This window comes from Streptococcus sp. 1343 (assembly GCF_013277355.1).
GTDB classification, from domain to species: Bacteria; Bacillota; Bacilli; order Lactobacillales; family Streptococcaceae; genus Streptococcus; species Streptococcus pseudopneumoniae.
In genome coordinates, this window is record NZ_VMMT01000060.1 from 1 (window position 1) to 44,051 (window position 44,051).

Sequence of the window (44,051 nt, forward strand, 5' to 3'; positions counted from 1 at the left end):
GTAACATATACATACGGCAAGGCGAAGCTGACGTGGTTTGAAGAGATTTTCGAAGAGATTTTCGAAGAGTATTAGAATTATAAAAAACGCATAATATCAAGTGTAGAAAAGTTTGATATTATGCGTTTTATCATGAAAAGATTTTCTAAATCATCTCCTCAAATTGATTTTTTCACAGTCTAAAATATTTGATAGATAAACTATGAATTGGAGTTATTCTGACTCCTTACGAAAGCTAAATAATCCAGCAGTTAGAGTTAACATTCCAAATAGGGTGGCGAGAATTGAGTGATTTTCTCCAGTATTTGGCAAAGTCTTAGCTACTTGTTTCGAAATAGTTTCAGTCTTAGTTGCTAACGACTCAGCTTGAGTTTTTGTACTACTTGCGTCATTTCCTTTTTGTTCAGTATTACTACTATTTACAACTGGAACAGGAGTTGTACTACCTCCGTTATCACGGCTTGCGGCAACTTTGAAAGTCATAGCATAGATACTAAAGTGATTGGTTTCAAAAGTAACCTTATCTGTATCTTGTTTGAACTTCAATGCCTGTAAAGTACCATCTGGAGCAACATAGTAAACATTTTCAACTGGCTTATCAGCAGAAAGACTTACTAGAACCATGCCATTTGGCTGGATAGCTTTACCATTCGCGTCATATAGATGAATGTCAAATGCCTTGTAGTCTTTTGATTCAAGTGAAGTCGGCTTGGTTTCTTCTACCTTGATATAGCTGACATTTTTGAGTGTTGCTTCTGAACCATGCACTTGAACGCTTCCAGCTTTGTTCGAAAGAACACGAGTATTGTTTGGGATGGCTGGGTTAAGCGTAGGCGTTACAGGAGTTGTCGGTGTTACTGGAGCAACTGGATTCACAGGTTGTTCAGTTGGTTTCTCTGGCTTAGCAGGTTGTGGTTGATCAGCTGGAACAGTAGGAACACTTGGCTGCTTGTCTGGCTTAGGTTGCTCGCTTGGCTTAACTTCAGGTTTCACTTGCTCGGCTGGTTTTTCAGCAGGGTTCTTAAATAAGAAAACGTAAGTATCGTAGGTTTCACCAAATAGATTGTATGAATGAGTTTTAGTTTTCTCATCATAGCGATTTGTTTCTTCACTTGGGAATCCTGGATAATAGAGTTCTTCCAGTTTTCTATCCTTAGTTAATGTATAAACCTGAATATCTTCTTTCTTCTCTTTTGATTTGATAGTTAAAGAGATGCCACCACCTTGGAGAGTTCGATTTGTTCCGTAAGTTGGATTTCCATTTCTATTAGGAACTTCATAGAAAATTGTATAAGCTTCGTAGTTCATTCCTTCCAACTCTGGAACTTTTACTCGAACAAGAGCAGGTTTAAACTTACTGTCCATATCTCCAAATCCGCTACCTTTAAATTTTATCTCTTTACCGTTTTCGAACATCGGATTATTGAAATTCGAATTAAAAGTATTTACTTTTATATGAGATCCTGCATGAAGCAAGTCTGGTTCAGCTGTCCACCAACCGTAAGAGGTTTTTTCTACATTTTCAGCAGGAAGTGGAGCAGCAAGGTCGTTTGTTGTTAGAGTAGGACGACCTGTTCCATTATTAAACCAACGTTTTGGCTGGTCGTTGCGATAAGGAACCTTTTGTAATCCAGCATTTTCAGCTGGCTTCACTGGTTTAGCAGGTTGTGGTTGCTCTGCAGGTTTAACCTCTGTTTGAGGGTTTTCTGCTGGTTTTGTAGCCGGAACGGGTGTTTCAGCAGGTTTATTTTCAACCGGCTTGTTCTCAGCTGGTTTCGGCTGCACAGTTGGTTCAACTGTCTCCGCTGGTTTCGAAATTTCAGCAGGTTTTTCCGTTTCCGCTGGTTGCGGATCTTTCGGTTTTTCTTCTACTGGTTTATTTTTAGTGTAAATAAAATAGTAGCGGAAAAGATTATCTCCTTTACCATTTTTGTAACCAGAACCACGCAAAGCATAGGCTGCATCATAACTAACTCTGACAACCTTTGGATCTGGATCAATATCTGGATGATCTGCAGCGGCTTTTACAACGTGGCTAAAAGTGTAGTCGGAGAATTTTTTTGCTGTTAGTATTCCATCTGCGCTATCTTTGTCATGTACGTTCCATGTAGAGCTAACTTCTGCTTGTTTTGGACTATCAATTCTTGATTCAGTAGTGTATCCATGTTTTTGGACAAGATCAGCATCTAAGAAATCTGCTTGGATTTCATATTTTCGAACGCTTATATCTGAGAATGCTGGCACGGCTCCAGGTTTTTCTGGGATTAGTCTATGGATCAGTTCATCCATATCAACTCCGTCAGCAGCCCAAAGCTTCTCATTAGCCTCAGCTATCAGTTTATTGTACTCTTCTTGAGTCTTAGCTGCTCCTTTCTTATAGGCTAAATCCTCTGCTACCATCTTCTTCATCTCTTTAGAATCTGTTATAGGTTGTTCTGGCTCAGGTGTTATGATTGGTAGACCTGGCTCGGGTAGCTGATTGGTTGGATCGACGTTGTATTTTTTCTCGATCTCAGTATTTTTCTTGTCCTCTGCGATAGCCTCATCTGTTCCGTTTGCAAGAATGTTGCCCTCGGTCGAAGGTTTTTCGACAGGCGCGGGCTCTTCTACCGGCTTTTCAGCAGGTTTCGAAACTTCTTTGTCTAGCTTTGGTTTTGGTTTAGCGATTGGGTCGAGCATACTGAAATCAACCCAGCTACCATTAGGTTTTGGTGCAGGTGTTGGTTGAGCAACATTAGGTTTAGCAGCAACATTTGGCTGCGGCGCAACGTTTTCCTCGGCACGCACCAAAGTTGGCACGGCAGCACTAAGAGTTACAGCAGAGAAAGTGACAATACCTAGTTTAGTTAGTTTATTCATAATTTTTCCTCCTTGGGAATGTAAAATTGCCTTTTTAGGCTTATAAAATAACAAAATCAACTTCCTTTCAAGACCACAAAAGCAAAATTTTGAGCCAACTCATTCTCTAAACATTTAATGTTCTTGATAGAAGCCTTAAATGAACCTTTATCCATTAACTGAACAATACAGCTATTACACTATTACATATCTTAATAATTTTTCAATTTTTTGTTACCATAAGCTCGCTAACTACTTTAGAGATAGGGAACTAAGTGTATCGCGTAACGACCGTTAAACGATACACAAAAAATACCAGTCTAATACAGGTTAAAAACACTGTTAAACTCGTATTTTTTAAATATTCATATTGTTGTTTTGACTGTTTCATCAAACGGTCGTTAATCGAAACAAATTTACAGCTTCATTCTACCATTTTTCCCTATTTTTAGCAATGATTTTCCGTTTTTTTTTGACGATTGTTCGCCACTTTATTGCGTTCTAACACTTTATATAGGGTTGATGTAGAAATTTGTTCAGCTTTTGCAATATTACGTATGCTTATATTTGAATGTAGATATTTGTTAAGTATCCGCTCCTCCTTTTCTTTTGAAATCCGTTTTGCTCCTAATCTAACACCATTTTCCTTAGCTTTTCGAAGTCCTTCTTTTGTGCGAAACCTCAGATTTTCCAGCTCATTTTCTGCCACAAAGCCTAAAATGACGCAAAGTAACCTGCCAATAAGAGAGTCTGTTTCTAGTTTTTCATGCAAACTGACTAGCTGAATATGATATTCATTAAATTGTTCAATAAGTTCTAGTAGCTTAAACATAGATCGAGTCAGTCTATCTAACTTATAGATAGTGAAAGTAACCTGCTTGCCATCTTTCGAAAAGTCAGAGGCCAGTTTTAAGGCTTTTGTAAGTTCAGGACGAGTGTTATTTGCACCAGATTCCTTTTCTATAAAAAGTTTATCGCAATGTTTGAGAGCTTCGATTTGCACTTTCAATCCTAGGTCTTGCTTATGAGTAGATACACGGGCGTAGCCTATGTTGATAGTCTTTTGAGACATAAAAATCCTCCTGTTATCTTGATACGGAGGGATATTTTACTATGAATTTTAAAATAAGAAAAGACTTCAATTTCATAATCCCTATGAACTACACCCCAAAAGCTAGATTATTCTATCTAACTTTTTAGGGTGTACATAGATAGGGAAGGTGTAATTATAGGAGTTTTACTTGTCTCTTTGTATTACCAAATAATCACGCGCTCTTCTGGTGAACGCCACATACCGTCTCCTTCTTTGACATCATAGGTTGTAAAGAAATCATCGAAGTTTGGTACTTGTACATTGACACGGAGTTTGGCTGGCGCGTGCACATCGACGCTAGCCAAAAGTTTCATAAATTCTGGACGACCTTTCATGCGCCAAATGCGACCGAAGTTGTAGAAGAATTCTTCTGCTGAGAAGTCTGCTTCTCTCTTAGCTGCTTCAAGCGCTGCAGCGATTCCTCCCAAGTCAGCCACGTTTTCTGACACAGTCAATTTACCGTTAATGGTTGCTCCATAAGAATCCTGTCCATCAAATTGGTCAATGACTTTTTGTGTTTTCTCCTTGAAGGCAACATAGTCGCTCTCTGTCCACCAATCCTTGAGGCTACCATTTTCATCAAAGGACGCTCCGTTGGTATCAAAGGCGTGGGAAATTTCATGAGCAATAACCGCCCCAATACCACCGTAATTAGCAGAAGATGACTGATGCAAGTCATAGAAAGGTGCCTGTAAAATAGCCGCTGGGAAGACAATCAGATTCTTCTGTGGATTGTAGTAGGCATTGACCATGTGAGCAGGCATACCCCATTCCTTGTAGTCAACAGGCTGGTTCCACTTGCTCCAACTGTGCTTGATTTCAACACGCGCAAAGGCTAGAGCATTATCAAAAAGACTGGCAGTTTCATTCACTACCTTATCCTTGTAACGTGCAGGCAATTCTTCTGGATAGCCAATATAAGGTTTGATAACATTGAGTTTGACGATGGCCTTGTCACGAGTTTCTGGAGTCAGCCAGTCATTTTTAGCCAAGCGTTCCTTATAGACATCAATCATAGTTGCTACTTTTTTCTCCACATCCGCCTTGGCTTCTGGAGAGAACTTCTCACGGGCGTACCAAAGACCCAGGGCTTGCTTGAAAGGTTCCTGTGCTAGATGATAAGCTGCTTTGACCTTATCTTTTGCCTCTGGAACTCCAGAAAGGGCACGGCTGTAGGCACCAGACAAAACACGGATATCCTCTGTTAAATAGCTGGTTGAAAGATTGACTACACTTAAAATTAAGTTTGCTTTGAGAAGAGGCCAAGCCTCTTCACTATAGAATTGATCTGCTGCTTGCCAGAAACGTTCCTCGTCTACAATAACCTTGTCTGGTACTTGTCCAAGAACAGCTTGGAAGAAGTCATTCAAAGGTAGAGCAGGCGCGAATTTCTTGAAATCTTCGTAAGAATATGGATGGTAAAGCTTGGCATATTCTGAACCTTCTTCATTAGAGAGCACCACTGCCGCAACTCGACGGTCCAATTCAAGTCTTTTTTCTAGCAAGTCTTCAATTTCTTCATCAGAGAAATCATAAGCCTTGAGGAGATTTGCGCTGCTTTCTTTCCAAAGAGTCAAGAGCTCTTCGCGCTGAGGATGTTCTTCTGCATAGTAGGTCGTATCTGGCAAGATTGTGCTTGGAGCGCTAGCCCATAGAACATTGATTCTAGCATCCATAAAGTCTGGCGATACACCAAAAGGAAGGAAGTTTGGTTTTCCTGCAAGCTCAAACTCTGCTAGTTTAGCTGTAAAATCCGCAAAAGTCTCCAACTCTTGGAATTCTTTAAGGAGTGGTAAGACAGGTGTGATACCGTCAGCTTCTCTCTTGTCAAAATCACGAACTAGGCGGTGGTATTTGACAAAGTTTGCCAAGATAGCATCCTCAGGCACCTCTTCACCTGCTAACCACTTGTCTGTTGTCGCCAGCATCAAGTCTTCAATTTCCTGATCTAAATCAACAAAACCTCCCGTTTGAGACTTATCTGCTGGAATTTCAGCTGTCTGTTGCCATTCTCCATTGATAGCATCATAAAAATCATCTTGATAACGTGTCATCTTGTTCTCGCTTTCATTTGTATTTGTCTTTATCTTAACAAAAATCACTAGGGAATGCAATTAAAAATGAACTTTCCTTTTCTATCATTTTTCAGTTAGTATTTCAATTTTTTAAAAATTTTTTAAAAATTCACAAAAAAATTAATTGTCTGAAAAATGAATTGACAAAAAATATATAAAATGATAAAATTCTATCTATCTCATAGCTTTGCTACTTGAAATTTAAATATTAGGAGGTAGATTTTATGCTTAAGCAAAAACGTGTTCATTCTGTAAGTATTGCAGGAATCGCAGTGCAGTAAAGGATAGTAATACTTTCTTCACCGAGGCTGGTAACTAAACTTTCTCTAGTTACCTTTTCTTTTAATTGATATAAGGAGATATAATGGATCTACTAAAAGCTCGTCCAAAACTAAAAAAGGCTTACCCAGTAGTATATAAAGACGGATCGGTCTATATAGGTGGGTTTGGAGAAATTACAGAACATGAAGACCCTAGCGGAGCTATTGAATACATGCTCAAAAAAATGGATGGAATTAATACTGTCGAAAAAATCATAAGAGAAGTTTCAGAAACCTACAGTGAACTATCACCATCTGATGTAATGGAAGCTATTGATGAAATCAGTAAAGAACGATTTATCGAGGATTTAAATCTTACTGGTTCTAAAATATTATTCAAGTATGAATTAGAACGTTATCACAGAAACATCAACTTTTTTCATCTTACGCAACTTTAAGTGAAAATAAATATATTTCTCAAAAAAAATTAATTGATTCAAAAATTGGAATTATTGGATTAGGCGGATTAGGATCTCACATTATATATGACTTAGCTGGCTTAGGTATAGGAGAAATAAAAGCTGTTGAATTTGATGTCGTTGATATATCTAATTTAAATAGACAAATTTTATATAACTTTGATGATATAGGAAAGAGTAAAGCAAGTATAGCAAAACAACGCATCTATGAATTTAATCCTCAAATAAAATTTACTGTTGATGAAAAGAAAATCAATTCATCTGAAGATGTTGTTGAATCATTCCGAGGATTCGACTGCTTAATACTAGTTGCGGATAGACCTAAAATCAAACTAGCAAGATGGGTAAATGAAGCTATAGTAAAGCTGAATATTCCTTTATTTTGTGCAGGTTTAGAAGCGCAACGAGCCCTGCAATATACTATTATCCCCAAAATATCTGGATGCATAGATTGTTGGAGAAATACTATCCAAAAAGAACACCCTATTTCTCACCTAATCCTTGAAGAAAGAACTCGTTTAAATTTAGTTGGTGACAATACTGCCATAGCTCCTCTAGTATCTGTAGCAACTGGTATCATTTGTTCAGAAGTTACAAAATATATCACTGGTATCGGTGAATTAACTACTGTAGGCCAATTAAAATCTATAGATATGAATACAATGACTACAAAAATAGCCGAGCATTGGCATATAGATCCCAATTGTATAACCTGTCGTGGAGGTAATATTATTGAATAGAAATTACAAAATATTGTGGCTAACATTTCTTGTATCCAACTTTGGTGATTGGCTAAGAAAATTAGCTCTACCTTTGCTAGTATTTGAGAAAACAGGATCTCCATTTCATATGGCTACTCTATACGGTATTTCATTTTTACCATGGATTTTATTTTCTCTAGTAGGAGGTATATTAGCAGATAAATTCAAAAAAGTATATATCATTTCAATATGTCATTTAATCTCATTAGTCATTCTAAGTTTGCTAATAATATCTTTTAAAAATGATAATATACTCTTACTCTTAATTTATATTTTAACCTTCCTGCTCTCCTCTACAGAGCCATTAGTCCACCCAGCATTTCAAAGCTTGTTACCACAGATTGTAACAGACAATCAGCTATCAAAAGCCAATTCAGGAATCCAACTTATTGACAATACATTAAATCTTATTGGTCCTATGATTAGTGGTTCTGTTCTATTACTTATTAATCCAGCTAAAGTTTTATGGGTCAATGCTCTTACCTTTTTAATTGCCAGCCTATTAATTCTCTGCATAAAAACTCCAGAAAATACACTAGTAAATATCTCTAAAAAAGAGAGTCTTTCTAAAACAATATCTATTGGTTTGCACTATGTAAAAAATGATAAAATCATCCTAAGTGGAGCTATTCTTTTTTTTGGAACAAACTTTGGCATTCATATATTTCAGGCCAACTTAGTTTACTATATTACAGATGTTCTAGGCTATACCTCCTTTCACTATGGATTAATACTCTCAATAGCTGGTGTAGGAGCTATATTAGGTGCTATTCTTGCCCCTGAATTAATTAAAAAGTTTAGATATGGAAAAATCCTCTCCATCAGTACAATGCTAGCTGGTCTATCTACTATGTTGCTATCAATTAACACAAACTATATATATATGGGAGTATTTTTAGGTTTGAGTAATATGTTTGGCAATATCAATGCCATTACATATTTTACGTTACGACAAAAAGTTGTCAAAAAAGAAATGTTGGGACGTGTTGTTAGCATTACTAGAATGATCTCATTTGCTTCTATCCCCTTAGGAGCATACCTTGGAGGGATACTTGTTTCACATAACTTAACTATCATAAGTATTCTAATATTAGCAGGTACTATAAGATTTCTTGCAGGGGGATTTAGTTACTTTAGTCCATTAACCAAAAGTAAAAACTATTGATGTTTAAAGTGTGATATACTTATTCAAAATAATTCATCAAAGAATCGCTCATACTCAACAAAAATCAAAGGGTAAACTAAGGGGTTATCCATGGATAGATTAAAACACTTTTTGAAGTACAGATAGTAAATCTAATTAAAGAATCTTTAAAATCATAAAAACGCATAATATCAGGTGTATAAACCTTGAGATTATGCGTTTTATTAGACCTCCTACTAAATATATAGCAAAATAGAGTTAGTTGGAGCTGGAGTAGTACAATGCTGCTTCTAAGGCATTTTTATAATTTACTTTGAATTTCTAACAATGTTTTAAAAAACTCGGTGGACTATTCCAGATTCAATCCACTATATATTGATTCCCTTGTGTGATGTGTAAAGATTTTTTAATGACTTATTTTAATTTTTTCAAAAATTAACTTGACTTAATTTTTTTTTTAATGTATATTAAGAGACAGGAGGAATACAAGTTTATGATACGTATCGAAAACCTCAGTGTCTCCTACAAAGAAACGTTGGCACTTAAGGATATTTCACTAGTGCTCCAAGGACCAACAATTACCGGCATCATTGGTCCAAACGGCGCTGGGAAATCAACACTATTAAAAGGTATGCTGGGAATTATCCCACATCAAGGTCAGGCATTTCTCGATGACAAGGAAGTTAAAAAATCCTTACACCGAATTGCCTATGTCGAACAAAAAATCAATATCGACTACAACTTTCCCATCAAGGTCAAGGAATGCGTCTCGTTAGGACTCTTTCCCTCTATCCCTCTCTTTCGAAGTTTAAAGGCTAAACATTGGAAGAAAGTGCAAGAGGCCCTTGAAATCGTCGGCCTAGCTGACTACGCTGAACGTCAAATTAGTCAACTGTCTGGAGGTCAATTCCAGCGGGTCTTGATTGCCAGATGTTTGGTGCAGGAAGCCGACTATATCCTCTTGGATGAACCCTTTGCTGGGATTGACTCTGTCAGTGAGGAAATCATCATGAATACGCTGAGAGATTTGAAAAAAGCTGGGAAGACGGTTCTCATCGTTCACCACGACCTCAGCAAGATTCCCCACTACTTCGATCAAGTCTTACTTGTCAATCGAGAAGTGATTGCCTTTGGTCCAACAAAAGAAACTTTTACCGAAACCAATCTAAAAGAAGCTTACGGTAATCAACTCTTTTTCAATGGAGGTGACCTATGATTGCAGAATTTATCGATGGATTGCAAAAATTCCATTTCCTACAAAATGCCTTGATAACAGCTATTGTCGTCGGGATTGTAGCTGGAGCCGTGGGATGTTTCATTATTCTACGCGGGATGTCACTCATGGGAGATGCCATTTCACATGCTGTCTTACCAGGTGTAGCCCTCTCCTTCATCTTGGGCCTTGACTTCTTTATCGGAGCCATTGTCTTTGGATTGCTAGCTGCCATCATCATTACCTACATCAAGGGAAACTCGATTATCAAAAGCGATACCGCCATCGGCATTACCTTTTCTTCTTTCTTAGCCCTCGGTATCATCTTGATTGGTGTCGCTAAAAGTTCAACTGACCTTTTCCATATCCTTTTTGGTAATATCCTAGCCGTCCAAGATACGGATATGTTTATTACTATGGGTGTGGGGGTAGCCATTCTCTTGTTAATCTGGATTTTCTTCAAGCAACTCTTGATAACATCCTTTGATGAACTCTTGGCTAAAGCCATGGGAATGCCTGTCAATTTCTATCACTACCTTCTCATGGTACTCCTGACTCTCGTGTCTGTGACAGCCATGCAAAGTGTCGGAACTATCCTGATTGTAGCCATGCTGATTACCCCAGCTGCAACTGCTTATCTGTATGCTAATAGCCTGAAAAGTATGATTTTCCTTTCCTCAACCTTTGGAGCGACAGCTTCAGTTTTGGGGCTCTTTATCGGCTATAGCTTTAACGTTGCGGCAGGTTCTAGTATCGTGCTTACAGCCGCTAGTTTCTTTCTCATTAGCTTCTTTATCGCTCCCAAACAACGATATTTGAAACTGAAAAATAAACATTTGTTAAAATAAGGGGCAAAGCCCTAATAAATTGGAGGATTTAATGAAAAAATTAGGTACATTACTCGTTCTCTTTCTTTCTGCAATCATTCTTGTAGCATGTGCTAGCGGAAAAAAAGATACAACTTCTGGTCAAAAACTAAAAGTTGTTGCTACAAACTCAATCATCGCTGATATTACTAAAAATATTGCTGGTGACAAAATTGACCTTCATAGTATCGTTCCGATTGGGCAAGACCCACACGAATACGAACCACTTCCTGAAGACGTTAAGAAAACTTCTGAGGCTGATTTGATTTTCTATAACGGTATCAACCTTGAAACAGGTGGCAATGCTTGGTTTACAAAATTGGTAGAAAATGCCAAGAAAACTGAAAACAAAGACTACTTCGCAGTCAGCGACGGCGTTGATGTTATCTACCTTGAAGGTCAAAATGAAAAAGGAAAAGAAGACCCACACGCTTGGCTTAACCTTGAAAACGGTATTATTTTTGCTAAAAATATCGCCAAACAATTGAGCGCCAAAGACCCTAACAATAAAGAATTCTATGAAAAAAATCTCAAAGAATATACTGATAAGTTAGACAAACTTGATAAAGAAAGTAAGGATAAATTTAATAAGATCCCTGCTGAAAAGAAACTCATTGTAACCAGCGAAGGAGCATTCAAATACTTCTCTAAAGCCTATGGTGTCCCAAGTGCCTACATCTGGGAAATCAATACTGAAGAAGAAGGAACTCCTGAACAAATCAAGACCTTGGTTGAAAAACTTCGCCAAACAAAAGTTCCATCACTCTTTGTAGAATCAAGTGTGGATGACCGTCCAATGAAAACTGTTTCTCAAGACACAAACATCCCAATCTACGCACAAATCTTTACTGACTCTATCGCAGAAGAAGGTAAAGAAGGCGACAGCTACTACAACATGATGAAATACAACCTTGACAAGATTGCTGAAGGATTGGCAAAATAAGCCTCTGAAAAACGTCATTCTCATGTGAGCTGGCGTTTTTTCTATGCACACATTTCCGGTCAAATCATTGGAAAATTCTGACTGTTTTAGATACAATGGAAGAAAAAAGATTGGAGTATCCTATGGTAACTTTTCTCGGAAATCCTGTGAGCTTTACAGGTAAACAACTACAAGTCGGCGACAAGGCGCTTGATTTTTCTCTTACTACAACAGATCTTTCTAAAAAATCTCTGGCTGATTTTGATGGCAAGAAAAAAGTCTTGAGTGTCGTTCCTTCTATCGATACAGGTATCTGCTCAACTCAAACACGTCGTTTTAATGAAGAATTGGCTGGACTGGACAACACGGTCGTATTGACTGTTTCAATGGACCTACCTTTTGCTCAAAAACGTTGGTGCGGTGCTGAAGGCCTTGACAATGCCATTATGCTTTCAGACTACTTTGACCATTCTTTCGGGCGCGATTATGCCCTCTTGATCAACGAATGGCACCTATTAGCACGCGCAGTCTTTGTCCTCGATACTGACAATACGATTCGCTACGTTGAATACGTGGATAATATCAATTCTGAGCCAAACTTCGAAGCCGCAATTGCAGCTGCTAAAGCCCTATAGAAAAAATCCTCTGTCACAAANNTTTGTGACAGAGGATTTTTGAATATTAGTAAATAGAAGTTCAATCAGCTAAAAACAACCACCTTATACTCTTCGAAAATCTCTTCAAACCACGTCAGCTTTATCTGCAACCTCAAAGCGGTGCTTTGAGCAACCTACGACTAGCTTCCTAGTTTGCTCTTTGATTTTCATTGAGTATTACTCTACAGATTTCAAGGCTTCTAACATATCAACCTTTCTCAAATGATGATTAACAAAGAAACCAAGCAAGGTCAAAATGATACTTACTGCTGCCACTGAGATTACATAGACTTCCCAGCCTACCTGTGGATAAAAGAGAATAGTCGCTGGTGAAATCATTTGAATCAAAAATTGGTGTAAATAGAAACCAGATACCAGACCAAGGACGATTCCAACAAGGGACAGCACAATCGTCTCACGGTAAATGTAGAGAGTGACTTCATTATTATGAAAACCGAGAACCTTGATAGTGGAGAGTTCACGGATTCTTTCAGCTACGTTGATATTGGTCAAATTGTAGAGGATAACAATAGCCAACAGAACCGACACGATGACCAAGATGGTCATGGTCTGATTGAGTGAGCTAGCGACGGAGTCAAAGAGGCGAATGGCTGAAGCATTTTGGACAACACTGGACACCGCAGCTTGATTCATAAGTAAGCCTGCCTGTCTTTCGATACTAGTAGCACTGGTATCTCTTAACGAGACCAAATAAGTGTTGGCTTGGGGTAGCTGTCCGTAAATTTGCTCATAGCTAGCCTGACTCATATAAATAAAGTGACCAACGTAGTTCTCAGTAATGGCAGCAACCTTTAGTTCCTTACCTTCAATTTCGAAAGTCTGCCCAACCTTGACACCTGCCAGCTGGGCTAGTTTAGTTGTAATAACGACTCCATCTTTCAATGTCAGCTCCTGCTGATGATTTTGCAGATGGATAAAGGGAGTCAAATCTTCCTTATCTGTCATCATAAGGGTAATAGTCTGAAGACCAGCCTTACCTTTGAAATCCTTATCTAGCGTTTTTGAATAGATTTTCTGATAGGTTTGAATATCCTGCCCTTTCAACACTTCTTCCAACTCTGCCTTGTCTTGATTGGTCGCACTAGGATTTTCAGAGACAATCATTTGATACTGTTGGATTTGTTGAAACTGTCTAGACGGAACTCCTGCTACAGAGGATTGGATGCCCAAGCCTGCAAAGAGCAGAGCGACTGAACCTGCCACACCAAATATTGTCATCAACATCCGCTGTTTATAACGGAAGATATTGCGGGCTGTTACTTTATGGGTAAAATTGAGACGACGCCAAATAAAACCGATACGCTCCAGTAAGATTTTAGCTCCTTTAACAGGTGGTTTAGGCAGTAAAAGCTGAGCTGCTTCATCGTGAAGTTCCCTCCGAGCCACCAGATAGGCTGGTAACACACTCGCCAACCAACTCAAGCCAAGAGCTAGTATGCTATAGGTCCAATAGAACTGAATCTGAGTTTCTCCCACCACCATACCTTTTGTAATAACACTTGAAATCACACTGGCTAGCAAATAATGGCCAAGTATACTACCTAGAGCTGTTCCGACAGTCCCAGCTACTAGACCGTAAAGGAGAAACTTGGCAATAATATCCTTGCTACGATAACCCAAGGCCTTAAAAATCCCTGCATGTGTTCGCTCTTCATCCACAAAACGGGTCATAGTTGTAAAGGTCACCATAGCTGCTACGGCATAAAGCACTACAGGAAAGATATTGCCCACTGCCCGAATACTGGCTGAAGCATTACTGTACATGAGGTAGCCTTGACCACCTGGCATGGTCTGACGATTATAGACTTGATACTTGGGCTCAGCTAATTCATCCAAGACTTGCTGATGTTTTTCTAATTTTTCCTTTTCTTGGGCTAGATTTTGTTCAGCCTGCTTTAGTTTGTCCTCTTCCTTGCTCAATTCCTGCTTGGCTTGGGTAAGTTGAGCAATGGCTTGCTCTCTCTGAACTTGAGGTAGCAAAGATAATTGACTTTCCTGAGCCTGTAAACGAGCTTGAGCAGTTGCTAAACGACGCTTGCCTTCCTGCAAATTAGCCTGTGCCTGGTCAAGGGTCTCTTTCCCCTTATCGATAGATTCTTGGCCTTCTTTTTTCAAGAGCTGCAGACGTGCCTTGCCATTATCTGATAAAGTTTGTTCAAGGTCTTCCTGATGTTGCTTGGATTTTTCTTCATAAGCTACTGAAAAGGCATTTAAGCCTGCTAAATCTTGATATTTCAAACGAGCTATATTGTAGACTTTCTGATCAAACTGACTAGGTAAAATCACCCCGTAGGCTGTCAGAGTCCCACTTCCACTTCCTGCATAGCCCATATCTCGCTGAGAGAGGATTTCAGCCGAATCCACAAAACCAGTAATGGTAAAAGTATGGTCTTTTAAAGAGGAATGACTGCCTTCTTTTTCTTTAAAACTAATCTCCTGTCCTACGCTATATTGACTCTGCAGATGACTGGCCAAAGCAATTTCCTGGTCTGACTGCGGAAGTCGTCCCTCTCTGAGCTGAAAGGTTGAAATTCGCTCTGGTTTGGAGTACAGCCGAATAGCATCCTGCCCATTAGCCATGGTCACATCTGTCAAGTAGCCAAACTCGACCTCTGCGCCCTCTAACTGTTCTAGTTCTTCTTGATCTGCTTGATCCAAACCATAGTTAGACATGACTGCCAAATCCAAGGTTTTAGCAGTTGTGAAATAAGCATTAGCGGTCGCCTCCATATTGGGGCCAGTTACTTTGAGACCTACTAGGGCTAGAGAGCCCAACATCATCAGGGTCAAGATGGATAAAAAACGCCCCTTGGAGCCTGTGAAGGACTGAATTAAGTCCTTCCAATAGGTTTTTCGCTTAATCATGCTAGTACTCCAAACTATCTATATCCTGAGGATGCTGGTTGATCACCACATCCTTGACACTGGCATCGTGCATATGAATCACGCGATCAGCAATAGGAGCTAGCGCGCTATTATGGGTCACAATAATCACTGTTGCCCCTTTTTGACGAGACATATCTTGGAGAATCTTCAAGACTTGCTTGCCCGTCTGATAATCCAAGGCACCTGTTGGTTCATCACAAAGGAGCAGTTTAGGATTTTTAGCTACCGCGCGTGCAATGGAGACTCGCTGTTGCTCCCCTCCAGAAAGCTGGGCTGGGAAATTATTTAGACGATGAGCCAGACCTACATCTGTCAGCACCTGCTCAGGATCCAAGGCATCTGTCACGATTTCAGAAGCCAGTTCCACATTTTCCTTAGCAGTCAGATTGGAAACTAGATTGTAAAACTGAAAAACAAAACCCACATCATTTCTACGATAATTGGTGCGCTGGTGGGAACTATAGTCTGCAATATTGACACCATCAATCCAGATTTCCCCCTCGTCATTGGTATCCATGCCTCCAAGAAGGTTAAGAACCGTTGACTTACCAGCACCTGACGCACCAAGGATAATCACCAGCTCCCCTTTTTCAATCTCAAAATTCACATCACGATTGGCCACAATCTCCGTGTCCCCAACCTGATATCGCTTGTAACAATGTTTCATCTCAATATAAGCCATCAGACCCACCCTCTCTCAAACAAATTACTTCCTACTACCATTATAACGCTTTTTCAACTAGTTGGAAACTGGGAACAAAAACAAAAAGCCTAGAAATCAATTCTAGACTTACATTTTTTTATTTTCCAAGGTAGTATTCAGAAACTACGTTCAATTTTTCGTCGAATTCGAATACCAATGGTGGGAAGTTAGGGATTTCCACGTCCATGATCTCGTCATCTGACAAACCTTTGATGTGTTTTACAAGGGCACGGATTGAGTTACCGTGAGCTCCTACGAATACGTTTTTACCATCTTTAAGAGCTGGAGCGATTTTATCTTCCCAGAAAGGAAGGGCACGTTCCAAAGTCACTTTCAAGTTTTCAGCATCTGGGATTACTGAGTCGTCAAGTGAAGCGTAACGACGGTCTGTGTGAGCTGAGTGCTCATCATCACGGTCCATGTTTGGAGGCAATACATCGTATGAACGACGCCAGATGTGAACTTGCTCATCACCAAATTGCTCAGCAGCTTCAGCTTTGTTTTTACCAGTCAAACCACCGTAGTGACGTTCGTTCAGGCGCCATGATTTTTCAACTGGAACCCACAATTGGTCAGAAGCTTCAAGAGCCAAGTTCGTTGTTTTGATAGCACGTTTCAATACTGAAGTGTAAGCTTGGTCAAATTCGATACCAGCTTCTTTGATCAATTTACCAGCGTCAATCGCTTGTTGTGTACCTTTTTCAGACAAATCAACATCAGCCCAACCAGTGAAAAGGTTAGCTTTGTTCCATTCAGACTCACCGTGGCGAGCAAAAACCAATTTTACCATTAGATGGATTCTCCTTCAAATTTTCCGAGGTTTCCCCTCGTTTATCTATTCTATTCTACACAATTTTTCACAAAAAAGCTAGTCAAAACCAAAAAGGAAAGGACTGTTTGGCAATCCTTTTCCTTCTTAGTATCATACAACAACCTTACTTCTCTTCAAATCCTTCTGCGACTGCGTCCGCAAAGTTTTCTTCTACGATGCTTGCACAGTGGTCACAGATGACTGCCTGGTAGGTGCGTTCTGCTGTTGTTGGGTCGGTGCGACGGCAACGGTCACATACTTGGCCTGCAGCGCGTTCAACAGTGAAGGCGACATCTTCAAAGCTAAGGGCAGCTTCCGGAGCTGGTCCCTCTGCGATGGTCAACTCAGACACGATCAAAAGTTGAGCTACATTGCTGTTTACTGCTTCGAGTAGAGTTTTCACCACTTCATTTGGATAAACTGTCAAGTGTGCTTCAAGTGATTTCCCGATAACTTTTGCATTACGAGCTTCTTCCAAGGCTTTTTGTGCTTGTCCACGGAAGTCCATGAAGGCTGCCCATGTATCCAAGATTTCTTCTTGGTTAGCAAAAGTTTGAACTTCTGGTAATTCTGACAATTGGACGAAGTCTTCGGCTTCAAACTCAAGGTATGACCAGATTTCTTCCGCAGTGTGAGGAAGGATTGGTGTCAAGAGTTTGGTGATTTTGACAAGAATGTCATAGAAGACAGTCTGCATTTGACGGCGTTCGAGTGATTTGGCACCTTCGATATAAACAACATCTTTGGCAAAATCAAGGTAGAAGGCTGATAAATCAACGTTGATAAAGTTCACCAAGGCCTTGTAGATTGTCAAGAATTCAAAGTCTGCATAGGCATCACGAATGGTCTTGACAAGCTGGTTAAAGCGAATAGTCATGTACTTATCAACTGAGCGAAGCTCTTCGTAAGCGACTGCATCTTGAGCTGGGTTAAAGTCAGATGTATTGGCAATCAAGAAACGAAGGGTGTTACGGATCTTGCGGTAAGTTTCAGAGACTTGGCTCAAGATATCCATAGAAATACGCACGTCGTTGCTTGAGTCCACACTTGTTACCCAGAGACGCAAGATTTCCGCACCAAATTGTTTTTCAACATCACTTGGGGCAATGGTATTTCCAAGAGATTTGGACATCTTCTCACCTTTACCATCAAGGGCAAAACCTTGTGACAAGATTTGTTTGTAAGGTGCTACGCCATGGTTGGCAACAGATGTGATGAGTGATGAGTTGAACCAACCACGGTATTGGTCAGAACCTTCTAAGTAAAGGTCTGCTGGGTAAGTCAACTCAGGACGGTTTACTACCACTCCATTCCATGATGAACCTGAGTCAAACCAAACGTCCATGATATCAGTTTCTTTTTTGAACTCGCCGTTTGGTGAACCTGGATGAGTAAATCCTTCTGGCAAGAGGTCCTTAGCATCACGTTCCCACCAAATACTTGAACCATGTTCCTCAAAGAGTTGAGCCACGTGTTCAATAGTTTCAGCAGTCATAATCGCTGTACCGTCTTCAGCGTAGAAGATAGGAAGTGGAACACCCCAAGCACGTTGACGAGAGATAACCCAGTCGCCACGGTCACGAATCATATTGTAAAGACGAACTTTACCCCATTCTGAGTGGAATTTCACTTTTTCAATTTCGTCCAGGATTTCTTGGCGGAATTTAGAAACTGAGGCAAACCATTGTGGAACTGCACGCCAGATAATTGGTTTCTTAGTACGCCAGTCAAATGGATATGAGTGAGAGATTTCTTCTTGGGCAAGAAGGAGGTTACCAAGTTTTTCAATAACAGTTGGAACTACCTTTTCATAGAATTGGCCTTCAAACTCAGGACCAGCATTCTTCATCATGATACCACGTTCGTCAACAGTCACTGCGACTTCAAGACCATTAGCAATACCAACATTGTAGTCGTCCTCACCAAAACCAGGGGCTGTATGGACAATACCAGTACCAGAGTCAGTAGTAACGTGATCACCAAGGATAACCAACTCATCTACAGCTGTATCCCATGGGTGTTCTGTTACGATGTGGTTGAGTTCTTGACCACGGTAAGTTGCCAAAACTTGAGCATCAGCCCAACCAAATTTCTCAGATAAGCTAGTCAATAATTCTGCAGCAACGACAAACTTACGAGCTTCACCAGCAGGTTGAACCAAGACGTAATCAATATCCGCTCCAACAGTCAAACCACGAGAAGCTGTGATAGTAAATGGAGTTGTTGTCCAGACTACGATATAAGTCTCTGTATCTAGAACACCTTTGCCATCTTTTACCTTGTTGGCATAATAAAGGGAAGTCGAAACCAAATCATGGTATTCAATCTCTGCTTCAGCAAGGGCTGACTCAGATGACCATGACCAGTAAACTGGTTTTGCACCACGGTAGATATAGCCTTTATTAGCCATCTCACCAAATACACGGATTTGAGCTGCTTCATAATCAGGAGTCAAAGTCACATATGGATTTTCCCAGTCACCAGAAACACCCAAACGTTTAAAGTCTTCACGTTGTTTATCTACTTGAGAAAGAGCGTATTCACGGCAAAGTTTCAAGTACTCAACCAAGTCCATTTCTTTACGTTTGACACCTTGTTTTGCCAAAACTTGCTCGATTGGCAGACCATGAGTATCCCAACCTGGGATAAATGGTGCGTAAAAACCTGACATAGATTTTGAGCGAACAATGATATCTTTTGAAATCTTGTTCATAGCGTGTCCAACGTGGATATTTCCGTTCGCGTATGGAGGGCCATCATGCAAGGTGAAATGAGGTTTTCCTTGGTTCAATTCTTGACGACGTTGGTAAAGTTTTGCATCTTCCCATTCCTTTTGCCAAACTGGCTCTTTGGTAGGAAGGCCTGCACGCATTGGGAAAGCTGTTTTCCCAAGATTAAGGGTATCTTTGAGTTTCATGGTATCTCCTTTATAAATAATCACAAATTAAAAACCACGACTGCCAAAAAGGACGAAAATCGTGGTACCACCTTTATTCGGAAAAAGATTTAGTCTTTCTCCCTCTTATCCCGTAACGTGGGGAACGTCAAATCCTACTAACTTCAGACTTGAGTTTTTGAGAGGATAATCTTATCAATAGGGATTACAGGACTCACACCATCTCCTGCTCGCTGGAAATATAAGGATAAGATATTGTTCTCAGAATATTTCTTATAAAATTGTAACGGATTCTTGCGGTGCTTCAAATCCTGGTGCTGAATCAAATGTTTCTGTAGCTGGTGTTGGAGCCGAAGGATGTACTGGAGCTACTTCTGGTTCTTCATACATTGGACCAACTGGATGAGCAGTCTCTTCTTCAATTTGAGGACTCACTACAGGAGTTGGATTTTCCACTTCCTGTTTAGTCTGAGCTTCAAATTCAGCCAATTCTTTATTGGCTGCTTCAATACGAGCCTGTAACTCTGCCATTTCTGCTTGAGAGAACTGACGTGTCATATCAATTGGTTCTTCCTCAATTGGAGCTGGAATCGGTTCTCCAAGTACCTCGCTAACCACTTCTTTAAAGGCTTCATCACTGGTTTGAAGATAAGTAGCTGTTGGGCGAAGAATATCTTCCCAATCTGAAGATTCAACAATAGCTAACTGACTCTCAATTGTAGATTTAAGACGTTGGTGGAAGACACGGCTCTTGTTCTTCAACTCTTCGGTTTCAACAGCAACTTTCTTAGCATTGTCTGTTGCTTGACGAAGAATCTCGTTTGCCTTATATTTAGCTTCTTCCAACAAGCGTTGCGCATCCTGCTCTGCTTGATGAATGATATTGTTTGAACGTTCATGTGCTGCTTGTTTCACTCGCTCAGCTGTGTCTTGGGCAATCAATACAGACTGGCTCAATGAATCTTTCATTTCGTCAAAGTAAGACAAACGCTCTTCTAAACTCTTAATACGCAAATCTTTATCATGATTCGCACGAACAAGATCTTCGTAATCACGAACCACAATATCTAAAAATTCATCGACTTCTTCTGGATCAAAGCCTCTGAATCGAGTTCCAAAGGTCTTGTCCTTTATTTCTAATGATGTAATTGGCATTCTATTCCTCACTTACTTAATAATAACTGGACGGTTATTTTTTTCTTCTCTTTTTTCGTTTGTCCCTTATCTTGAAGTAATCTCAAGCGACCAAATTTTCTCACACTAATCAAATCTCCAACTTGAACAGTGTAATCTGATTTGTCTACCACATGATAATTTACTTGGACAAGTTTCTTTTCAATCAACTGGTTTGCTTGATTCCTAGATAGTTTCAAAACATTTGATAAAAGAACATCTAATCGAAAACTAGACACAGATAAATCCAGTTCTCGATACTGTTCTAGCTTATCTATTTTCTCGGCGAAAGGACGTTCCTCCAGCGAAACAGGTATACGACCAATTTTCTTTAATCCATCTTGAAAGAGAAGAAGAAACTGCTGATTAATCATAATCTGCGCCCGTTCTTCATCTACTAGGATATCTCCAAAAAGTTTCCGTTCAATCCCTAATTGATTGATGACTGTCCCTAAAATCTTAGCATGCGTTAAATGTTCAAATTTATTGGAATACACAATTTCCTGAAGAGATATTTCAAAATCTGAAAACTCTGGTTGGAAATAATCTGGGTATAATAAAACTCGAACATACTCACTCGAGACAAATTCCCCACTACTGCTACAAGCAAGACCATAGGTTTTGGCCAAAATCTTTAATAGCTTCTCCTGATGAGGATTGATAAAAGGAGTTAAAAAAGGAGCATAGCTATCTTCTACCTTCTTTATCCATTCCATTCCCTTGTCAAGAAAGGGACGATCTTCTATGGAGAAATGCTGATAAATCCCTTTATTCATCCTATCATCGCCAGAAAACGGACTAGGTTTTCTCCTAAAAATCGAACCAAAACAATCGCAACCCAAACAGATAAATCAAGGCCCGCTATCTGTAAAGGCAGGCGTTGCAAGGGAGCAAGCACTGGTTTTACCAACGCTACAATCCAACGACCTAAACTGGATTCGTAGGCACCTGGAAACCAAGACATGACAGCGAAGGCTACCAAAATCAGGGAGTAAATATCCACTGCATTATAAATCATACGAATTAAAAAAATCATTATCGTACTCTATTTCGCTTCATATCAAAACCGAACTCACCCTGTTGATCTTCATCTGGTAAACGGATATCTTCAACATTTACAATAACATTCACTGGTGTCAACAGATACATGGTAGAAGCTACTTTTTTCAGACTTCCAGCTAGAACATGGCAAGCCCCATCCAGGTAATCCAAACAACGACGAGCCTGCACTTCAGTCATATATTGAAAATCAATCAAGATACTTTCGTTTCCTGCCAATAAATCAACAATTTCTGTTGCATCTTCATATTTTCTAGGATAACGAACATCTATAATGACCTTATCCGTTGCACGCTGACTCTGATTTGCCAATTCCTGTTGTCTTGCATGAAGTCTGGTGATATTGTTCTCCTTTGTTCCAGCTGATTGTGGAGTTTGAGTGATTGGGAGAGCCGGTTCCTGTGAAGAATTTACTGGAGTAAACACAGGCTCATCTCTTTTTTCATAAGGGAGACTTGAATCCTCATCCTCCGTAAAATAATCTATAAATCTATCGAATCTATCTTTTAAAGACATGGTTCTCTCCTACTTAAAAAATGCTGTACCTATACGAACAAAGGTGGAACCGAATTGAATCGCTTCTTTATAATCACGACTCATTCCCATACTTAACTCGGTCATAGGCATATTTGGAATTTGTTTTTCTTGGATTTCTCTTTGTAAATCTTGGGTCGCCTTGAAAATTTCTTTCAACTGCTCACTTCTAGCCTCAAAAGGTGCCATCGTCATTAAACCAACATATTCAATCTTATCTAGTCTGGCTAACTCTGGCAAGATATCCAGCAGTTCCTCTCTCGAAAAACCGTGCTTGCTTTCTTCTTTAGAAATATTTACTTGAAGGAAACACTTGATGACTCGGTCACTTCTTTTTTGGATTTCCTCCGCTAACTTTACTGAATCCAAGGCATGGAAATAATCAACGTATTGAATGACATCTTTCACCTTACGTCTTTGCAAGGTACCAATCAAATGCCAAGTCACATCTCGATCTTTTAAAGCTTCATATTTTTCCAGAAACTTATCGACACGATTTTCACCGATATGATGAACACCTAGCGGAAGCAAGGCTTCCGCTGTCGGTACATCTACATACTTGGTAACTGCAATGACAGAGACTGAACCACTCTCTCGATGAGCACTCAGACTAGCCTCTGCGACTTCTCGAAAAACAAGTTCTGTATTTTCTTTTACATTCATTTACTTAACGATTTTTGAAAAATGGAGGTGTATCCAATTCATCTTCATCTTGTGATGTTGGGGCTTCAAAGCGTTCAACTGGAGAAACGACTGAATCTGTTGTACGAACAATCGATTCACGGCGAAGATCCCAATCACCAAAAGCAGATGCCTGAGTTGGTTCCAAACGACGTGGATTTTGTTTTGGCAATTCAGCTGTTTCTGCCATATCAAAATGACGATCAAAGCCATGTGAATGAGCTGGTTTCACTGTCTCACGGTAGTTAGTAGTCGGTCTAGCTTGTGTAGCAACAGCCTTCTCTACGCGGTCTTGACGAACACCCGTTGCGACAACTGTTACACGAATTTCATCACGCATACTTTCATCAATTGAAGTACCGAGCCAGATGTTCACTCCTTGACCTGCTGCCTGGTTCACAATTTGTGAAGCCTCCTCAGCTTCAATCAAGGTTAAATCGAGACCACCAGTTACGTTGACAATCACATCTTCTGCTCCATCAATTGTTGTTTCAAGAAGTGGAGAGTAAATTGCCTTACGCGCCGCTTCCACCACACGTTCTTCTCCACTACCGATACCAATACCCATGAGAGCATTCCCTTTATTTGCCATAACTGTTTTCACATCGGCAAAGTCAAGGTTAATCAATCCTGGATTGGTAATCAAATCGGTAATCCCTTGAACACCTTGACGAAGAACGTTATCCGCTTCGCTAAGAGCCTCCAAGAGCGGTGTTTTCTTATCAACAATTTCAAGCAAGTTGTTGTTTGAAATAATCAATAGAGTATCTACATGCTCACGAAGTTGGTTGATTCCTTCAACGGCAAATTGTCCACGTTTGCTTCCTTCAAAACCAAAGGGACGTGTCACAACACCAACTGTAAGAGCACCTAAATCTTTGGCGATACGAGCAATAACAGGAGCAGCTCCAGTTCCAGAGCCTCCTCCCATACCAGCAGTGATGAAGACCATATCTGCGCCACTGATAGCTTCCGTCAGTGTTTCTTCGCTTTCTTCAGCAGCTTTACGACCAACCTCAGGTTGACCTCCTGCACCCAAACCACGAGTCAATTTAGGTCCCAACTGAATAACAGTCTCAGCTTTTGTACTACTCAATGCTTGTACATCTGTGTTTGCTGCGATAAATTCTACGCCTGTAACACCTTCGTCGACCATACGGTTGATGGCATTGCCACCACCTCCACCGACACCAATTACTTTAATCACTGCACCTTGAGCAGCAGCTGTATCAAATGAAAATGTCATAATTTATTTTTCCTCTTTATTCGTCAAACATGCTTCCGATCAAGCCACGGAAACGATCTGCTAATTTCGGTTTATTTTGTGAAGCTTGTTGGAAATCCGCCATTGGTTCTGTAGGCGCCACCGGCTCTACTTCTGGAGCAGGAGCTGGTTGAACAGGCGTTGATTGTACAAACTGAGCTGTCTTTTGCAGCATCCCACCAAAGCTAATCGGCTGATGACTTAAGTCATTCTCACCTTTTATCGCTCTCTGAGCCAAAAGATTAACTTCTGTTAATTGACCCGCAAATTCTGATAAACTAATCACATGCGCAAAGGCTGGATTACGGATACCAACTTGATTTGGAACATAAAGCTTGACACGGACGCCAAAGACTTCCTGAGCAAGTTCAACCATACCTGGTAAAATGGCATTCCCACCGATTAAGACAATACCACCAGGGAGCTCCAATAGACGTCTTCTATCTAATTCTTGCTTGATTTGCTCAAGGATGTGCTTAATTCGTGCAGAAATAATTTCTGACAAGTAGGCTTCCGTCACTTCGACTGCTTCTACTTCTCCAATAACTTCTACTTGGAAGGTTTCTTTGCTTGCAAGAGGCGGATAGGCTTCCCCGTAATTCAGTTTCAAGCCTTCCGCTAATTTGCGAGAGGTTTTCAAAACCTTGGAGATATCTTTAGTTACATAATCTCCACCTTCTTGGAGAATATGTGTGAACTGAAGTTCTTGGTTACGGATTGTAGCGACAGTCGTTTGACCTGCTCCCATATCAATCACTGTAGCACCAAATTCACGTTCACCTTCGTTCAAAACTGATTGAACCATTGCTAGTGGTGAAATAATAACATTTTCAACCTGTAGTCCGACACGTTCTACTGTCTTACGTAGGTTATGTAAAATAGTGCGAGGACCTGTATAAAGCAAACCACGCATTTCAAGACGAACCCCCATCATGCCACGTGGGTCACGAATCCCTTGGAAACCATCCACAATAAATTCTTCAGGAATAAAGGTAATGACTTCACGGTCAGGTGTCATACTCTTTGTCAAAGCTGATTTGACAACATTTTCAACATCTTGATCCGTAATTTCCTTGGTATCAGATGTTACTGGAATCATCCCTTGAGTTGGTTCTACCTGCAAAAGATTACCAGGCAAGCCGACATTCACTGATTTAATCGAAATGCCTGCCTTTTCTTCTGCTTGGGAAATGGCTGACTTGATAGCAGTTGCTGCTGCATCAATATCAACAATAATTCCATCCTTTACACCTTTACTTTTGGCATTACTCACGCCAATTACATTTAATTCACCATTTCTCTGCTCGGCTACAAGCACCTTGACAGAGCTTGTTCCAATATCTAGACCTGTAAAAAAGCCTTCTCTAGCCATTACATCGCATCCTCTCTATCTTCCAAGTTTCGCACTTCGTATTATTCCATAGCTAAACTTAGGCATAGCTATTCACAGAATATTATAACACAAAAAATTTAATCATGCTTGCTTTTTTCCTAAATTTCCCAGCCAATTTTTGAGTTTCTATGTTCAGAAATTCTTATTTTATAAGCTGCTTGTAAAAACTCTCTAAGACAAAAAAAGAAAGCTCTGTGTTAAGCTTTCTTTGCAATCATTTTTTCTGCTTCTTGAGCTAAAAAGAATTCTAAGATTTTCTTAGTCAAACTGATAGTAGCTACCAGCACAATTGAAACAAGTAAATAATTAGCTACTAGACCATGATCCCCAACCAATGGCGGTTTTGTCAAGAATCCGTAATCCCCACCTGTTACCAAATTGACCACAAAAATCAAGGCATTTAGGGCAAAGGTCATGAGAAAAATTCCCTTCACATCCAGCAATTTCGCACTATACTGTCTCAATAGATAAACTAGAGAGTTCCCCAAGAGTGCTAAATGACCAAAGATAAAGGATAAAATGGTGATATGTGGAAAAGGGTAAGCATCTGGCACTGGATAAACAAAGGCTGCTAATGTCCCAAATGTTCCCAATAATGCAAAGTATTGTTTATATTTGGACTGACCAGGAAGCAAGAGTACCACAAACATAGCCATACGGCAATGGTAAAAGGGTAGGCTTTCTGACAATGGCATATGATTGACCCAGTACCAACCATAAAGAAGGATCAACTGAACGGCCTGTAAAATCTGGAAAAATCGTTGGTAAACCTTCTTTTCACGATAGCGATAGGCTGTATAAAAGGTCAAGGCTAAGAGCGTAAATAGGCTAACATACCAAAAAAGGTCAAATTTAGGTGGTTCTGTTGGCTGAGTTGTAAAAAAAATATCCCATAAATTCATCTAGTCTTCCTCATAATTCAAAATTTTCCTGCATATTATTATACCATGCTATTTGTCAAAAATGGATTTAGAAATACGATAATCATCTTCTTAGTCAAGATATTGCTCCCTCTGACCTTGATAAACCTGCCAAAGAATCTCGATTTGCTCCTTGGTAATGCGTTTTTCAGATAAATTCGGCAGTTGGTCAATTGCAAAAAATTGAAGGTCAGCGATTTCTTGATTTTCTTGGAATTGTCCATCGAGAAGCTTACATTCAAAAACAAACTTTGCATATTGTTTGCTCTGTAGTTGGAAACGATTGGTATCAAAAACAGCTAGCAGTCTTTCAACTTTGGCTTTAAAACCGGTTTCTTCTTCAATTTCCTTGAGAATATTTTCAGTTGGAGAATAGCCGACTTCACCAAAGCCACCTGGCAAAGCCCAACTATCCTCTCCTTGTCCCCTAACCAGACAAATCTTCTCATCCTCAACAATCCAAGCACGGACGTCCATTAAGGGAGTCGCATAAGCGGAGGTCGGTTTCAAGAGTTCTGCCACTTCGTCTGCATCAAGGTCTGATACCTGATTCAACATTTCAGATAACAGACTTCGCAAGTCTTCGTAGCGCTCACAGTCAAAAGGATCTTTTGTAAAGGTTAAGCCAGTATCTGTAAGGGCAATCATTCTTTGCAGATACTTAACAAAATCACTTGGTTTCATTTTCTAAACTTTCTACCAACATGGCTAGGTTCATAGAGTTAGAGCCCTTGAGCAAGATTTGATCATTGGCACTGAGGCTTTCCTTGACCTGCTTGACTAGGTCTTCAAATTGGTCTTGGTCTTCTGTTTTCTTGAAATAGTAAACGTGGCCAATTGGGAACATTTGACTGGCAAGTTGGGCCAATTCAGCAATGTCTTCTCCGTAGAAAATCACGGTATCCAGCACATCTGGAGAAAGGCTCAAAATCATCTGATTATGGAGTTGAACTGACTGGTTACCCAGTTCCTTCATGTCCGCTAAAACCGCAATTTTCTTGCCCCCTTCATTGGCTGGAATGGCAGAGAAGGTCTCTAAAATCAGCTTCATAGCAGTTGGATTGGCATTGTAAACATCTGACAAGATGTCTGCTCCATTGGCTGCTTTCTTCCACTCGGTACGGTTACGCGTCAATTCAAGATTTTGGAAGGCCTGACAAATTTGTTCTTCTGAAACTCCTTCTTGTAGGGCCACATAAGCAGCAATCATAGCATTAGTGGCATTGTACTTACCAGTCACTGGCAAATCAAGGGCTTGTTCCAAGAAATTAGCTTTAAAGGTCAGACTGTCCTTACGCTCAACCAAGTCTGTGATTTCCAACTCTGCTCCTTGCCCAAAACGAACCACCTTTTTATCAGTTGGCAAGTAGGCCTCTACAATGGAGTCGGCTGGGGCCAAAAGCAAGGAATTCGAAGCCATGCCATCTGCAATTTGCATTTTTCCTTGGGCAATCTCCGAACGGTCTTTGAAAAAGGCCAAATGGGCTTCTCCAACCAAGGTCACGATGGCTATCTTTGGATGAGCCAATTCAGACAAGAGATGAATATCTCCCAAGTGATCCTGTCCCATCTCCAAAACCAACTTTTCTGTTCCTTCAGGCATATGGAGAACTGTGTAAGGAAGACCAATCTCGTTATTGTAGTTTCCTTGAGTTTTGTAGGTTTTGTAGATTGTTGACAGCAAATGTGCCAACATATCCTTGGTCGTTGTCTTACCATTTGAACCCGTAATAGCAAAGACATCAACAGTCGTTTTTTCAAGATAGTAGGCAGCTAGTTTTTGAAATGCAGTCAACACGTCGTCTACTAGAATGTAGGGATGATTTGCGATTTCTTTCTCAGACAGGGTTGCTACCGCACCATTTTCAAAGGCTGTTTCGATAAAGTCATGACCATCACGCGCACCTTTGAGTGGCACAAATAAATCTCCAGTCCCAATCAATCGACTGTCAAACTCAGCCTTTTCTAACTGGGCGTTCGCAAAAAGACTAACATCATTTTTAGCTCCAACAGCTTGGGCAACTTCATGGATTGTTAATTTCATTTCTACTCCTTTAAAAAGGGTCGAAGCCCGAGAACTCTAGTCACCTGGCAGTGATGGTTCTGGCTTCTACCCTCTCTTTCATTTTATAGCAAATGCGCTTCGCGCTTGTTAAAGCTTTCCTTGGCAAGGTCAACCAAACGCTCGATTAGTTCTGCGTAGCTGATTCCCATATTGTCCCAAAGTAGTGGATACATTGACCACTGGGTGAAACCTGGCATGGTATTGAGCTCGTTTAGGAAAATCTCTCCCTTATCTGTATAGAAGAAATCGCAACGAGAGAGACCGAGGCCTCCAATGGCACGGAAGGCCGTCTCTGCATTTTGACGCATGACAGCTACCACATCATCACTGATTTTGGCTGGGATGTCCATGGTAATCTTGTTATCAATATACTTGGCATCGTAGTCATAAAAGGCAACATCCTTGACTACTTCTCCTGGTAGCGTGCTTTTGACATCGTAGTTTCCCAAGAGACCAACCTCGATTTCACGGGCATTGACCCCTTGCTCTACCAAGACACGGCTGTCATATTGAAAGGCAAGTTCCAAAGCTTGACGAAGTTCTTCTTGATTTTCAGACTTAGAAATACCGACACTAGAACCCATGTTTGACGGCTTAGTGAAGACTGGATAAGTCAATTTTTCTTCCACTTCAGCGATTTTAGCAGTCACATCATCCCCTTCAACGATAGCCACATAGGGAACTTGTGCAATGCCAGCAGATTCTAACACACGCTTAGTCGTGATTTTATCCATGGCAAGACTGGATGACAAGATATTGCAACCGACATAAGGCAATTTCAAAACTTCCAAGAATCCTTGAACAGAGCCATCTTCTCCCATTGGCCCGTGAAGGACTGGAAAGACCACTGCCCCTTCTTCGTAAATAGCACTTGGTGCAACTTTCTTATCCCAATCAATGGTTTCATTGGTCATGAGACGGTCCTCTTGACCTGGAGTCTGACTAAATTCCTGCGTTTTGATAAAGTCACCTGACTGACTGATAAAGAAAGTCTTGACTGTGAAACGGTCGTAGTTAACCGCACGCATGACACTCTCCGCTGAAAGGACAGAGACTTCGCGTTCCGCACTCCGTCCACCATATAAAAGAATAATCGTTTGTTTCATATTATTTGTCCTAATTCTACTAGAATACTCGCTCTTTAGTATATCATATTTGCTTGGTTTTTTAAAACTTGAACCTGATCCTACTCATCACACTATACAAAAAGAGGCCGATAGGAACGATTTTCAGCCTCTTTGATTTTTTATAAATGAATGGAGTTCGTAAATTTGTCCACACTTACAACTCTGTTCGATTTTCAATAGCCCGTAAGAGGGTCACTTCGTCCGCGTACTCGATATCTGCTCCCACAGCAAGACCTCGTGCCAGGCGCGTAACCTTGATCCCAGCTGGCTTGAGCAAACGTGAAAGATACATGGAAGTTGCTTCCCCATCTGCTGTAGCATTTGTGGCTACAATCACTTCTGAAACCTCACTATCCATCAGACGAGTCATGAGACTCTTGAGATTGATATCGTCTGGACTGATACCATTCATAGGGGAAATGAGGCCATGCAGGACATGATAGAGTCCATGGTATTCTTGGATATTTTCCATGGCTGCCACATCCCGACTATCCTCTAGCACCAAAATCGTTGTCTGGTCACGAGTCGGATCGGTACAGATAGAACAAGGATCGTCGTCTGTCAAACGTCCACAAATAGAACAGTAGGTCAATTCTCTCTTAGCAAAAAGGAGATTTTTTGCAAATTCATTGACATCGTCATCAGACATCCCAATCGTATAAAAGGCCAGACGCGTAGCCGTCTTAATCCCGATACCTGGTAACTTAGAATAACTGTCAATCAGCTTGGCAATAGGTGTTGGATAAAGCATAATTTCCTTTCTAGTTCATTGGATGGTATTTTTGATACAGATTGATAATATCACGCGCAATGGAAGGTCCTACACCATTTGTTAGATTGGTATTATGAGGAAAGACCACTGCAACAGCGATTTGGGGATTATCAGACGGGGCATAGGCCACCGCATTAGTATTGGTTGCTTGCTGACCATCTGCCACATAGCTTTCGGCTGTACCCGTTTTTCCGCTAATGGATACCAAGGCACCGTTTGAAAAGGCACGTCCAGTTGTCAATCCGCTAGTCCCATGAGCAACCTGATAAAAACCTTGGTGCAAGATGCTCATATCGGAGTCGGATATATTGACCTTATTCATCTCTGTCGGTTGCAGTTGCTGAATCAGGTCACCCAGTCCTCCCTTATCATTATTACCATAAATGCCTTCAACAATACGAGGAGCCACACGAACACCATCATTTGCAATAGTTGCTACATACTGAGCCAACTGCATGGGCGTATAGTTATCAAACTGCCCAAAGGCATTAGTAATGTAATTAGCAAAGCTATACTCTTTGGGAACAAATCCAGTAGATTCATCTGGTAGGTCAATCCCAGTCGCAGAGCCCAAGCCATATTCACCAAAGGTTGAACGCAATTTCCCCATAGCTGACTCTAGCTTGCTGGTGCCGACAAACATATTGGGTTGGTAGGTTTGCCCCATAAGACCTAAGGCTGTTTGGACCATATAAGTATTGGATGAATACTCCAGAGCTTGGACTGCTGTGATAGGGAATGAACCGTAAGCCTGAGTATACCAAGAATTGATGGGAGCTGAACCTTGGAAGACAATGGACTGGTCTGTCAAGGTCTGGTTTCCTGACAAGACTCCATTTTCCCAGCCAGAGCTGATGGTCGCAGCCTTGACAACCGAACCTGGGACAAAGACATTGGTTACCGTTCCCAAGGAATCAGGCGTCAAGTCTCCCGTTTTCAGGTCATGTTTGAGTCCTGACATAGACAAAACAGCACCTGTTTTGGGGTTAAGGGCGACTGCATAGACACCTTCAGAATACTTGGCTCCTCCATTTCCTAGCTCGGAATTGAAATAACTTTTCAGCAGAGCATCCACGCTATCTTGGAAGGCCAAATCAATGGTCAGCTTGATATTGTTTCCCTTACTACCTTCCTCAATTGTATCCACGCTTTCCATATTACCATATTTATCCAGATGGATTTCTTTTACCGAGCGTTTTCCTTGCAAGGTCTCTTCATATTGCTTTTCCAAATAGGAGGTTCCTACACGATCATTTAGAGAATAGCCTTTTTTAAGATAGGCTTCTGCTTCTTCCGCTGGGAGACCAGCTTTTTCACTGGATACACTCCCTACTATAGAAGAAAGAGAAGTTTCCAAAACCTTTCGATCCCAAGAAGTAGAAATACTAATGCCAGGCATCTCCTTTGAAATAGAGGCAATAACAGCCACCTGAGAATCATTTAAAGGATCTGTCGCAATGGTACCTGTCGAAAAGTTTCCAACAGCATTTAACTGACTAAAAAGATAGATTTCTTTCTTTTCATCCTCTGTATAGTTTAGTTGACTCGTTTGGACACTATCGACCGCATTGTTATACAGTTCTGATTCGGATAGGCGATTGCCATCTGAATCCAAGCGTTTCTCGCTTGGGAGAGCCTCCACTGTCTGTTTATAGATTTCAGGATCAGCCAAATAGTAATCCGCCAGCTGGCGTTCTGTCAAATTTAGAGAGCTGATGCTCACATAAGTCAGTAACTTTTTAGCTGTTTCTTTTAAGTCTGTAGCCGTCATTTTATTGCTACGCGTAAAGGAAACAACCTTCTTTAGCGTATTTTCTACCAAAGGTTTCCCACTAGCATCATAAATTTCCCCACGGGCAAAACTGCTTGTGACCTTGGTCTGACTAGCTGATGCTAGCTTTTTTTCGTAAAAATCCTTGTTTAAAACCTGCATATACAACAAACGACCAATAATGGTCATAAAGAGTAAAATGATGATTGAAAACAATAAATTAAGCCGAATCGGAATCGAATGGCTGTTAAATTTTCTCATACAAATCAGTCTCATTTCTAATACTCAATGAAAATCAAAGAGCAAACTAGGAAGCTAGCTGCAGGCTGTACTTGAGTACGGCAAGGCAACGATGACGTAGTTTGAAGAGATTTTCGAAGAGTATAATTAAAATCTTACTCTTAATTGTACCACAATTTGAGTAGAAAATTATGGAAAAGTAAGAAGCTTTTTCGACTTTTTCGTTTTTAAAACAGAGATGCGTTTTTATTTATCTATCCTTATATTATGTGTTATAATGAAGTGTGACTATTCCCTGATCTAGTCTTCCAGTATGACTCATGTAAAGGAGCTTTCCCTATGGACAAACCAGATATCGCAACTATCATTGATTCACATTTTGAAGAAATGACAGACCTAGAGCAAGAAATCGCTCGCTATTTTTTGCAAGCTGAAACGATTACAGATGATTTATCTTCTCAACAAGTCACCCAAAAATTACATATTTCTCAAGCTGCTTTGACCCGCTTTGCTAAAAAGTGTGGCTTTACTGGCTACCGAGAATTTATTTTCCAATACCAACATCAGGCAGAAAATCAAGCCAACCAAGTCTCCAAGCACAGTCCACTGACCAAACGAGTCCTCAGAAGTTATAGCAATATGAGGGAACAAACACAAGACTTGATTGACGAAATCCAACTAGAACGAATTGCCCAGCTAATCGAAGATGCTGAGCGTGTCTACTTCTTCGGAACAGGGAGTTCTGGCCTCGTCGCCCGTGAAATGAAATTGCGGTTCATGCGTCTGGGTGTGGTCTGCGAAGCCTTGACCGATCAAGATGGCTTTGCATGGACAACCAGCATTATGGAGGAAAATTGTCTCGTACTGGGCTTCTCACTTTCTGGTACAACACCTTCTATTTTAGATAGTCTATTAGATGCCAAGGAGATGGGGGCAAAGACTGTACTCTTTTCAAGTGTTCCCAATAAAGATAGCCAGGCCTACACAGAGACTGTTCTTGTAGCCACCCACAGCCAGCCTTCCTATATCCAACGAATATCCGCTCAACTTCCTATGCTCTTCTTTATCGATTTGATTTATGCCTACTTTTTGGAAATCAATCGCGAAAGCAAGGAAAAAATCTTTAATAGCTACTGGGAAAATAAGAAACTCAACGGCTATCGTAGACAAAAACGTGTCAGAAAATCCTAGTTTGGCTAAGCCAAACTAGGATTTTTATTCATCACCAAACATACCTCTTCAAGATTATGAATTAGTCATATCTTGACTTAGTCTTGAATAATTTCATGTAATCACTTTTTGAAGGGAGTAAATAAGCAAGTCTGACGGTATCCTCAACAATTGTATACAATACAATGTAATCCTTACTCAAGGTCCATCCTCGCGTTTGGTAGCGAGGGTCTAATTTCTTACCAAATTTTTCATCAGCATCAAATCCAGCTTGGGGGAAAATTTCTAGCCGATTAATATCTTTTCTAATATTGGCTACTTTTCGTCTCGCAGCCTCTACAGAACCGATTTCCTCCGCTATATACTGATATATTTTATCCAGACTATCAATCACTCTAAGAGAATACAAAATCCTATATCTTTTATAATCCATAGCGTGTCACGACATCCTCATCTGTCAAGTAATTTCCAGACTCAATCTTGGCATAACTTTCTTGAACTTCTGCTTGTAATTGTCTAAACAAATACTCCTTCTCTAATTCCTCTTCACTCAGTAAATCTACTTCATTTGTTACGGCAACATTCTTTAAAAATAATCTGAGTGCTGATGAAAGAGAGAGATTTTTTTCTTTTAACACTTCCATGGCATCATTTACTAATTCTCTATTAGCTTGGAAGGTCACAATCTTACTTGAATTCGCTATAGTCATTTTATATAATTCCTTTATATATTTTATTTATTATCTCACAATTATAAAGAAAGTCAAGGGAATTTGATTAGAAAATCCTAGTTTGGCTGAGCCAAACTAGGATTGTTTTGTCTTAAAATGATAATATGCACCAAGCATACCTGCTGTATTCTGGTGATGGGCAAATTCTAATCGTGTTTTTTCTGCTAAACTTGGTACCAAAGCCTCTTTCAAGGCTGTGCGAATCTTAGGTTTGAGGATAGCCTCTTGCCCCATGATACCACCACCAAGAATAACCACTTCTGGATTGGCAACGTAGCAAATATTTGCCAGACCTTTTCCTAGATAGTCTACCATACGGTCAATACCTTCCATGCAGAGTTTATTGCCTTCAGTGGCTTCCTTGAAAATGCGTCGGCCATTCCACTGATCAACATCTTCTCCATGAGATGTTGCTACATACTCCACCAAGGCTGTGGTAGAAGCGAGATCCTGAAAAGCTCCATCTTGCATATGCATATACCCGACTTCACAGGCCGAATTGCTAAAACCATGGAAGACTTTCCCATCCATAATCAAGCAACCACCGATACCTGTTCCAATGGTCAAGCAAAGGGTGACACTTGCTCCCTTACCTGAACCAGATACTGCCTCAGCCAGACCTGCACAGTTGACATCATTTTCAATCTCACAAGGAATAGCAAAGCTTTCTTCGATTTCCTTCTTGAACTGGGTTCCTGCATAATTTGGAATCTGAGGTCCAGCGTAGAAAATTTCCCCCTTATCAGGATCCACCATTCCTGCAGAAGAAATGGCAACACCTGCTACTGGGCCTTTTTCTAAATAGCTGGCTACAATATCTTTGGTTTTTTGTAAGATATGAGATCCACCCTTATACGCTTCAGTTGGCATTTCATGCGATTCAAGAAGTTGCCCCTCTTGATCAACCAAACCATACTTGATGTTGGTTCCACCTATATCAATTGCAACGTAGTGTGTCATAAATACCTCCTTATGGATTAGAGGAAGCGCTCCTTGGTTTCACGAATCAAGGCTGCAGCTGCTTCTACAACTGGACGATCTTCTTCCGTTACTGGCGTCAATGGTGAACGAACAGAACCAATATTCAATCCTTCATTGATCTTCAAGACTTCTTTAATGACACCGTACATATTTCCATGTGCAGCAGTCAATTTACCAATGATAGCGTTGATAGCATACTGTAACTCACGCGCTGTTTCTAAATCTTTATCCGCAATCAATTGGTTGAGTTTCAAGAAGAGTTCTGGCATAGCACCATAAGTACCACCGATACCAGCTTTGGCACCCATGAGGCGACCACCTAGGAACTGTTCATCTGGACCGTTAAAGACGATATGGTCTTCCCCACCAAGGCTGACAAAGGTTTGGATATCTTGAACTGGCATAGAAGAGTTCTTCACACCGATAACACGAGGATTCTTCAACATTTCGGTATAAAGACTTGGAGTCAAAGCAACCCCTGCCAATTGAGGAATGTTGTAGATCACGTAGTCTGTGTTTGGAGCTGCAGAACTGATATCGTTCCAATATTTAGCAACTGAGTATTCTGGCAAGCGGAAGTAAATTGGTGGAATTGTTGCAATGGCATCTACTCCCAAGCTTTCAGCGTGGCGAGCCAGTTCCATACTATCTTTGGTATTGTTGCAAGCAACATGGGCAATAATAGTTAATTTACCTTTAGCAACTGCCATGACTTCTTCCAAAATCAACTTGCGGTCTTCTACACTTTGGTAGATACATTCACCAGAAGAACCATTGACATAAAGACCTTGAACACCTTTATCAATGAAGTATTGAACCAAGGCACGTGTACGCTCTGGACTTACTTCTCCTTGATCATCATAACATGCGTAGAAGGCTGGAATGACACCTTCGTATTTTTTCAAATCTGACATAGATTTTCTCCTATTATTTTTATTTTCTGCTAAAGCAGATTCTTTCTTTACTTCTTTAGTATACACTTTACCGAAAAGGCTTTCAATATCTTATAGACACTTAGATTTTAGTTTCTAGCTTATAGAATAGCGTTTGAAGCCTTTGAAAGTAGTTTCAGAAATAAGACTCCTATTGATATTTTGCGAAAATTTTCCCCATCAATCCAGTCTGGATAAAGACCAATAGTCCAAACCCAAAAAGTAGGAAGACTGAGCCACCTAAGAGTAGACTGAAGGCGGACAGATAAAGAACCATCACAATGAGGACAAGAATGGCTAACATGAGGAAGAACCAAGGAAAGTTAAAACTAGCCAACATCAATCCTTTTTGAAGAATTTCTTTCCAAGATAGGTCATAACGTGCCGCGATAGGGTAACTAGCCAGCATCACGATAGTAAGAAACATCAGAATACCTAAACAAATGGCTTTCAGCAATTGGAAGGGCAGAGCTGTTTGACTCCAGAAAAGATAGAGATCTAAAAGGGTAAGAAACACAATTCCTAACTCCATTAAACCCAGCTGAAGACCTAGTTTCAGATTTTGCTTGAAAGATCTTAGATAGATTTTAAAAACAGGCACCCGTCTGCTCTTCTTAACTTCGAACATGGTCTCGTAGAGGCTAATTTTAGCCACTCCAATCGTTACGATTGGCAAACAAGAGACGACAAAAAGAAGATTGGCTGTCACGATGTCCAAGACTTTCTCACTAAAACGCATGAGAAAGTTGTCTGTATCAAATGCTGCCTTGATAAGGCTTACTCCTTTTTGTGCCATGTTTGCTCCTCCATCATTTTTCTTTGTAAACTGTTTTCTTTTTTTTCAGTAAAGCTTTCATAAGTCCCTACCATGAACAAATCTATTTTTTCTTTTTTCTTTTGGACTTTTTTCTATTTTTATATATAGGCTTATAATCATATACCCCGAACAGCGAAGCAATTAAAATAGTACTCCAAGTATGCTCATTAAATCCATCTAGCCCTCCACGAATTATCATTGCAAGCACTGTCCAAGCTAACATATTCAATAAAAAAATACAAAGTGCTTTCATTCTCGCATTTTAAAAGTTTATACGACCATTGTTAGGAATTTTATCATGTGCATCCCAAGCTGCAGCAATATTGTAGGCAAAATTACCATATACATCAGCTACATTCACAGCTACTCGTAAAATCCATCCAGAAATCTTGGTCGCTAATCCTACTCTTGCTGCTGCAGTTGCAGCTGCCCTACTTAAGATCGAGCGTGCCATACTAATACCATACTTAGCCGCATAAGTACCTAATTTTATGTATCTACCAATCAATGCATTCACAATGCCCCTAATTATCCAAGCCATCTCATCAACTGTAATTCCCTGTCCATCCAAGAAACTAGCTCTTGCAGCATACTTAGAAGATACCATTTCTAGCAATTCAATTTTACGTTCATCTGATATGTCTGGATAGACTCCTTTGCTATCTTCCACCAGATCCTTAATTTCTTGTTCAGTTAGCAAGTAATTTTGAGATAATTTTGCATCTATTCTATCTATTTCTGACTGTATAGTTTGGATATGCGAAACTTCATTCGCATACACAATTGAAGGTAAAATATTACTCATTAGCAATAAACAGACTGACAAGAAGATACCAATTTTTAAATATTTTATTCTCATTTCTCTACCTCACAAAGATCAATTTCATGGTAGAGTATTATCAAAGCTTTACAAAAAAACAATTCATCCTATTTTTAATCAATCAAAATTTTAAAGAGATATTTTCGAACCTTTTCTTCCATACCTGCATAACCAGTTGGCTGATGTGGCTCTCCTGGGAAGAAAATCGCAAAATTGTGATAACCCAACAAGAGTGGGTAGTGTTCATGACAATGGACAAAACCAATGTCACTTGCTTCGTCAAATGCTACTGCTTCATCTTTGATACGTGAACCGTAGCTCGAATATTCATGCCCTTCTACCAGCAAATGCAAATCTGCATAGTTCTTATGGTGTTCAAATTGATCATTTTCAGCTTGATTGAGGACATTTTCCTGAACAACTAGAAAGACTTTATCTCCATCAATATCATACTTTCCTAATTCGAAAGAATCCTTACGATGTTGGTAGAGATAGTCGATAGCCTTGTCTAAATTAGGATGAATCCCTTTGTAAAAGGTGATATTTTTCAAATCGTCAAAAATCATACTCTTTCCTTCGTTTCTGATAGTTAACTAAAACCATTCTTAAGTTGATAAGTGTCTGACAAAACTTCATAAAGTAACTGCATACCCTCCATTTTGTAGACACTTATAACTCTATATTCTCTTATACTCAATGAAAATTGAAGAACAAACTAGGAAGCTAACCGCAGGCAATACTTAAGTATGGCAAGGTGACGCTGACCTAGTTTGCATTCGATTTTCGCAGAGTATTATCCTTTGACCGCTCCCATAGTAATCCCTTGTGTGAAGGATTTCTGGAAGACTAGGAAGACTGTTACAATTGGCACGGCAGCAAGGGCAGCTCCTGCCATAATCAAACCATAGTTGGTTGCCATTTCAGCCTGCATGGTCGCAACCCCAAGTGAAATAGTCAAATTGTTACGTGAAGTCAACATTACCAACTGCATGAAGTAGTCATTCCAAGTATTGATGAAGGTAAAGATTGCAAGAGCCGCAAACCCTGGTTTCACAATCGGGAAGGCTACGCTCCAGAAGGTACGAATCTCACCACAACCGTCAATCTTAGCTGATTCGAGCAATTCTGTAGGGATATTTTCACTGAACTGTTTCATGAGGAAGACCCCAAATGGCCATCCAATCAAAGGCAAAATAACTGCCCAAAGAGTGTCATGAATTCCCATGAAGTTGACGATACGTACCAATGGTACAAGGACAACTTGTTTTGGAAGCGCCATAGCAGCGATAAAGATAGCAAATAGGATACGTTGACCATAGAAACGTTTTTTAGCCAATACATAACCTGCTAGAGATGAGGTTGCACAGACTAAGAACATGGTTACCAATGAGATAAATACTGAGTTCCACATCCATTGCAAGGCAGGGTTCTGCACCATAAGTTGTTGGAAGTTTTCCATGGTTGGCATTTTAGGGAACCATTGTGGCGGAATCATAATGGTATCAGGCTGTGACTTGAATGCCCCTGTCAAAATCCAGTAGAATGGAAAGATGAACAGCACAGTCAACAAGAGCAAAATGATTGTTGAAATAACAGTAAAGGCTGTTAATGGTTTTTTTTCTGTAGATTGCATAACTGTCTCCTTTCTTTAGTATTCTACGTCGTTTCCAAGTACTTTAAATTGAACAAAGCTTACGATAGCAATCATGACTGCCAAGAAGACACCAATGGTGTTGGCATAGCCGTATTCTGTCAATTGGAAGGCTTTTTCGTACAGGTAGTACATCAAGGTACTTGTTGAGTAGTTTGGACCACCAGATGTCAAAAGCTGAATCAAGGCGAAACACTGGAAGGAGTTAATTGTTGTGATGATTGCAATATAAAGAGTTGTTGGAAGAAGGCTTGGCCATTTAATCTTCCAGAAAACTTGAAACTCAGTTGCACCATCAACACGCGCCGCTTCAACCAGTGAATTGTCAATATTCCCCATAGCAGCGATATAAAGGATGATTGGCTGACCAACTGAAGTGGTCAAGAGAATAATCATAATCGCCATCAATGCCCAGTGCTTATCACCAAGCCATGAAATGTTTTGAGTAATGATATGACTTGATTTAAGCACAAAGTTGAGAATTCCTGATAATGGATCATAGATCCATTTCCATACAACCGTTACGGCAACACTACCTGTTACAACAGGAAGGAAGAAGACAAAACGGTAGAAGGATCTGGCAATGGCATTTTGGTGATAGGTTTGCGATGCTACAAAGAGTGAGAATAGAACAACAACTGGCACGGATCCAATAACCAAAATAACTGTGTTAATCAGAGATTTTGCAAAGACAGGATCTTTAAACATACGGACATAGTTATCTAAGCCCACAAATTGGAAACTAGTCATAGAATAGTTAAAGAAACTTGTGATGAAGCCCATAATCATTGGTGCTAAAACAAAGATAATAAAGAAGAACAACACTGGTGCTAGGAAAGCATAGGAAATCACTGTTTCCCGCATACGAATTTTATTGACTTTCACAGTCGGCACCTCTCTTTCAAATAGAATAATTTTTTGACTTTCTTGAACTGTTTTAAAATCAAAATGAAATTTTTTATGATTCGCTTATGTAAGAACTTCATTTTAATTTCGTGACAGTTTCTTACATTTTAAACAAAAGCCCCCTTTTCTTACACTATCTGTGTAGAGGGAAAAGGGGGTATACACTCTTAGCTTCTTTAAAAAACTACTTTTTATAGAATAACTAAGGACTATTGTTTCATAGCTTTTTTGATTGTTTCGTTCGCTTTTTCAGTGAAGGCTTTCAAAGCGTCCGCTGGTTTTTCGTCACCATTTGATACAGATTGCAACATTGGGAACCAAAGTGTTCTCATTTCAGCAAATCCATCAATAGTGTTGTAGTATGGTGAGTAGTATTGAGTCCAGCCGCTGATTGTTTCCATGCGTTTGTCTTCATAAAGTTTTCCAAATGAAGTACGGACTGGGAAAGCACCTGTACGAACTACGTCTTTAGGTCCCCACTCTTTGTCATCTGCGATAAACTGGATGAATTTCTTAGATGCAGCGACTTTCTTGTCGTCTTTATTGTTGAATACTGCAAATCCGTTTACAAGGTATTCAAGAGCTGGTTTACCTTCGTCTGATGGGAATGGTACTTCTACTACTTCTACCTTACTTGCTTCTAACAGTTTAGCTTGGATACCATTTTGAGCTGGTGCCCAAAGGGTTGTGTAAGATGTTTGACCGTTGGCAAAGTTTTGGATATCTGCCCCACCGTCAAATTGTGAACCATTATTGAGCAAATTGTCTTTAATCCAGCCAGTTGCTTTTTCAAGACCTTTGACGAATTTAGGATCATCAGTTGTATATTTGCTAACTTTTTCATCTGTTACAGAACCGCTATAAAGGTTAGAGATAAAGGCACGTGTTCCTTGGTCTCCCCCTTGACCAGAACTGAACAATGAACCTGGTGTGTAGCCCTTGTCTTTGAGTGCTTTCAATACTTTTTCAAAATCATCAGTTGTCCAACCTTCTTTTACAAGGTTTGCCACTCCAGCATCTTCTAGCATTTTCTTGTTCATTGCCATGTAGAATGGGGCAGAACTAATTGGATACATGTAAGCCTTGTCTCCAGCTTTACTTGCTTGTATGATGTTTTCGTTATTGACATCTTTAACAAATTCATCTGTGAAAAGGTCGTTCAACTCAGCCAATTTACCATTTTTACCGTATTGGATGATACGTCCTGGTGCGTCAAAGAGTACGTCCGGAGCTGTTCCTGCTTCGATGGCTGTTGTGATTTTTTCAGGGCCTGACTTGAAGTCGATGGTTTCCAATTTCACTTTTACATCTGGATTTGCTTTTTCAAACGCTTCGATGATTGATTTTTCATAAGTTCCAACACCGTCACCAGCTTTTTCTTGGGTAAATACTGGGAATGCCCACCAAGTGATTTCTGTTTTGGCACCGTCACCACCTGATTTACCAGCATCTTTACTTCCGCCAGAATTGCCACAAGCAGCAAGACCAAGAACCGCAGCACCCGCAAGTACTGTACAAGCTAATTTTCTAAATTTCATTTGTATTCTCCTATTTTATAAGCGTATCCAACTTGGATAATGAGTTCTTTGCATTTATATACGTTTTCATTTTTTCCTACTCATCAATCACTCTCCTCTATTTTTTATTAAGTCAGTAAGTACTTAATCATCTACACCTAAAATTTCATTAATACTATTTTTATATAAGATTGCTTTTGCTCCATAGATTGCTTGAATGCCACCCTTCACTTCTAAGACATCAACTGCACCAATTTGTTTTAAAAGTGCTTTATCAACTTGATTAACTTCTTTTACAGCTACACGTAAACGTGTCACACAAGCATCTACATCTTCTATATTATTTGATCCACCCAAGGCTCTGATAATTTGTAGGCTATCCTGTTTTAAATGATCCGCAGTATTTGAAGTTGAATCTGCGGATTCAGAAATTTCTTTAGAATCTACTTCTTCTCCTCTTCCTGGCGTTAGAACGTTGAATTGAGTAATGAACCATCTAAAAATAATATAATACAAAACACTCCAAATAAGTCCAAATGGAATCTGAAGAACCCAATTCGTCTTAGCGTTCCCCTGCAAAATTCCAAATAAAGTGAAATCGATTACACCTCCTGAAAATGTGTTTCCTATTGAAATATTTAAGATGTCTGCAATAAAAAAGCTGACACCATCAAGGAATGCGTGAACAACATATAGAACCGGACTGACGAATAGAAACATAAATTCAATTGGTTCTGTAATACCGGTAATAAAAGATGTTAAAGCAACTCCAAAAAACAAACCCGCGTATTTTTTACGACGATTCTTAGGAACACTATGGTACATCGCTAAACAGGCAGCCGGTAAACCGAACATCATTGTTGAGAAACGACCTGCAAAAAACCTTGTTCCTTCTGTAAATAATCCAGAATGAGCCGGATCGGCTAATTGAGCAAAAAATATTTTTTGAGCCCCAACCACTGTTTGTCCTGCAACAGTTTCAACACCACCAAGTTCAGTATACCAAAACATAGGATAAATCATATGATGTAAGCCTACTGCTCCAGAAAGTCTCATTAAAAATCCATATAGAAAAGTTCCAATTGGACCTGCCTGAGAAATATATCCACCTGTAGAAACAAGAAGTTGTTGGAAAGGTGGCCAAATAACAAAGAAGACAAAGCCAATTAAGATAGAAGAGAACGATGTAACAATAGGAACGAAGCGTGAACCTCCAAAGAATCCTAAAGCGGAAGGTAATTGAATATTGCTATATCGGTTGTGCAAATATACGGCAACTATTCCGACAACTAATGCTCCAATAACTCCAGTATCAATTGCAGATCCTTCTGCCATAAAAAGTTTTACCAGAGCTTTGATCGTTGCAGTCATAACTAAGTAACCAGTTACTCCTGCTAACGCAGCGGTTCCTTTATCTCGTTTCGCTAAGCCAATACATAATCCCACACAGAGAAGTAGTGACAAGTTACTGAATACAACCTCTCCTGCAGAGCTCATTACTTGGAATATCGATTGAAAAATACTATTGTCTAGTATTGGATAAGTTGCTATCGTGGTTGGGTTTGAAAGTGCACCACCAATCCCCAAAAGTAGACCTGCTGCAGGAAGTATAGCTATAGGTAACATAAAAGCTTTTCCAACTTTTTGTAAAACTTTAAATATAAAACTCCCCCCCTCACATCTTATTTAAGACCAGCAACGAAGCGTTCTGTAATCTCTTTTGGTCTAGTAATAGCGCCACCAACAACGATGCCTCGCACTCCGTATTCAAGGATTTGTTTGGCTTGTTCTGGTGTATGAATTTTTCCTTCTGCAATGACATCTACACCGGCATCACAGAGTTTTTTGATGAGTTCAAAATCTGGACCATCCACTTTTGGACTGTAGGATGTGTAGCCTGATA

General features: G+C 40.0%; 40 protein-coding genes and 1 pseudogene. 8 read left to right on the forward strand and 33 right to left on the reverse strand.

The features are described from left to right. Positions 1 to 213: 213 nt before the first annotated feature. From HT709_RS08765 to pepO, 3 genes are all read right to left on the reverse strand, one after another. Positions 214 to 2,859, reverse strand: coding sequence for an LPXTG cell wall anchor domain-containing protein (locus HT709_RS08765; protein ID WP_172925686.1), 2,646 nt, complete (start codon positions 2,857 to 2,859; stop codon positions 214 to 216). A 427-nt stretch (positions 2,860 to 3,286) separates the two neighbouring features. Further along, on the reverse strand, positions 3,287 to 3,910 hold the full coding sequence (locus tag HT709_RS08770; RefSeq protein ID WP_000078994.1) for a recombinase family protein: 624 nt from the start codon (positions 3,908 to 3,910) through the stop codon (positions 3,287 to 3,289). 182 nt (positions 3,911 to 4,092) lie between these two features. After that, entirely contained in the window at positions 4,093 to 5,985 is a 1,893-nt protein-coding gene (pepO, locus tag HT709_RS08775; protein ID WP_166731872.1) for an endopeptidase PepO, read from the reverse strand. Between the two features lie 385 nt (positions 5,986 to 6,370). On the opposite strand from pepO, the gene HT709_RS11925 reads away from it, so the two are divergent. The 7 genes from HT709_RS11925 to tpx all read left to right on the forward strand — a co-directional run bounded on the left by HT709_RS11925 (position 6,371) and on the right by tpx (position 12,286). After that, entirely contained in the window at positions 6,371 to 6,724 is a 354-nt protein-coding gene (locus HT709_RS11925) for a hypothetical protein (RefSeq protein WP_023936003.1), read from the forward strand. A 53-nt stretch (positions 6,725 to 6,777) separates the two neighbouring features. Further along, positions 6,778 to 7,485 carry a ThiF family adenylyltransferase gene (locus tag HT709_RS11930; RefSeq protein ID WP_230558105.1) on the forward strand — a complete coding sequence of 236 codons (708 nt, stop codon included), beginning with the start codon at positions 6,778 to 6,780 and terminating at the stop codon, positions 7,483 to 7,485. Continuing rightward, positions 7,478 to 8,671: an MFS transporter gene (locus HT709_RS08785; RefSeq protein WP_001081491.1), complete on the forward strand. Its 1,194-nt coding sequence runs from the start codon at positions 7,478 to 7,480 to the stop codon at positions 8,669 to 8,671. Before HT709_RS11930 ends, HT709_RS08785 begins: the two co-directional genes overlap by 8 nt. Positions 8,672 to 9,143: 472 nt before the next feature. Continuing rightward, the gene (locus tag HT709_RS08790; RefSeq protein ID WP_084588572.1) at positions 9,144 to 9,866 is read left to right on the forward strand and encodes a metal ABC transporter ATP-binding protein; all 723 of its coding nucleotides are present in this window, start codon (positions 9,144 to 9,146) and stop codon (positions 9,864 to 9,866) included. Next, complete coding sequence (locus HT709_RS08795) at positions 9,863 to 10,711, forward strand: metal ABC transporter permease (protein ID WP_138705807.1); 849 nt, start codon at positions 9,863 to 9,865, stop codon at positions 10,709 to 10,711. Before HT709_RS08790 ends, HT709_RS08795 begins: the two co-directional genes overlap by 4 nt. A gap of 31 nt (positions 10,712 to 10,742) precedes the next feature. After that, on the forward strand, positions 10,743 to 11,672 hold the full coding sequence (gene psaA / locus HT709_RS08800; protein WP_138705808.1) for a metal ABC transporter substrate-binding lipoprotein/adhesin PsaA: 930 nt from the start codon (positions 10,743 to 10,745) through the stop codon (positions 11,670 to 11,672). 122 nt (positions 11,673 to 11,794) lie between these two features. Beyond that, positions 11,795 to 12,286 carry a thiol peroxidase gene (gene tpx / locus HT709_RS08805; RefSeq protein WP_000256028.1) on the forward strand — a complete coding sequence of 164 codons (492 nt, stop codon included), beginning with the start codon at positions 11,795 to 11,797 and terminating at the stop codon, positions 12,284 to 12,286. Between the two features lie 198 nt (positions 12,287 to 12,484). Here tpx and HT709_RS08810 read toward each other — a convergent pair whose 3' ends face one another. The 17 genes from HT709_RS08810 to pbp2b form a co-directional block, all read right to left on the reverse strand. Beyond that, positions 12,485 to 15,193 (reverse strand): FtsX-like permease family protein, encoded by a 2,709-nt coding sequence (locus HT709_RS08810; RefSeq protein ID WP_138705809.1) that lies wholly within the window; start codon positions 15,191 to 15,193, stop codon positions 12,485 to 12,487. A gap of 1 nt (position 15,194) precedes the next feature. After that, entirely contained in the window at positions 15,195 to 15,896 is a 702-nt protein-coding gene (locus HT709_RS08815; RefSeq protein ID WP_000323361.1) for an ABC transporter ATP-binding protein, read from the reverse strand. 118 nt (positions 15,897 to 16,014) lie between these two features. Continuing rightward, positions 16,015 to 16,707 (reverse strand): phosphoglycerate mutase, encoded by a 693-nt coding sequence (locus HT709_RS08820; RefSeq protein ID WP_000240129.1) that lies wholly within the window; start codon positions 16,705 to 16,707, stop codon positions 16,015 to 16,017. Positions 16,708 to 16,852: 145 nt separating this feature from the next. Further along, entirely contained in the window at positions 16,853 to 19,645 is a 2,793-nt protein-coding gene (ileS, locus tag HT709_RS08825) for an isoleucine--tRNA ligase (RefSeq protein WP_172925687.1), read from the reverse strand. 252 nt (positions 19,646 to 19,897) lie between these two features. Further along, the gene (locus HT709_RS08830; protein ID WP_172925688.1) at positions 19,898 to 20,779 is read right to left on the reverse strand and encodes a DivIVA domain-containing protein; all 882 of its coding nucleotides are present in this window, start codon (positions 20,777 to 20,779) and stop codon (positions 19,898 to 19,900) included. Between the two features lie 8 nt (positions 20,780 to 20,787). Further along, a complete protein-coding gene (locus HT709_RS08835; protein WP_001032411.1) occupies positions 20,788 to 21,573 on the reverse strand; it encodes an RNA-binding protein in 786 nt (261 codons plus the stop codon). Next, complete coding sequence (locus HT709_RS08840) at positions 21,570 to 21,833, reverse strand: YggT family protein (RefSeq protein WP_000576513.1); 264 nt, start codon at positions 21,831 to 21,833, stop codon at positions 21,570 to 21,572. The genes HT709_RS08835 and HT709_RS08840 overlap by 4 nt, the downstream gene beginning before the upstream one ends. After that, on the reverse strand, positions 21,833 to 22,372 hold the full coding sequence (locus HT709_RS08845; protein ID WP_119947054.1) for a cell division protein SepF: 540 nt from the start codon (positions 22,370 to 22,372) through the stop codon (positions 21,833 to 21,835). Before HT709_RS08845 ends, HT709_RS08840 begins: the two co-directional genes overlap by 1 nt. A gap of 9 nt (positions 22,373 to 22,381) precedes the next feature. Continuing rightward, positions 22,382 to 23,053, reverse strand: coding sequence for a YggS family pyridoxal phosphate-dependent enzyme (locus HT709_RS08850; protein ID WP_166731381.1), 672 nt, complete (start codon positions 23,051 to 23,053; stop codon positions 22,382 to 22,384). A 4-nt stretch (positions 23,054 to 23,057) separates the two neighbouring features. Next, entirely contained in the window at positions 23,058 to 24,317 is a 1,260-nt protein-coding gene (gene ftsZ / locus HT709_RS08855; RefSeq protein ID WP_172925689.1) for a cell division protein FtsZ, read from the reverse strand. A gap of 16 nt (positions 24,318 to 24,333) precedes the next feature. Beyond that, on the reverse strand, positions 24,334 to 25,707 hold the full coding sequence (gene ftsA / locus HT709_RS08860) for a cell division protein FtsA (protein WP_023936022.1): 1,374 nt from the start codon (positions 25,705 to 25,707) through the stop codon (positions 24,334 to 24,336). A 218-nt stretch (positions 25,708 to 25,925) separates the two neighbouring features. After that, positions 25,926 to 26,630, reverse strand: a complete 705-nt coding sequence (locus tag HT709_RS08865) for a TIGR02206 family membrane protein (RefSeq protein ID WP_001055261.1) — start codon at positions 26,628 to 26,630, stop codon at positions 25,926 to 25,928. A 90-nt stretch (positions 26,631 to 26,720) separates the two neighbouring features. After that, on the reverse strand, positions 26,721 to 27,332 hold the full coding sequence (locus tag HT709_RS08870) for an NUDIX hydrolase (protein ID WP_000804584.1): 612 nt from the start codon (positions 27,330 to 27,332) through the stop codon (positions 26,721 to 26,723). Beyond that, positions 27,319 to 28,692, reverse strand: coding sequence for a UDP-N-acetylmuramoyl-tripeptide--D-alanyl-D-alanine ligase (murF, locus tag HT709_RS08875; RefSeq protein WP_000778737.1), 1,374 nt, complete (start codon positions 28,690 to 28,692; stop codon positions 27,319 to 27,321). Before murF ends, HT709_RS08870 begins: the two co-directional genes overlap by 14 nt. Before the next feature lie 83 nt (positions 28,693 to 28,775). Next, complete coding sequence (locus HT709_RS08880; protein WP_050278361.1) at positions 28,776 to 29,819, reverse strand: D-alanine--D-alanine ligase; 1,044 nt, start codon at positions 29,817 to 29,819, stop codon at positions 28,776 to 28,778. A gap of 175 nt (positions 29,820 to 29,994) precedes the next feature. Further along, positions 29,995 to 30,591, reverse strand: a complete 597-nt coding sequence (recR, locus tag HT709_RS08885) for a recombination mediator RecR (protein WP_138703968.1) — start codon at positions 30,589 to 30,591, stop codon at positions 29,995 to 29,997. Between the two features lie 10 nt (positions 30,592 to 30,601). Further along, on the reverse strand, positions 30,602 to 32,659 hold the full coding sequence (gene pbp2b, locus HT709_RS08890) for a penicillin-binding protein 2B (protein ID WP_172925690.1): 2,058 nt from the start codon (positions 32,657 to 32,659) through the stop codon (positions 30,602 to 30,604). A 303-nt stretch (positions 32,660 to 32,962) separates the two neighbouring features. On the opposite strand from pbp2b, the gene HT709_RS08895 reads away from it, so the two are divergent. Next, positions 32,963 to 33,814: a MurR/RpiR family transcriptional regulator gene (locus HT709_RS08895; RefSeq protein ID WP_000360337.1), complete on the forward strand. Its 852-nt coding sequence runs from the start codon at positions 32,963 to 32,965 to the stop codon at positions 33,812 to 33,814. A 61-nt stretch (positions 33,815 to 33,875) separates the two neighbouring features. Here the strand turns inward: HT709_RS08895 and HT709_RS08900 are convergent, their stop codons facing one another. The 13 genes and pseudogenes from HT709_RS08900 to HT709_RS08955 all read right to left on the reverse strand — a co-directional run. After that, positions 33,876 to 34,226, reverse strand: a complete 351-nt coding sequence (locus HT709_RS08900; RefSeq protein WP_172925691.1) for a type II toxin-antitoxin system RelE/ParE family toxin — start codon at positions 34,224 to 34,226, stop codon at positions 33,876 to 33,878. Further along, positions 34,216 to 34,503: a hypothetical protein gene (locus HT709_RS08905; protein WP_000150674.1), complete on the reverse strand. Its 288-nt coding sequence runs from the start codon at positions 34,501 to 34,503 to the stop codon at positions 34,216 to 34,218. Before HT709_RS08905 ends, HT709_RS08900 begins: the two co-directional genes overlap by 11 nt. Positions 34,504 to 34,599: 96 nt before the next feature. Continuing rightward, positions 34,600 to 35,484, reverse strand: a complete 885-nt coding sequence (locus HT709_RS08910; protein WP_000150277.1) for an ROK family protein — start codon at positions 35,482 to 35,484, stop codon at positions 34,600 to 34,602. Positions 35,485 to 35,501: 17 nt separating this feature from the next. Further along, positions 35,502 to 36,419, reverse strand: coding sequence for a dihydrodipicolinate synthase family protein (locus HT709_RS08915; protein ID WP_001281495.1), 918 nt, complete (start codon positions 36,417 to 36,419; stop codon positions 35,502 to 35,504). A gap of 169 nt (positions 36,420 to 36,588) precedes the next feature. Then, positions 36,589 to 37,233: a YesL family protein gene (locus HT709_RS08920; protein ID WP_138703970.1), complete on the reverse strand. Its 645-nt coding sequence runs from the start codon at positions 37,231 to 37,233 to the stop codon at positions 36,589 to 36,591. A gap of 82 nt (positions 37,234 to 37,315) precedes the next feature. Beyond that, positions 37,316 to 37,507: a hypothetical protein gene (locus HT709_RS11935; protein ID WP_014017318.1), complete on the reverse strand. Its 192-nt coding sequence runs from the start codon at positions 37,505 to 37,507 to the stop codon at positions 37,316 to 37,318. A 9-nt stretch (positions 37,508 to 37,516) separates the two neighbouring features. After that, positions 37,517 to 37,861 (reverse strand): hypothetical protein, encoded by a 345-nt coding sequence (locus HT709_RS08925; RefSeq protein ID WP_014017319.1) that lies wholly within the window; start codon positions 37,859 to 37,861, stop codon positions 37,517 to 37,519. 326 nt (positions 37,862 to 38,187) lie between these two features. Next, on the reverse strand, positions 38,188 to 38,640 hold the full coding sequence (locus HT709_RS08930) for a YhcH/YjgK/YiaL family protein (RefSeq protein ID WP_119920024.1): 453 nt from the start codon (positions 38,638 to 38,640) through the stop codon (positions 38,188 to 38,190). A 227-nt stretch (positions 38,641 to 38,867) separates the two neighbouring features. Further along, the gene (locus HT709_RS08935) at positions 38,868 to 39,707 is read right to left on the reverse strand and encodes a carbohydrate ABC transporter permease (protein WP_001192006.1); all 840 of its coding nucleotides are present in this window, start codon (positions 39,705 to 39,707) and stop codon (positions 38,868 to 38,870) included. Positions 39,708 to 39,722: 15 nt separating this feature from the next. Further along, the gene (locus HT709_RS08940; protein WP_161802645.1) at positions 39,723 to 40,589 is read right to left on the reverse strand and encodes a sugar ABC transporter permease; all 867 of its coding nucleotides are present in this window, start codon (positions 40,587 to 40,589) and stop codon (positions 39,723 to 39,725) included. A gap of 251 nt (positions 40,590 to 40,840) precedes the next feature. Then, entirely contained in the window at positions 40,841 to 42,169 is a 1,329-nt protein-coding gene (locus tag HT709_RS08945; protein ID WP_000672129.1) for an ABC transporter substrate-binding protein, read from the reverse strand. A gap of 123 nt (positions 42,170 to 42,292) precedes the next feature. Continuing rightward, on the reverse strand, positions 42,293 to 43,810 hold the full coding sequence (locus HT709_RS08950) for a PTS transporter subunit EIIC (protein WP_044012217.1): 1,518 nt from the start codon (positions 43,808 to 43,810) through the stop codon (positions 42,293 to 42,295). A 20-nt stretch (positions 43,811 to 43,830) separates the two neighbouring features. After that, positions 43,831 to 44,051: pseudogene (locus tag HT709_RS08955) on the reverse strand (N-acetylmannosamine-6-phosphate 2-epimerase); the annotation flags it as partial.

Bases quoted from the DNA above. Each gene is read 5' to 3' on its own strand.
- HT709_RS08765 (WP_172925686.1), bottom strand. From the start codon at position 2,859: ATGAATAAACTAACTAAACTAGGTATTGTCACTTTCTCTGCTGTAACT.
- HT709_RS08770 (WP_000078994.1), bottom strand. From the start codon at position 3,910: ATGTCTCAAAAGACTATCAACATAGGCTACGCCCGTGTATCTACTCAT.
- pepO (WP_166731872.1), bottom strand. From the start codon at position 5,985: ATGACACGTTATCAAGATGATTTTTATGATGCTATCAATGGAGAATGG.
- HT709_RS11925 (WP_023936003.1), top strand. From the start codon at position 6,371: ATGGATCTACTAAAAGCTCGTCCAAAACTAAAAAAGGCTTACCCAGTA.
- HT709_RS08790 (WP_084588572.1), top strand. From the start codon at position 9,144: ATGATACGTATCGAAAACCTCAGTGTCTCCTACAAAGAAACGTTGGCA.
- HT709_RS08795 (WP_138705807.1), top strand. From the start codon at position 9,863: ATGATTGCAGAATTTATCGATGGATTGCAAAAATTCCATTTCCTACAA.
- psaA (WP_138705808.1), top strand. From the start codon at position 10,743: ATGAAAAAATTAGGTACATTACTCGTTCTCTTTCTTTCTGCAATCATT.
- tpx (WP_000256028.1), top strand. From the start codon at position 11,795: ATGGTAACTTTTCTCGGAAATCCTGTGAGCTTTACAGGTAAACAACTA.
- HT709_RS08810 (WP_138705809.1), bottom strand. From the start codon at position 15,193: ATGATTAAGCGAAAAACCTATTGGAAGGACTTAATTCAGTCCTTCACA.
- HT709_RS08815 (WP_000323361.1), bottom strand. From the start codon at position 15,896: ATGGCTTATATTGAGATGAAACATTGTTACAAGCGATATCAGGTTGGG.
- HT709_RS08820 (WP_000240129.1), bottom strand. From the start codon at position 16,707: ATGGTAAAATTGGTTTTTGCTCGCCACGGTGAGTCTGAATGGAACAAA.
- ileS (WP_172925687.1), bottom strand. From the start codon at position 19,645: ATGAAACTCAAAGATACCCTTAATCTTGGGAAAACAGCTTTCCCAATG.
- HT709_RS08830 (WP_172925688.1), bottom strand. From the start codon at position 20,779: ATGCCAATTACATCATTAGAAATAAAGGACAAGACCTTTGGAACTCGA.
- HT709_RS08835 (WP_001032411.1), bottom strand. From the start codon at position 21,573: ATGAATAAAGGGATTTATCAGCATTTCTCCATAGAAGATCGTCCCTTT.
- HT709_RS08840 (WP_000576513.1), bottom strand. From the start codon at position 21,833: ATGATTTTTTTAATTCGTATGATTTATAATGCAGTGGATATTTACTCC.
- HT709_RS08845 (WP_119947054.1), bottom strand. From the start codon at position 22,372: ATGTCTTTAAAAGATAGATTCGATAGATTTATAGATTATTTTACGGAG.
- HT709_RS08850 (WP_166731381.1), bottom strand. From the start codon at position 23,053: ATGAATGTAAAAGAAAATACAGAACTTGTTTTTCGAGAAGTCGCAGAG.
- ftsZ (WP_172925689.1), bottom strand. From the start codon at position 24,317: ATGACATTTTCATTTGATACAGCTGCTGCTCAAGGTGCAGTGATTAAA.
- ftsA (WP_023936022.1), bottom strand. From the start codon at position 25,707: ATGGCTAGAGAAGGCTTTTTTACAGGTCTAGATATTGGAACAAGCTCT.
- HT709_RS08865 (WP_001055261.1), bottom strand. From the start codon at position 26,630: ATGAATTTATGGGATATTTTTTTTACAACTCAGCCAACAGAACCACCT.
- HT709_RS08870 (WP_000804584.1), bottom strand. From the start codon at position 27,332: ATGAAACCAAGTGATTTTGTTAAGTATCTGCAAAGAATGATTGCCCTT.
- murF (WP_000778737.1), bottom strand. From the start codon at position 28,692: ATGAAATTAACAATCCATGAAGTTGCCCAAGCTGTTGGAGCTAAAAAT.
- HT709_RS08880 (WP_050278361.1), bottom strand. From the start codon at position 29,819: ATGAAACAAACGATTATTCTTTTATATGGTGGACGGAGTGCGGAACGC.
- recR (WP_138703968.1), bottom strand. From the start codon at position 30,591: ATGCTTTATCCAACACCTATTGCCAAGCTGATTGACAGTTATTCTAAG.
- pbp2b (WP_172925690.1), bottom strand. From the start codon at position 32,659: ATGAGACTGATTTGTATGAGAAAATTTAACAGCCATTCGATTCCGATT.
- HT709_RS08895 (WP_000360337.1), top strand. From the start codon at position 32,963: ATGGACAAACCAGATATCGCAACTATCATTGATTCACATTTTGAAGAA.
- HT709_RS08900 (WP_172925691.1), bottom strand. From the start codon at position 34,226: ATGGATTATAAAAGATATAGGATTTTGTATTCTCTTAGAGTGATTGAT.
- HT709_RS08905 (WP_000150674.1), bottom strand. From the start codon at position 34,503: ATGACTATAGCGAATTCAAGTAAGATTGTGACCTTCCAAGCTAATAGA.
- HT709_RS08910 (WP_000150277.1), bottom strand. From the start codon at position 35,484: ATGACACACTACGTTGCAATTGATATAGGTGGAACCAACATCAAGTAT.
- HT709_RS08915 (WP_001281495.1), bottom strand. From the start codon at position 36,419: ATGTCAGATTTGAAAAAATACGAAGGTGTCATTCCAGCCTTCTACGCA.
- HT709_RS08920 (WP_138703970.1), bottom strand. From the start codon at position 37,233: ATGGCACAAAAAGGAGTAAGCCTTATCAAGGCAGCATTTGATACAGAC.
- HT709_RS11935 (WP_014017318.1), bottom strand. From the start codon at position 37,507: ATGAAAGCACTTTGTATTTTTTTATTGAATATGTTAGCTTGGACAGTG.
- HT709_RS08925 (WP_014017319.1), bottom strand. From the start codon at position 37,861: ATGGTATCTTCTAAGTATGCTGCAAGAGCTAGTTTCTTGGATGGACAG.
- HT709_RS08930 (WP_119920024.1), bottom strand. From the start codon at position 38,640: ATGATTTTTGACGATTTGAAAAATATCACCTTTTACAAAGGGATTCAT.
- HT709_RS08935 (WP_001192006.1), bottom strand. From the start codon at position 39,707: ATGCAATCTACAGAAAAAAAACCATTAACAGCCTTTACTGTTATTTCA.
- HT709_RS08940 (WP_161802645.1), bottom strand. From the start codon at position 40,589: ATGCGGGAAACAGTGATTTCCTATGCTTTCCTAGCACCAGTGTTGTTC.
- HT709_RS08945 (WP_000672129.1), bottom strand. From the start codon at position 42,169: ATGAAATTTAGAAAATTAGCTTGTACAGTACTTGCGGGTGCTGCGGTT.